Raw genomic sequence first — 57,671 nt, forward strand, 5'->3', positions numbered from 1 at the left:
CCCAGATCTGTTGTAAATGCTGCTTTCTATAAGTGCTTTTCATTTCAACAGTTATCTGTGACTTTCCAGCAGAAGAAATTGAAGAAATAGTATCGACATAAGGCAATTGCTGAATGGCATTTTCTATGACAAAAGTGACTTCTTCTTCTACTTGTTCTGGAGACGCACCTGGGTAATAGGTGATGACCATGGCTTTTTTGATTGTAAACTCTGGGTCCTCGAGCTGCCCTAAGTCTAAGTAAGAGGCTGCACCTGCTATTAAAAGCAATAACGCAAACATCCAACTGATGACTTTGTTATCAATTGACCATTTAGCTAGGCTCATTATTATAAACCTCGCTCTTTAACCCAAGGTTTTACCTTTAGACCTTCATAAAGGTGGTATACGCCAGCCGATACAACTTGTTCGCCAATGTTAAGGCCTTCAAGTACATCAATTTGGTCTTGATAGATATTGCCAACCGAAACTTTACGCTTTGACAAACTCTGAGTATCTGGATTAAAAACCCATACATACGCGTTATTGTTTAATTGCTCTGTATCAGAAGAGAAAACTGCAGATGCAGGGACGGTGATTGCATTGCTGTGATGCTCGGTGATTTTTGAAAGGTCTATCGAAACCTGGCCCGTCATTCCCTCAAATAGATTAAAGTCTTTAGGTATGGGTAATGAGAAAACCACCTTATAACTAAGAGTGGCAGGATCAGCCTGTGTGTCCCATTCTTTGATTGATAGGTCATACGCTTTGTCTGGATAACCATCAAAGGTAACTGAAGGATGATAATCTAAATCTTTTTTAACTCTGGCAACTAAACGTTCAGGTACGTAAATGACCACATCCATCCTATCTCTGCTTTCTAGACGCAGAATATTTTGTTTGGCGACGATATTTTCGAAGTTCTTAACAAAGACTTTGGCAACCGTTCCTGAGAAAGGCGCACGAAGCTCACTATTTTCTAAATTTGTTTTAGCGATTTTAAATGCCGACTCAGAGACTTGTTTGTTAGCAAGGGCCTGGTCAAATTCAGCTTTAGTTGCAATAGAACGTTTAAATAATGAATCGATACGTTTGAGTTGAGCACTAGCAAGTTCGAATTGTGCTTTACGTTGTTCATACTGTAACTGAAAATCTTCTGGATCTAATTTAGCGAGTAGGTCATTTTTAATAATAGTTTGCCCTGCGCGAACGGGGAACTCTATTAGTTCACCACTGACACGAAAAGCCAGATAAGAGCCTTGATTAGCCACGACTTCTGCAGGAAAGCTGCGAATGTTGTGCGCAGTAGGATCTTTCACTTCGAATAATTTCACAGGTCGTACGATCTCTATCTTTTCGGACTTTTCATTTTCTTGACCGCAGCCTAGTGTCAAAACTGTAATCAGTGCGATAACACTTAACCTCAACATGGTTCACTCCATTTAGTTAGCTCTGAAAATTTTCGCTAAGGATAAGAAAAAACCTGATAAAATTAAAATTATTAAAAATTGTAAAGTTGATAAGTTTAATTTATGAAGTTGGCAGATCTCGAAATTCTCGATGCAGTTGCAAATTCTAAAAGCTTACAAGAGGTCGCATTAAGAATGCACAAGACCCAGCCGGCCATTTCTCAGTCAATTAAAAGACTAGAACAAAACCTTGGGTTTAGCATTGTCGATAGGGATGCATATCGATTAAAACTCACAGAGCAAGGCAGGCATTTTTATCTAGAGGCAACCAAGTTGTTGGCTATTCGTGATGATTTGAAAATTCTGGCGAATGAATTTGCTGAGGGTAATGAAGCTAAGTTTAGTATTTGTTATGAACCCATTTCATACCAAAATATATATAATGAAGCAATTGGAGATATTTTCAAAACGTATAAATCTACTGAATTTTCAATTACCAGTGGCCCGCGTTTTGAAGCTCTGCAGCAAGTGAACAGTGGTAGAGCTGAATTAGGCATAGGTCCTTGGTTTGATTTGTTTCACGCAACAGGTGAGCTTGAAACGATGAAAGTAGGGGAGATAGAGCTTGGAATTGTTGCAAAAAAAGGTTTGTTACCTCCATTTTTACATTACGAAGCCTTAGAGTCTTATCCATGTATTGCGATGTTTGAAAGTGCGTTTGCTTTTGACAGTGAGCGTTTGGCTTACACGCTAAACACGAACCGTATGAAAGTCGATGACCTGACCTCTATGAAGTCATTTTTGCTGTCAGGCTTAGGGTTTGCACTAACCAGTCTTGAGCATTGTAAAAATGAAATTGAAAACGGTGAATTGGAAAGAATAAGGATTGCAGACAGACAAGACAGTTTCACAGCTAACATTCATGTGTTTAGAAAGCATACGAGACACCATGGGCCTGTAGCTAGAGCGATCTGGTCTAGATTTAAACTATTAGGTGAAAAATATGATGGATGATTTTGAATTACGGGTGCATACCATTATTGGTGCAATCCCATATGGTCATGTTGCAACGTACGGACAAATCGCCAAATTGGCAGGACAAGCTAATTACTCTAGAAAAGTAGGGAGTATTTTAAAAACGATGCCAAAAGATTCTAAACTGCCTTGGTATCGAGTGATAAACGCTCAAGGAAAAATATCATTTCCGGTGGATAGCAGTAAGTTTTTTGAACAGAAAGAAAGGCTTGAAAATGAGGGCGTGGTTTTTCTAAATAATAAAGTGAGCTTAAAAGAATTTAAATGGCTTGATTAAAATAAACTCTAAAACAACTCGAAAGCCCTTTATTTACGGTATTTAATGCGATTTTTCATAAAAATCTGTAGTAAATAGTTGCACTAAGCCGAAAAATACATAAACATAGGTTTTGCTTAGGCAAAATTACAATAAATAGGAATTAAATAATGAATAAAGCTCAACTAGTTGAAAAGATGGCAGCTGATGCTGAAATTTCTAAAGCCGCTGCAGCAAGAGCGCTTGAATCATTCACTGGTGCTGTTACAACTTCTTTAAAAGAAGGTAATTCAGTAGCACTGGTTGGTTTTGGTACTTTCTCAGTAAAAGAGCGTGCAGCTCGCACTGGCCGTAACCCACAGACTGGTGCTGAGATCCAAATCGCAGCAGCAAATATTCCTAGCTTCAAAGCAGGTAAAGGTCTTAAAGATCAAGTAAATCAGTAATATTTACTTATATTGAATTGACTAAAAAGGGGCCTCAGCCCCTTTTTTTATTATAAATCTAGGCTCTTAAGGCCTTATCACCACGTCCTATGCCGACTGCACCAGAGCGTACTAATTCTATAATATCGCTCTCATGTCTTAGCATGTCTAAAAACGATTCAATTTTTTCAGAGCTACTAAGTAGTTGAAGTGTATAGCTTTGTTTGCCCATGTCGATAATAGCACCTTGATAAACATCGGCAATTCTCGTCACAGCGGCACGCATGGTTTCGTCTCTGGCATACACTTTAACAAGTAACAGCTCTCTTTCAATATGCTGAACTTCAGTTAAGTCCTGTACCTTCAGCACATCTACCAGCTTATTTACTTGTTTAGTTATTTGTTCGACGACTCTATCGTCACCATGGGTGGTGATTGTAATACGCGACAAGGTTTGGTCGTCAGTCGTTCCAACCGTTAAGCTATCGATGTTATAGGCGCGCTGCGAGAATAAGCCAACAATTCTTGATAATGCGCCAGGCTCATTTTCCAAAAGGATACTTAAGATTCTACGCATTATGCTTTTACTCCTTTTTTCAACCACATATCGTCAACTGCACCCAGTTTTATTTGCATAGGATAAACATGTTCTTTTTCGTCTACTCGAATATCTAAAAATACCAATCTGTCTTTGATAGAGAATGCTTTTTCAAGTGCTTCATCAAGTTGATCTGGTCTATCGACTTTAATGCCGACATGACCATAACTTTCTGCCAGAGCAACAAAATCAGGCAAAGACTCCATATATGAGCTGGAATGGCGACCACCATATTGCATATCCTGCCATTGTCTCACCATGCCTAAGGAGCGGTTGTTCAACGAAATAATTTTCACTGCTAAGCCATATTGCAAACATGTTGATAGCTCTTGAATATTCATTTGAATAGAGCCATCACCCGTTACACACAATACCTCACTTTCTGGGAAAGCCATTTTGACCCCCATTGCAGCTGGTAAGCCAAAGCCCATAGTGCCAAGGCCACCTGAGTTAATCCATTGGCGCGGGTTTTTAAACGGGTAGTACTGGGCGGCAAACATCTGATGCTGGCCAACATCAGAGCATACGTAGGCATCGCCATTAGTAATCTCGTATACTTTCTCGATGACAGTTTGCGGTTTTAAAACTTCAGGGTTGGTTTCATAAGCAAGACACTTTTGTGCTCTCCACTTTGTAATTTCTTCCCACCAAACCTCTTGTGCAGCTCGGTCAATACGTTCTGAGCTGGCGTTAATTGAACTTAACAATTGCTCAAATACAGTCGCAAGGCATCCAACTACTGGAATATGTGCTTTGATGGTTTTAGAAATAGAAGTAGGGTCAACATCGACATGCACAATGGTCGCATTTGGACAGAATTTTTTAACATTATTGGTAACACGATCATCAAATCGTGCACCTAGTGCTAAAATTACATCTGCATTGGCCATCGCTTTGTTCGCCTCAACACTGCCATGCATACCAAGCATGCCAATAAAGTTAGGGTGAGTGCCACTAATGCCACCTAACCCCATGAGGGTATTTGTGATGGGGGCGTTCAGAGTTTCTACCAGCTCTTTCAACTTATCTGCTGTATCAGATAAAACCACACCACCGCCAGAATAGATAACTAAGCGCTTTGCATTCAAGATAGCTTCAACGGCTTTCTTTATCTGTTTTCCGTGACCTTTAACGCTAGGATTGTAAGTACGCATCTCTATCTGTTTAGGCATATTAAAGTTGAACTTTAATTGTGGATTTAAAATGTCTTTAGGTAATTCAACGACCACGGGACCTGGGCGACCGGAATTAGCGAGATAAAAAGCTTTGGCCAGAACCGTAGGGATCTCTTCTGCACTTCGGCAGTTGAAGCTATGCTTAACGATTGGTCTTGAACAGCCAACTATATCGGTTTCTTGGAATGCATCATCACCAATCAAATTTGAAGGCACTTGCCCTGACAGTACGACCATAGGAATAGAGTCCATGTACGCAGTAGCTATACCAGTAATACAGTTTGTTGCACCGGGACCTGATGTGGCTAGCACAACGCCGACTTCACCAGTTGCCCTGGCATAGCCATCAGCCATATGTGTTGCAGCTTGTTCGTGCCTAACTAAAACATGCTCAATGTCGCTTTGTTGAAATAATGCATCATATAGATCCAGTACTGACCCACCAGGGTAGCCAAATATATATTCTACTTCTAAAGCTTTTAAAGCTTTCACGACTAACTCTGAGCCGTTAAATTGCGTTTGTACCATCCTCATTCCTCGGTGCAATCGTAAAATTAAACAAAAAAAAACCCCGCAATTGCGGGGTTTCATCGTAAATCAAGTTAATACGTCCCCGCTGAGCTTATTAAAAAGACCAGTACGAGCACGACATTTACAATTAAATTAGAAATCATAACTTGAAATAAAAATACTATTAAAATTTAAACAAAAACATTAAAGGTTTTTTATATGCATAAGTCAAGACGATTCAAACTAAAGTTGCATAAAATTTCTATAAATTTATTTTTTTGTGATGATTTGGTTGTTCTTGTGGTCTATTTTTAATAATTGAATGAATAAAGTATTTTTACTGCGATTTTATCTTGGTACAGACGTGTACCCTTTGTAGTGATAGTATCGAACTAATAAACGGATATCGGTGAAATATATGAATTTAAAGTATTTTGTTCTAATTAACCTTGGCATTTTAATTAGTATACATGCCAATGCTATGCCTGATTTATTACGATTGGATGAAGAAAGAGTTGTTTATTGGAAAGAAAAGAAACTTGGACGTGCTCTAAGCGAATATGAAAAAAAACAGTTATTAAATAATTATATTTCACAAAGCGGAAAGCCAAAAGTATCTTCGTTAACTATACCTTTTAAAGGAGTCAAACAAACTCGTAAATATCTAAAACAATTTGTGCAAAGTGACAACACCGATACGCTGCATAAAGTAAAGATTTTAGGCATTCTTGTAGATTTCCCAGACTTGAGGTCAAGTGATCCTAGACTCGAATCCGGCGATACCGATATGTTTTATAACAGTTATCCGCTTGAACATTATAAAAAACTACTTTTCTCTGTTGACGGCTTTAGTGGACCTAACCAAGAGAACCTTCCCAGTGCCAGACAATATTATCGAAATGTCACAGGAAACAATTTTGACTTAACAGGCAGCGTTTATGGTTGGGTTACTGTAAAGGAAGAGGCCGCTTATTATGGTCGAAAAAGTGGAGACATTAGAGATGAGAATATAGCTGAGCTGGTTTTAGAAGCTGTTGAAGCGTTAGTTTCGCAAGGTGTAGACCTTACTGAGTACGATCAAACGGATCTGAATGACGTTGATGGCGATGGGGTAATCAATGAGCCTGATGGTGTCATTGACCATATTCTATTGTTTCACTCAAGCATTGGACAAGAAGCTGGCGGCGGTGTGCTCGGTGATGATGCGATTTGGTCACATCGATTCTTTGTGACAAATAGCTCAAATCAGCCCGCCAATGTAACAGGTTCATCTATAAAAGCATTTAATTATACAATTAACCCAATTGATGCTGGGATTGGTGTGGTTGTGCATGAATTTGGTCATGATCTAGGTCTGCCAGACGAATACGACTTAAAAGATATAGAAATAGGTGAACCTGTTGCTAATTGGTCTGTCATGTCCAGTGGTAGTTGGATGGGGGAAGTCAGAGGCTCAGCCCCAGTTATGTTTAGCCCTAAAAATTTAGAATATCTACAAAATCGTTTTGCTGGTAACTGGGTTAATCAAAAGTCGCTTGAATTGACCTCAATAGATGGCACTGAAAGTCATACTATAAATCATGCTAGCGTTTTCAATGAATCTACAAATCAAATTAAAATTACCTTACCTCCTATACTAGAAGATTTTATCGTACCAAGTTCTGGCTCACTTCAATACTATTCTGGCGATGGTAATAACCTTAATAACCAAATGTCATTTCAGGTGTCATTACCAGACTCTGATCTGTTAACACTAAAAATGAAGAGTAAGTTTAGTATTGAATCTGACTACGATATTTTTCAGGTATATGTGAACTCTGAACCTTTAGCTGGTAATTCAACGAAAACAACTCACCCTAATTACCCAAGTGTTAGGCATTATCTTGATGGTAGCTCGGCAGCAAATAATGTACAAAATGCTGACTTTGTTGATTTAACTTATGATCTCTCTTCATATGCTAATCAAAAAGTGACAATTACCTTTGTTTATCAAACTGATGCAGCAGTTTCTTTCTTTGGCATCGTGCTTGACGACATATCAATTTCCTCATCACAAGAAATAATACTAACAGACAACGCTGAAAGTAATAATAGTAACCAATTCAACGGTTTTCGAAAAATAGGCCGATATAAGTCAGGCAATGAACACACTTACTACCTACAACTAAGGAGCCATCAAGGATTAGATAAAGGTTTACAGCAAGCCCAATACCCTGCTGGCTTAACGCTTTGGTATTCTAATGAAAATTATGAAAATAATAACACTTCTGAACATCAAGGCTTTGGTGATTTACTTATTATAGATACAGATCAGAGACCTATATTTAAGTCTAATGGTACTGATGCTGCTAGTTCAATGATACAAGTCCGCGACGCAGCTATGCGACTAACTGCACAATCAGCAGGACTAGGAGACAATGACCTTTCGTCAGTAAACTTTTTTGATGACAGTTTAGATTATACATTCAAGTTACAGCCAGAGTCTGGTGTTCAGGTTCCTAAATATGGCTTCAAGATAGAACTTCTGGATACTTCAGAATCTTTCGATAATGCTGAAGTTCAAATTTCTTATACTAAAGGACAAACAGACATAAGTTATATCATCAACGATAACCAAGTGCGCTTTTTTGCAAATGGCTTTTTGTTCTCTGAGACAGATAGCTTCACTTGGGAGTTTTCCGACGGTCAATCAAGTGAAGTTCTTAACCCAACTATTCAATTTGAACAATATCAAAAATACACGGTTAAATTCACACAGCGTAAAGAAAATGGCCAAATTAATCGTGCCGAAACTGAAGTGAACTTAAGTAAACCTCTAGAGGTTTCAGAGGTTGATTTAGCGCATGCAAATGGTGTTCTGACAGGTAAGGTTTCGTTTAATGGGGGAATTGAACCCTATAAAATTGACTGGGATATGGGGGATGGAAATAGTTTAAATGGTGATGAAATATCCCATAGTTATTCATTGAGCGGTTCTTACACGGTTAAAGTGACAGTGACAGATGGAAATGATAATTCTGTTTCTGAATCCAAGCAGATTTCTTTGGCTGTTCCACTTGAAATAACTACTTCAGTGACGACCAACGGACTACAGTTATCTGCCTCAGCAACTTTGTCTGGCGGGACAGGAAATTACAGTGTTAGCTGGGATTTTGGTGATGGTATTCAGAGAAATGGTGACAGCGTGTCACATACTTATTCTGCGAGTGGGCAGTTTAATGTAACAGCAACATTAACAGATACAGAGAGTAATAAAACGAAGACAGCAATAAAAACTGTGACAGTTTCTGACAATCAAAGTGAAGAGTCGAGCTCTGGCGGTAGTATGTTTGTGCTATTGTTGTCAGGCTTGTTATTGTTACGAAGGTTTAAGCTTTAATCATAATCAAAGAGCTGCCTTTGGCAGCTCTTTTATATAATAAACAAAAATAAATCGTAGTTTTATTTTTATTAAAGGCGATCGATCACAGCTTGTGTGAAATCTGTAGTACCGTGGCTTCCACCTAAATCACGTGTAGTTCTGTCACCTGTTTTGATCACATCAGCTACTGCATTTCGGATACGATCAGCTGTTTCACCCATTTCTAAGTATTCAAGCATTTGGATTGACGCTAAGATTACTGAAGTTGGGTTTGCAAGGTTTTTACCTGCAATGTCAGGTGCACTACCGTGAACTGCTTCAAAAATAGCAGCATTTTCACCAATGTTTGCACCAGGTGCCATACCAAGGCCACCAACTAAACCAGCACATAGGTCTGATAAGATGTCGCCAAATAAGTTAGTTGTTACGATTACATCGAATTCTTCCGGCGTCATAACAAGTTTCATACACGTAGCATCAACAATCATTTCTGCTGATTCGATATCTGGGTAACGCTCACCGACTTCACGTGCAACTTTAAGGAATAAACCTGAAGTTGATTTCAAGATATTCGCTTTGTGAACAGCGGTCACTTTTTTACGACCTTCGCGACGTGCTAACTCATACGCAAATGTAACAATTTTCTCTGCACCATCACGTGTGATTTTTGACATTGCTTCTGCTTCATTACCATCTTCAGAAACAACCTGACCAAGACCTGAGTACATGCCCTGTGTGTTTTCACGAATAGTAATAATATCAATGTCGTCGTAACGCGCTTTTGTGCCTGCAAAAGATTTTACCGGACGAACATTAGCGTATAAGCCAAATTGCTTACGTAGTGTTACATTGATTGAAGTGAAACCTTCACCAACAGGTGTAGTTAATGGGCCTTTTAAAGTGATCTTATTTTTTTCGATTACTTCTAGTGTTTCTTTAGGTAGAAGCTCACCTGTTTTTTCTAGTGCAGTTAAACCTGCATCAACAAATTCATAATCAAAATCACAGCCTGCAGCGTTTAAGATCTCAATTGCTGAATCAATAATGCTTGGACCGATACCATCGCCCTTGATCACAGTGATAGTTTGCTTTGCCATTATGGTTTCCTTTATCAATATATTTTTCACACCTAGCCACTTGGGCACTAAATACAGAGTGTAGTAAACAAAGAAGGAAGGTGTGTGTTCGCTTGAAAAATTAAGCGCGTTTTATAACAATTTATGCAGTCTTATGCCAGCAAGTAATGAGAAATAGGCATAATCAGTGTTTATGTTTGTCATTGATAATATTTATAGAATAAATATCACTCAATGACACAATGTGGTGATAGGTCTAGCAGAGCGACTTTGAACACATCAATATTTTCCCACTCGAAGTGTTTAAGGACATCCGTTGTGGTTTGCTTTTGCCATGGTGTTCCTAAATCAATATCGAATAATGTTGTCATTGCCAAATACTTAATAGCAACAAATTCTTTGTCAACGTCATTCAACTGACTTTTAGTTTTTGTTTCAGTATTTAACAGTGCGCGATGTGAAAATGACTCAGAAAAATAATTGTTCACATAATCTATTAATGAATCATGTTGGTAATCCTTTAGCCCAAATAATTGTGCAATTGAGAGCGGCTTACTCGAAAATTCATCCTCATCTAGTTGAATAAAACGCATCACTTTTTCGGGGTGCTGATGAAGTAAGAAGTAAATAAAAGCAGAAAAAGGGCAGAGATAAAATTCAAATTTTTCACTGTGCTTTTTACTTATTAATAAGGTGATAACTTTATTAATATGCGCGTATTTATTAATAATATCAGAGGCAAAAGGGTGACTAATATTTGCAATCATGGTTTCTAGTAATACACGCTGACAAAGTAAAGCTGCTGTATCTAACCCCACCATTGTTAAACTATGCCTCAAACTCCCCGCTTTTTGTCCTTGACGATTATATTGCTTAGCTGCAGTTCTAAGTGCTTGCTCTATATGTTCAAAATTAGTAACTACTTTTTCTAGCTGTTTAAAGTCAGGGTATTTAGTGTTTCCGAGCTGTGCAATAGACTCAAGGTTTTCACTATCGTCTAAAGCTTTAACTTCGGTTTCTGGTAACTGTTCATTAAACCAAATTTTATAAAGTAGAATAGGATCACTGATAATTTGACTTCGATATTCACCAAAGATGGGCTGAGACGTTCTGATGATCCTTCTGGCTTTATTTTCTATCATTAGCGCAAGGTAATGAATATTGCCATTTTTTGCTAAAACAATACATTGCTCATTCTTATAAGACACTGCCAGCCCTGAAGGGTGTGCAACAAGCTGTGCACTTAATTCACACAATGCATTCTGTGCGAATTCGTTATAACAGCTTAAATAGAGTGATTTTATCGCTTGATTAAGGCTAAACGTTTTTACTTTTGGTCTAGGTGTAATTGCTTTGGCAATGCGCATCGCGATTGCAACGATAATGCTTGGGTTATCATAAAGAGGTATTGCATTAATACCCGTAATGGCTGAGGCATATTTATCCAAACGGGCGAGTATTCTTTGTACTTGTCCAGTGGGTACATTGCCTTTATTCAGCATTTTCACAGCGAGTGCATGTCGGTTTTGAACTAACCTTTGAGCTTGCTCTGTTAGGTGTTGCCCTGCAGCAAGCTTATTAGTTTCATTTGATGTACAAATTTGGTCAGATATAGCAGCAATAACTAATGATTCTGTGATTTCTTTATTAAAATTTAATGCGTGACAGATTGCAGTAACAAGTATGCATTGATTTACAACTAGGTTGGTAGTGTAGCCTTGATGCTTTGCGTAAAAGTGAAGGTGAGCATGCAATGCACCAGGTTGTTGACTGTAACACTGAACAAACCTTTCAGCCAGTTGCGTAATACTTGGATATATAACAGGCCATTTTTCTTTGTTGTAGTAGAGCCTAAGTACTTGATGTGAATGCTCGAAAAGTTTTTTTAATTGTGTAGGAGATGCTTTCACGGCGGCATTATTCTCCACTTATTTTCGTATATTCAAGAGACGCATTATCACCCCAAACGAGCAAAACACCATTCTTAAATAACAGGCCCGTGCATTCGTCTTGGGTTGTAATGCCATCAGATTTAACAAGTTGTGTTCTATAGTAAACAATTTGAAAAACATTATCTTGTTGCTTAGATACATAGGTCAGATCAGGACTTCCCAGTGTTTCAAGTACTTCCTCCAAAGGCATGACTTCAGACTCATCAAGCTTTGAAATAAAGCGGTTATTGAATGCCTCTCTATCTTGCCAGATCATAGCTTGAGGGTCATCTTTATAGAAGTTGATCACTAGCATGACAATACTTGCATAAACAGCAAGGCCTAAAATTATGTATTGCAGTACTTTTTTGATCATGACAAGTCCAAGAATTAAATCCAAGTCAGTATATCAAAGTCTTCAAGAGTTAAAACTTTCTTAGACAATTAACGGCTAACTCTTAAGTCTTGTAAATTAAACCCTAAATGAATATCTGTTCTTAATGAAACCAAATTCTTACTAGTAATAAAATCGTCTACACCAGAGTGAATCTTTTGCTTTTCAGCGGGTTTTAGCGATTCGTAAGCTAAAATATTTTCAAAGTCACCACATTGGTTTAATAGTCTTTGTGCTGTCTTTAAACCAATTCCAGCTATACCTGGTACATCGTTTGTTTTATCACCTGCCATAGCCCAAAGTTCAGTAAGTTGATGTTTTTCAACTTTGAATTTATCACTTATCTGCTGTGTATCTATCCAGGTTTTTTTAAAATAATCATATATTCTAATACTTGGGGTAAGGTGAGGAAGAAAGCCTTTATCTGTTGAGGCTATCACTACATTTACGTTTGCAGCAGCTGCCTTAGTTGCAAGGGTTGCAATGATATCGTCAGCTTCATCGTGATCTGGTCTATAAACGGGTATACCAGTTTGTTCAAATGCCTTTTCAATAGTTTCCATATTGCTAGACAAAATTTCAGGCATTGGTTTTCTTGTGACTTTATATTTGTGGTAGTAATGATACCGCCAACTTCCATCACCATCGAACACAGCTATCGCATGAGTTGCTGAAGTAATGTTTAGTAACTTATTAACGGCTGAAGAAACCCGTTGAGCGGTGTTATTTACAGCAGTAATATCTTTTTGGTTTGGTTCAATTGCAAAAATGCGCCGAACAAGGTTCAGCGCATCGATTAGTACTAAAGTTTTACTCATTTATTCACTACATAACAAGGCGTATATTTACTGCCTGGTAATTTCATTCGGCCTTGCTCTACAAATGCTTGTAAGAGGGTGTCCATTTTTTCCATTAATGTGGTTTCACCATGAAGCTGATATGGACCATGCTTTTTGATTTCTCTAATGCCTTCATCCTTAACATTACCAGCGACAATACCCGAAAATGCTCTACGCAAATCAGCTGCTAGAAGCTCTTTATTTTGATTTAAGGATAAGTTCAAATTCGCCATGTTTTCATGAGTTGGCTCAAATGGCATTTGGAACTGGTGCTCAATTTTTAGCGTCCAGTTAAAGTAATAAGCATCGCCCTGAGATTTTCTATATTCTCTAACTTTAGGCATAGCTTGCTTAAGAGTGACAGCCACTTTTTGTGGATCGCCAACAATCACTTCAAATTTACTTAAAGCTTCTTCACCGAGCGTATCTTCAACAAATTGGCAGATCTCTTTGAAATAATCAGCTGAGGACTCAGGACCAGTTAAAATAACGGGTAGGCATTGTTTCTGATTTTCAGGGTGTAACAGTATGCCTAATAAATATAGAAGCTCTTCAGCTGTACCAGCACCACCGGGAAAAATGATAATGCCATGCGCTGTTCTGACAAATGCTTCTAAACGTTTTTCGATATCGGGTAATATTACAAGCTCATTAACGATAGGGTTAGGGGGCTCAGCTGCGATAATACTCGGTTCAGTTAGGCCTAAATACCGGTTACTTGTAATACGTTGTTTTGCATGACCAATGGTTGCACCTTTCATAGGGCCTTTCATTGCACCAGGTCCACAGCCTGTACAAATATTGAGACCGCGTAAGCCTAATTCATATCCGACTTCTTTTGTGTATTTATACTCGATTTCACTGATTGAATGACCGCCCCAACAAACAATCATATTTGGGTCTGTATTAACTGGTAACGCAGAGGCATTTCTGAGCATATCAAAGACCATATGAGTAATTTGCTGCTCGTCTTCAGTTGGCTCGTGGCGTTGATAAATAAATAACAAATCACGGATCACAGAAAAGATATGTTCATGGATACCTGTGATTATTCTTCCATCTACAAAGGCAGTTTCGGGGGGATTGTCTAACTCAATTTTTATGCCGCGCTCTCTAGCGATGAGTTTTACATCAAAATCTTGGTATTTGTCGTAAATTTCACTGCTAGAATCAGTATGACTACCTACGTTTAATACTGCTAATACGCAGTTTCTAAAAAGTTTATACCTTTCTGTACTCGAAGAGGCTTGTAAAAGGTCGACTTCAAGCTTTGAAAGTAAATTAAGTACGCCAGTTGGATTTAGTTGGACTTGCATAGGCATTCTCCTTGTTATTTACGAATGCAAAGGCGATCTCTACCACTGTTTTTTGCTTCGTAAAGTGCATCATCAGCTCTATCAAAAGCTGCCAAAGGTGTATCACCCTTTTTAAATTGCGTCGCTCCTAAAGACACAGTTATTTGTACTTGCTTATCTTTAAACTTAAATGGAATTGCTTTAATGGTATTCCTAATCTTTTCTAATGGTGCTCTGGCATGAGTTAAAGGCATACCTGGCATTAATAAAACAAATTCTTCACCGCCATAACGGGCAATAAAATCAGATTTACGTATTGCTTTCTTTAAAGCTCTAGCGATTACTTGTAGTGTTTTATCGCCAGAACTATGGCCATATTGGTCGTTGATAGATTTAAAGAAATCGACATCGATAACAACCAAAGTGGTTTCATTACCATGTTGTTCGAACATGTGAAACTCTTGATTAAATCGATCATCAAACGCTGCACGATTAGGCAGCTTTGTTAGGCCGTCTAGTAAACTTTTAAATTGCTGCTCAGAAAGTCTTTTCTTGTAAGTATTAACTTTAGTCTCTAAAACGTTGATACGTGAATTTATTTGCTCAAAACTGGCGAGTAAATCCGCTTTATCTTTTTGTTCTAATTCTTCTCGTTTGACTAAGTCTTTTCTCAAAAGCTTTAACTCACCGTCAACCAGTTCTTTTAAATCTGAAATCGATGTCGCTTTTTGCGTTTGTTCATTTAAAAGTTTGATCTTAGTCTCAATTTGTTTATTGAGACCTGAAAGCTCGGCACTCATATGCTTAGTCGAATTAGTCGTACTAAGGATTGATGCGTGCAATTCTTCTAGAGTTTGATTTAGTGAAACTAAAAAACCTTGAGCAGATTGACGTTCTCTAGCAATGCTGTTGGCAATTATCTCTATGATAGCAATCGCACAATCAAGTAATACATCAACTTCTGCTGACTGAGATAATGTCGTTTTAATATCGATGACTTCTTTTGATACATCGTCTTCGAATGTAATTTCATTGGCTAAAGTTAATAACTCACTGGCTAATTCAGGCTTTTGCATTGTTGCTGTTTTTGCTGAAGCGTCAGAGCTTGTTTTAACAGCTAACACTTTTTGATAAATACCAATGAGCTTTTCAAAAACCGGCAAGAATTCATAACTTACATTCACTTCAGTCAATTCGTGATCTAATAAGTTTCGTAGCTTGCGACGGGTATCATCTGGGATACCTTTAAGCTTTTGCAGTTGTCTGCCCGCGTCAGAAATACTGTTTGAAAGCTTTTGATGATTTTCAGCGTTTACAGATTCTTGATTTTTAAGGGATTGAGTAATGGTATTAATAAGAGGAGCTAAATCATCAAAACTCACGCCTTTACTAAGTGCTTGTCTAAATTTAGCCAAAAGATTATCTAGAGCAACATCCTGACCCTTGCTACTCACTGCGAGTTTCGCAGCAAAATTACTCAGAGTCTGTATTTGATCTTTATGCGCATTCTCGAGCTGAGCTCGTACTTTAACTGCTTGTTTTAGTTTTTTTTCTATTAGCGCATCTTTATTGGTCACAAATTTTGCCATCTATAAATTCATTAACACTTTAAGTTTACAACAATTATCTCATTTTTGAAGGCAATTTGTTTGTTACATATCACAACAAGCCTGAAGACATGCAGTTTATCTCTTTTATTAAACTTTATAAGGGGAGTTTGTTAGTCTTTTCTTATACTTTTCTATGAATATTATAAATATCAGTATGAATAAAATTACACTCTCTCTTCTGGCTGCTTTTGCAGCTCTTCCTGCACTTGCTGATGTGGAATATAAATTATCGATAGATGAACCTGCGCATCATCTAGGTGATGTTAAAGTCACTTTTCCTAAAACAGCGCAAGCGCATTTAGATGTGCATCTTCCTGATTGGCGAACGGGTCGTTATGAAATTTTGGACCTTGCCAATGGTATTCGTTTTTTTGATGCAAAAAGTGCAAACGGCGAAGATCTTCAATGGAAAAAGGTTGATAAAAATACATGGCGCGTACATTTAAATGAGCCAACAGAAGTCAACATTTCATACCAAGTCTATGCTAATCAATTGGGTATGCGTTCTCGTCATATTGATGATAGCCACGCATTTATTGATGCATCAGGCTTTTTTATGTTCAGTGATTCATTTAGACAAGAGCCAGTAACTGTAGATCTAGATGTACCAAAAGGGTGGCGTTCAGTCTCAGGGATGGATTTCGCTGATGACAAGCACAGTTTTAAAGCGGATAACTACGATATTTTATTAGATTCTCCTATCGAAACTGGTATTAACGACTTATATGAATTTGAAGTGGATGGTCGTAAATATGAACTTGTTATTTGGGGCGAGGGTAATTACGATGTTGAATTAATGCTTTCTGATCTTAAAAAGCTCGTTAAAACAGGTAGTTTAATTTGGCATGACTATCCGTATGAACGCTATGTATTTATGGTACATGCGACCAGCGGTGCTCGTGGTGCGACTGAGCATTTAAATTCGACCATAATCCAAAGGCATAGAGATTCGTTTGCTAAGCGTGATGATTACATCGGTTTTATCGCAACGGCCGCACATGAGTTTATCCATACTTGGAATGTAAAAAACTATCGTCCAGCTGGTTTAGTGCCATATGATTACATCGCGCCAAATTACTCTGATTTATTGTGGTTGTCTGAAGGTTCAACCAGTTATTTAGAAAACTATTTACTGTTAAGCGCTGGCATAACAAGCAATGAAGAGTTTTATAAAGATCTGAATAAAACAATTTCACGTCATTTAAAAACGCCGGGTAGAGAAGTGCAGTCTGCTGCTGAAACCAGTTTTGATAAGTGGATCAACGCAGGTGGCGACCATGGGCGTAACTTCAGTACTAATATTTACTCAGAAGGGTCATTAGTGTCACTAGCACTAGATATTGACTTATTAGATAAGAGTGAAGGTAAAGTAAGTTATAGAGATGTGCATTCAGAACTATATAAACAGTTTAAATTACCTAAAAGCTTTAATAGCCAAGATGTTCAAAATATTCTAAAGCAAATTTCTGGTCGTGATTATTCAACATGGTGGAAAGAGAATGTTGAATCACCGCTGAGTATTGACTTTGATGCGATGCTTGCAACTGTTGGCTTAGAATATATACGCCCAGACAATAGTAAAGCCGTTGCTGGTTTGGATGTGATGGCTAAGTCTAATGGCGAGCTACTTATTTTAAATCATGTAGCGAGAGAGAGTTCTGCATGGCAAGGTGGTTTAACAGCCGGAGATAAGTTAGTTGCTTTAGATGGACGTCAAGTACGTAAGTCATTAAAAGAGACGCTGGCTTTGTTTGAGCCAGAGCAAGAAGTTACTGTGAGCTTTATTAGACGTCATCAACTTATGACAACAACAGTAAAGCTTACATCTGACTTTGATAAACCTAAAAAGGTGAAAGCAGTTAAGGCCCCGACTGAACGTCAGGCTAAATTGTATAAAGCATGGACGGGTGTAGAACATCCAAATGCAATTTATACCAATCCTCAATAATACTTAATCATTTAGAGGGACTAAAACTGACGTTAGCTTCGTTGAAAATTTCTCATTTAGAACAACTAAATTGCAAAATTTTCGCCTTGCTACCGACAAGTTTTACTTGCCTCAAAATAGATCACTTAATTAAGAGGATTGGTATTAATTTTCATTTTTAAAAGTAATAAAAAAGCCCAAGTTATTTTTTTATAACTTGGGCTTTTTTATTTTTTTTTGATATTTAACCTAAGCTCAGGTTAATTACTTATGGCGCTGCTCAAGTGTATCAATCACATCTTTTAAGTTTAACTCGCTACGTTGCAATAAAACGGTAAGGTGATAAAGCAAGTCAGCTGACTCATTAAGCAGTTCTTCATTGTCTTTTTTCATTGCGGCTAGTGCGACTTCTACACCTTCTTCGCCCACTTTTTGACAACTACGGCTCAAGTCTTTTGAAAACAATGACGCTGTATAACTCGATGCTGGATCTGCATCTTTACGTTCAACAATAACATTCTCAAGCTGAGCTAAAAAAGCTAAGTCAGGTTTTGCATCACCAAAGCAACTTGTTGTGCCTAAATGACAGGTGGGGCCTTTCGGGTTGGCAAGCACTAATATAGAGTCGAAGTCACAGTCAGTGTGAGCTGACACTAGCTCTAAATAGTTTTCTGAAGTTTCGCCTTTGGTCCACAAGCGTTGTTTAGAACGAGAATAAAAGGTGACTAGACCTTTCTCAAAGGTCATTTCAACGGCCGCTTGGTCCATAAAGCCTTGCATCAGAATTTGTCCGGTTGCTGCATCTTGAATGATCGCAGGCAGCATATCGGACTTTTTAAAATCAAGTTTTGATAAGTTTTCTTTGGTTAGTTGCATAATCTAGCTGCGACTCCATTGTTTGTAAGGTATTGTTTAAGTTCGTTTATATCGATTACGTTTTTGTGGAATACGCTTGCTGCAAGAGCACCGTCAACTTGGCTTTGCTCAAATACATCTACAAAGTCTTGCATGGTACCTGCACCGCCAGATGCGATAAGCGGCACGTCACAAATCGCTCTTATTTCAGATAGCTGTTTATTGTCATAGCCCTTACGCACACCGTCTTGGTTCATGCAGTTTAATACAATTTCACCAGCGCCTAAATCTTGCACACGTTTAACCCATTCTTGTGTTTTATAACGGGTCCTTGAAGACGCATTTGGATCGCCAGTGAGCTGATAAACAAGATATTGATCTGTTTCTGCGTCATAAAAACTGTCGATACCAACTACAACACATTGTTTACCAAATTCATCGTGTAATTCTTTAATGAGTTCAGGCCTGTGTATTGCAGGGCTGTTGATACTGATTTTATCAGCACCACTTTCAAGTACTTTAGCGGCATCAGCAACAGACTTGATGCCACCAGCAACACAAAATGGAATATCGATGTGGCGGGCGATTTGCTCTACCCAAGTGACATCTAATAAACGTTTTTCAACACTGGCAGAAATTTCATAGAAAACCAACTCATCAGCACCGGCTTTACTGTAAAGCTCGGCAAGTTCAAGAATATCACCGACAACTTCGTGACCTTTGAACTTAACGCCTTTTACTACTTGGCCATTTTTTACATCAAGGCAAGGAATTATGCGTTTTGATAACATGCAAGTGCCTCCTCAACTGTAAAAGCGCCATCAAGAAGTGATTTACCTAAAATGACACCGCCGACACCGATTTCAGCGAGTCGTTTAATGTCGTCTAATGAACTCACTCCACCAGAGGCTTGTACCTTTATGCTGTTATTGTGTGCAACGATTTCTTCATATAGGGCAAAAGAGGGGCCAGTCATTGTACCGTCTTTACTGATGTCCGTGCATAAAAAGTCAACAACTCCTAATTCCACATAAAAGTCGAGTAGGGTGAATAGGTCTTTGTCGGCATCGCTTAACCAACCGTGTGTTGCAGGTGCCCAACCAGATTCTGTTTTGTTCACATCCAGTGCAATGACAAATTTTTCAGGGCCAAACTCTTTGATCCACTCTGCAACTTGCGTTTGTTGATCTACTGCCATTGACCCAATAACAACTTGAGCCGCGCCAGCTTCAATCCATTGTTTTACATCTTCATAGCTGCGTACGCCGCCACCGACTTGGTAAGGAACGTTTAATGCTTTTGTTGCTGCTTGAATTTGTTGCCACTGTTTCTTTTGCGGGTCACGAGCGCCTTCTAAATCTACTAAATGTAATTTTTCTGCGCCTGAGTTCTGATAGGCAAGCAGACGTTCACCTAATTCAAATGGATAGAACTGGGCTGTGTCGTATTTACCTTGGTAGAGGCGAACAATTTGATTTTGTAGTACATCTAAAGCTGGAATTATCATGTTTACCTCTGCCTATACATTCCAATTTAAAAAGTTTGTTAAAAGCTTAGCGCCGACTTGTGCACTTTTTTCAGGGTGAAATTGCATACCTGCGTAGTTGTCTTTACAGACGATGGCAGAAAAGGCTTGACCATATTCACCAGATGCCAAAGTGTAGTCGTTTACACTGTGAGCAAAGCTATGCACAAAGTACACTTGATCCTGTGCAGTGATCCCTTGTGTCAACGCGTGAGGTTTTTCAATTCCTAAATTATTCCAGCCCATGTGTGGTGCAGTTAACTTGCCTACTTCTAGCTGCGTAACTGCACCTTGGATCTTGTTCAAGCAGTCAACGTCACCTTCTGAAGTCTTCTCACACAAAAGCTGCATACCTAAACATATGCCCATTAATGGTTTTTGATATTCATCGATGGCTTGTTGCCAACCATTATCAAGTAAACGCTTCATTGCAACAGACGCGTGGCCAACACCAGGAAGTATTGCTCTGTCAAATTGTGCTAGTTGTTCAGGAGCGGTAATTATTTCAGGATTAGCACCAAGACGGTCAAATGCAAAACGCACAGAGTTTATATTGGCACAGCCGGTATTTATAATTGCTATCATAAACACCCCTTAGAGCTTGCTGTTAACTGGCTTGCATCTTTTTGGATTGCCACACGTAATGCTCTTGAGAAAGCTTTAAATAACCCTTCTACTTGGTGGTGACAATTACCCTCAGAAACAGATAAGATCAAACTCACAGCTGCATTATCAGAGAACGATTTAAAGAAGTGCTCAACCATTTGTACATCTAAGTCCCCGACTTTTTCACGGGAGAAATCCGCATTAAGTACAAATGAGGCGCGGCCCGATAAATCAATCTGACATTCTGCTTTACATTCATCCATTGGCAGCGCAAAGCCATATCGGTTAATTTGCGTTTTTGTACCAAGGGCTTGTTTTACAACTTGGCCAAGCGCGATACCGATGTCTTCAACCAAGTGGTGCTCGTCTATGTGTAAGTCGCCAGAGGCTTTAATATTAAGGTAGATATTGGCGTGGGTTCTTATTTGATCCAACATGTGATCAAAGAAACCTAAGCCTGTAGAAATTTCTCCGCTTACGCCTCGGTCAAGATTAACTGCAACATCAATTTGTGTTTCTTTGGTGTTTCGAGTTACTGATGCTTCACGATTCTGAGTGGTTAACTGAGTGACAATTTGCGGCCAATCACCTTCATAAAGAATACCTTGAATACATAAGTTATCAGCAAGGCCTAAATCAGTTTGACGGTCACCAATGACAAAAGATTTAGCAAGGTCGACTTTACCTGAGCGCATTAATTCTGTAAGTAATCCCGTTTTCGGTTTTCGACAATTACAATTATCTTCATCGAAGTGCGGGCAGATCAAAACGTCATCGAACTTGATACCTTGTGATGAAAAAATTTCCATCATCTTGTCTTGTGCAATATCGAAGTCAGCGGTTGGGAAGCTATCAGTGCCTAAGCCATCTTGGTTAGATACCATGACTAAACGGTAACCTGCGGCTTGAAGTTGTAAAAGCGCAGGAATAACATTTGGCAGTAGTACTAGCTTTTCTAGGCTGTCGACTTGTTTATCCGTGATTGGCTCATCAATTAATGTGCCGTCTCGGTCGATAAATAGATATGGTTGACTCATTTTTATTCCTTACTACTTAGAGGCCATTTAGCCAGTCGGTGACTTGTTGTAATTCTTGCTCTGTGCCGATTGAAATTCTGATCCAATCATCTTGGTTGAATAATACAAATGGGCGCATGATCAAACCTGATTGCATGGCTACATCAATCGATTTTTTGTCTTTTAGGCGGATAGTGACAAAGTTTGCATAGCTGTCTAACACAGCGGCTACTTGCTTATTGTTTTTAAGTGCTAATGAAAGCTCAGCTTTTGCTGTGTTTAAAATTTGCACTTGGCGTTTTACTTGGGTGATGGCATCTTTACTTAATGCTTGTGCTGCAATCGCAGCAACCACAGTCGAAACCGGGTAAGGTGCGATGACCTTTCTGACAACATTCAATAACTCGCTGTTAGAAAGCATGAAGCCCGTTCTTAAACCCGCTAAAGCAAACGCCTTAGAAAGTGTTCTTAAGACAACGATATTTTTGAAATCTTGTAATAGACTGACAGAAGAATATGCTTCACAAAATTCAATATAAGCTTCGTCTACTACAACAATGGCCTTACCAGACAATTCATCCGCAATTTCAGCGATTTTTTCAACAGGTAAAATTGCACCGGTTGGATTATTTGGATTACAGATAAAGACCAGTTTTGATTGCGCACACGCTTCGCAAATTGTAGTTTTATCGTCATTAATGAGTTGCTCTTGGCTCAATACATTCAATGCGACATTATGTGTATCAGCCGTGACTTTATACATGCCGTAAGTCGGTGCAAAAATGCTGATTGAATCTTTGCCCGGCTCGCAGAATGTTCTCACTAAAAGCTCTATTCCTTCGTCAGCACCGCGAGTCATTAATACATTTTCTTCGCTTACGCCTGCATAATCAGCGTATGCATCAATCACTGCTTGCGGTTGTGGATCAGGATAACGGTTTAAGTTATCTAGACTTACATCAAAAGTTTTAGCATACGGGCTTTCATTGGCATTTAACCAAGTTGAGCCCGATAGTTTCATGCTTTTAGCTGAGCTATACGCTTTTAGCTCATTGATGTTCTTTGGTAACAGCGTGGTGATCACATCACTCATTTACAAATTCTCCAAACGCACTTTAACGGCATTGGCGTGTGCGTCTAATCCTTCTGCATCAGCAAGCGGCAAAATCGCTTTGCTTAAATTCACTAAACCCGAAGGGGTAATACTTTGCACAGTATATGTTCTATAGAAGTCCATTAAATTAAGACTTGAGTAGACTTTACTGTAGCCATAAGTTGGTAATACGTGATTTGTGCCAGAGGCATAGTCCCCCGCAGACTCAGGCGTGTAATCACCAACAAACACTGAGCCTGCATTTTTAACTAACCCGACATATTGGTCGGCTTGGTCAATTTGTAGAATAAGGTGTTCAGGACCATATTTGGCCGAAACGTCAAACGCCTGTGCCATGTCATCGACTAATATCAAGGCACTGTTATCTAGCGCTGCACGTGCGATATCAGCGCGAGATAAGGTTTCAAGCTGAAGCTCAATTTGCTGCTGTGTTTGGGCAATGATTTTTTCACTATTACATACAAGCAGCACTTGAGAGTCTCGACCGTGCTCTGCTTGTGAGAGTAAATCAGCAGCGATAAAAGCCGGGTTCGCGCGCTCATCTGCAATGACCATAACCTCAGAAGGACCAGCTGGCATATCAATCGCAAACCCAGGAACAGACTGACTAAGCAGTTGTTTTGCCATGGTCACATAGCTATTACCTGGGCCGAATACTTTGTTTACCTTAGGGACTGACTCAGTGCCATAGGCCATAGCAGCGATAACACCTGCGCCACCACTTTCGATGATAGTGGTGATCCCGCAAAGTTTAGCTGCATATAAAATGGCAGGGTGGATGCGTTCATTACCATTCACTGGCGTTGCTAAAACTACAGTTGTTGCGCCTGATAGCTGTGCACACACGCCTTGCATTAAAACAGAAGAAGGCAGTGGCGCACTGCCACCAGGTACATAAAGACCGATAGCATCGATGGCTTCAAATTTTAATTCACACACCACGCCCGGTGCGGTTTCAATCTTTTTAGACACCGGTTGTTGCTGTTGGTGAAACGCTTTGATGTTGCTATAAGCTAAATCAATGGCTTGTTTTAAAGACGGTTCAAGCAAGCGTTCACTTTGCACTATTTCTTCGCTCGGCACACGTAAACGAGGTTGTTCACGTTTGTCGAACTTTTTAGCAAACTCAAGTAATGCGTTGTCACCGTTTGCAATGACATCATCAATAATCGCTTGTGTTTGCTTCTCAATAGACTCACTGGCTGTAACTGCAGGTCTTTCTAAAATTGCAGCCTGTGCTGATTGAGAACCCTCATTCCACTTAAACACAGTCGTTACTCCATCATTTTTTCAATTGGCATAACGAGAATAGAGTTTGCACCAAGCGCTTTTAACTCTTCCATGGTTTCCCAGAATAATGTCTCGCTACTTACCATGTGTAGCGCCACATAATCGTCAGAGCCAGCAAGTGATAATAGGGTAGGTTGACCAGTACCAGGCAGTAGTTCACATACTTCTGTTAATTTTGCTTTAGGTGCGTGTAGCATGATGTACTTGCTTTCTTTGGCTTGTTTAACACCTTTTAAGCGCGGCATTAATTTATTGATTAGTGCAAGCTTATCTTCATCGTTCAGTTTTGGGTTTTGAATAAGGCATGCATTTGATTCAAGAATAGTATCACCTTGCATTAAGCCGTTTGCTTCAAGTGTTGCGCCAGTAGAAACGAGATCACAGATTGCATCAGCAAGTCCAGCACGAGGAGCGACTTCTACAGAGCCAGTTAGCATCACCGCACTTGCATTAATACCTTCTCGTTTTAGGTAGCCTTTTAGAATTTCAGGGTAAGTTGTTGCAATACGCTTGCCTTCAAACCAAGACTTATCTTGTGGACCAAGTTCTTGTGGCCATGCAAGTGCAAGGCGGCAATAACCAAAATCTAACTTAGACAGCTTTAGTACTTCAGAATATTGGTTTAGGCTCTGGCGCTCCGCTTGAGTTTCTTCAAGTACGTTTTCACCAACGATACCTAGGTCACATACACCGTCCATTACAAGACCTGGAATATCGTCATCACGAACACGTAAAACATCGATAGGCATATTGGTTGAGTGTGCAATTAGACGCTGTTCACGTAGGTTTAATTTAACACCTAGTTGCTTGAGAAGTTCTTGGCAATCTTTTGAAAGTCTGCCTGATTTTTGAATTGCGATTCTTAAACGATTGTTAGTACTCATAATTTATATCCTTTGTTCTAAAACGAAAAACCCCGAGGGAACCTCGGGGCGATATAAATTCTGAGTTGAATCGCCGGGAGGTTCCTTTTAGGAATAACCCACCAGCGAAATACCTGACAGGCTATTCGGGTGTATGATGGTGATGATGAATAGTTGTCAGTGTAATAAACATGTAAATTCTCTTAATCAATTTTGATAACGTATTTAGAAGAACATATTTTACGGTTTCAGTGCAACTAAAATTTTGGATTTTTTAAAGTATAAATTATAACGGTCGATAATAAGAAGTAGGTACAAGCTTGTAGGAGGATATAATGGATGTATTTAAGCCCTTGTTAACTAACATAATTAGACTTGAAGTTTCGCATAAGCCGACTTTCTATGTTGCAGGTGTTGTTGATAATAAAGTTGAAAAAGTAAAACTCGATAAGGCCAAAAAAGAAGACGCAAAAAGAAAACTCAACGAGCAATCTAGCAACAAAAAGCAAAAACAAAATGAAAACGACGAGGAAGATGGTAAACATTTAGATGTGTGGGCGTAACATCTTAATCATGTTTGCTTACAGTCGGTTGCTCAACTAGACACTAAACCGTACAATTGCAAAAAACACTGCTGTAGTCACTTCTTGCAAATTAAAACGCTTTTTTCAGAATCAGGTCCTTTAGCTTTAAATATTCCTGGATATAAACCAAGACAGCCACAAATTGATATGGCTGAGATGGTGCATGCCGCAATAGAAAATAAATCTCAATGTGTGGTCGAAGCAGGAACAGGTACGGGTAAAACATTCGCTTATTTAATTCCTGTGTTACTCAGCGATAAAAAGTCGATCATAACCACTGGCTCTAAAGCACTACAAGAACAGCTTTATCATCGAGATTTGCCACAACTTGCTAAAATATTGAATAAAGGTAGAAAAGTTGCCCTGTTAAAGGGGCGTGCAAATTATCTATGTACCTATCGACTTGAGCAGCATGTTGCCCATGTTCCAACCGATGACCCTGATGTGATGCATCAACTTGCCATGGTTGCAAAGTTTGCCTCTCAAACTAATACGGGTGATTTAGCCGATTGTGTTGGTATTGAAGAAGATGCCAAAGTATTACCTTATGTAAACTCAACGGCGGATAACTGTTTAGGCAGGGAGTGTCCTGATTACGCTGAATGCTATATAAGAAAAGCACGTGTTAAAGCGATGGAAGCAGATATTGTGGTGATCAATCATCACTTATTTTTTGCTGATATGGCGGTGAAAGACTCTGGCTTTGCTGAACTTATGCCTGACGCTGATAATTATATTTTTGATGAAGCGCACCAAATTCCCGAAATTGCCAGTGATTACTTTGGTGACAGTATAAGTACCAAACAGCTGGTGGCATTAATCAACGATCTGCGTTTAATCTACCGCTCTGATATTCCAGACATGTTGCAATTGGGTAATACACTCAATAAGTTAGAAACGGCGGTTGCCGATCTGCGACTCGCTTTTGCAGGTGAAAGTTCTCGAGGAGATTGGCGAGAATCTCTAACCAGCAAAACCATTTGTGATGCGTTGCACCGTGTTATTTCAGATTTAGATTTCTTGTATAAAGTGTTAAAACTCTGCCTTGATAGAAGCGACAAAATTGAGCACCCATTCGAAAAGGTATTGCAGTTCAAAAATCAATTAGAGCGTGCATTTGACACCACACAAACGGGTTACAGCTATTGGTACGAGACAACGCGTCGTTTCTTAACAATCAATATCACACCTCTAAACGTCGCAAATAAATTCAAAGAAATTATAGAGCGTACCCAAGCGAGTTTTACGTTCGCGTCAGCGACCTTGTCAGTAAATGATTCGTTAGATCATTTTAATAAGAGCTTGGGCTTAAAACCTAAACATCAATTATTGGTCGAAAGTCCGTTCGATTATGAAAATCAGGCGGTTTTATGTATGCCTAGATATTTGCCCGAAACCAGTGATGATATGATGCCACATAGCTTGGTAAAACTAGCAAAAGAACTAATTAAAGCGGCAAAGGGACGAACATTTTTACTTTTCACCAGTTACCGAGTTATGCACTTAGTGTACGAAGGATTAAGTACTGCTACTGAATATCCTGTGTTTATGCAGGGTCAATCGTCCAAGCGGATCATTCTTGAACAGTTTATACGTCACGGGAATGCCGTATTAATGGGAACGGCCTCTTTTTGGGAAGGGGTTGATGTTCGAGGCGACGCACTCAGTTGTGTGTTAATTGATAAATTGCCTTTTACATCACCTGACGACCCATTATTACAAGCGAGAATGAAAGATTGTGAATTAACCGGTGGTGAGCCTTTTGAAGATATTCAATTACCTCAAGCAATCATTAACCTTAAGCAAGGTGTCGGTCGCTTAATTCGAGATCACAGTGATAAAGGTGTACTTGTCATTTGCGATAACCGTCTAGTTACGCGAAAATATGGGCAGACATTTTTACAAAGCTTACCTAATATGCGCCGCACAAGAGATTTTCAAAGCGCATTACAGTTTTTAGAGAACATAGAATAATATGAGTTATAACCTTTTAGCGTTAGATGCTTCAACTGAAGCGCTAAGCATTGCCATTCAATTTAATGGTCAAATAGTTAAACATTTTGAAGTTTGTCCTCAGCAACATAGTCAAAAAGTGTTGCCCTTAGTTTCTGAGTTATTAGACGAAGCAGGCTGTAAGTTACAAGATTTAGATGGCATTGTATTTGGTCGCGGACCAGGTAGTTTTACCGGTGTTCGTATTAGTGTCGCAATCGCACAGGGGTTGGCTTACGGTGCAAATTTACCGCTAGTGGGAGTCTCTACGCTTCAAGCAATGGCACAGCAAGCCATTGACGAAAAACAAGTTGAGTCTGTCGTTACGGGTATCGATGCAAGAATGGGTGAGATTTATTTCGCACAGTATCGTAAATCTGAAAAAGGGCTCGCTGAATTAAGCATTGATGAAAATGAAGTGGTGTGTGCGCCAACTGATTTACCTGAGTCGATTAAAAGCTTAACTGCGGTAGGAAGCGCGTGGGAACCTTATGCTGAGCAAGCGAGCGATTTAAATTTAGATGTCATCTCAGAAATCACCTTACCTGATGCAGCATACATGCTAAAAATTGCAGAAGTTGAGTTTGAAAAAGGTAACACTGTACAAGCAGCCGATGCGCAGCCGCACTATGTTAGAGATACGGTGACATGGAAGAAATTACCAGGTAGAGAGTAGACTGAAATAAAATGGAATTAGATGAATATATAAAAACAACTTTAGTTCAAATTACTAAAGGAGTGTCTGAAGCAGCCCATGAGGTTCGAAAATATAACGGAATTATAAACCCAGGTGAATTAAATGGATATTCCCAATTCTACTGTGATTCTACTCCAGAAAACCCTAATCAGACAGTAAAGTTTGAAGTTAGTTTACAAGTAAAAGAAAGCAGTGGTTCAACTTCTGGTGCAGGGGCTAAGTTAGCTGTTTTCTCTGCGAAAGGAGATTTTAAAAGCGGAGAAGAGTCTGGAATTGTTCAAAAAGTTAAATTTGAAGTCCCTATAAGCTTACCTTTCGGAAAGTGTGAATAATAAAAAGCCAGATTAATGTTCTGGCTTTTTACTACTGATTATTGCTATATAAATCACTGCTCAATAAATTACTTTTCGATAAAGTGAATTAGTTTTTCTGCAATTTGGGTGTTGTTCTGTGACCCGATAAATTGCTCATAGCCTTTGCCATAAGCAAATACTTGTACATCTATTGCAGTATGACCACTTGTCGTCCAGCCAGTATAAGTAGCTGTATTAATGACTTTATTGATGGCCTTATAAAGCGCTTCATCACCGTCTTTTTTAGCTTTTGACAGAGAAGCTAAATCGTCTTTACTAAGCACTAAACTTGTATGTTGAGACCAAGCTGTTTTTAAATCATCAGCTTCAAGTAGTGACTTGGTTATTGTCATAACAGACGAGTTTACTTTTTTCACCTCATCAGGTAACCAAGTATATTTACCATTCGCACCTAGGGTTAAACCGCCCGTAGAATGGTCGGCGGTTACAACTAATAACGTGTCGGGGTTTTGGTCAACATACGCTTTGGCAATTTCAATTGATTTTGCAAAGTCATGCATTTCTTTCATTGCACATGCAATATCATTTGCGTGACCGCACCAATCAATTTGGCTGCCTTCTAACATGATGAAGAAACCTTTATCATTGTTTTTAGAAATCAAATCTAATGATTTATAAATCATTTTTTCTAAGCGGTTTGGATTCTCATCTATTGCGTGAGGAAACGCTTTGTCGGCAAATAGCCCCAGCGCTGGTAATTGTTCAATTTGATTTAATTTGTTCCACTCAGAAGTATATTGATAGCCCGCTTTTTCAAACTCTTTAATTAAGTTTCTGTCGCTGCGCTTAAAATATTGCACGCCACCACCAAGCATTAAATCGACGGGTAGCTTTCCTGCAATTTTTACGTCGAAGTAATCATCAGCGATCTCATCATAGTTACGACGAGATTCATTATGCGCTGCAAAACTTGCAGGTGTTGCATGGTTTATTTGTGAAGTTGATACCAAACCAGTACGCATGCCTTTTTCTTTTGCCACTTGAAGCATGGTTTTTAAAGGTTTCTTATGTGTATCGACCGCAATTGCACCATTATAGGTTTTTGTTGCAGTACTAAGGGCTGTCGCACCTGCTGCACTGTCGGTGACATAAGTATCATCGTCAGGGTAGGTGTGCGCCATACCAACAAGGATTTGGTCAAATATAGTGGGTTCTACTACTTTGGTGTTTGGATTGTCTGAATAATATCGATATGCAGTGGTAAAAGCGGGGCCCATACCATCACCAATCATGTAAATAATATTCTTTGGTGCTTCGGTAGCTAATGCATGACTACCAAATGCCATTAAGCACGATGCTGTTAATGCGCTCATCGCGTATTTCATATGTGTTCCTTTAAATTCCCGTGTAAAACTTTTCTACAAATTTGATATTAAGAAATCTTTAAAAATATAAATATCAGGATGTAGATGAATTCTTTTGCTTTTATTTTTAAGTGAAGAGAAGATATTACCAGTTCAAATACGATTAAATAATTAAAATATGACTAGTGACAAAAAAAATACGTTAGATGTGCTAAAAGAAATTGGCTTGTCTGGTCAAATTTATGGACAAGGTGAGCAGCTTGTAATTTGTTTACATGGTTGGTTAGACAATAGTGATAGTTTCAAGCCTATGCTCGAATTTGTTGATGAGGATAAAAACTTCACTTGGATTGCAATTGATTTACCAGGCCATGGAGGTTCTCAGTGGAGAAGCAATGATGCGCACTACTATTTTATTGATTATGTTTATGATCTGAAATTGTTATTAGAAAAATTGCGATGTGAAAAAGTTATGTTGGTCGGCCATTCCATGGGGGCAATGATCTGTAATTTATTTGCAGCTTGTTACCCAAGCAACGTCTTAGCAATGGCTTTAATTGATGGCATTGGTATTGTGACCACGAAACCAAGTGAGTCAAAACAGCAATTAATAAACGCTTTTAGACAAAGAAGCAAAGCTCAACAGCAAAGCAATACCAAATTATTTTCAAACTTTGAAGAAGTGGTTGCAGCAAGACTTAAAGTGTCTGATTTAGAGTATGACAATGCTGCATTACTGATGCGCCGAAATGTTGAAATATTCCCAGAAGGTGTAAAACTTACAACGGACCCAAGGCTTAAACAACATTCAGGGTTTAGATTTTCAGCAGCACAGGCCATGGCTTGTTTAGAAAATATCGAAGTACCAACTCTGTTTCTAAAAGCATCTGATGGGTATCCAATGATTGAGCAGCAGCTTAAGGTTTTTGAAAAGTGTTTTACTCAGTTAAAGGTGGAATTAATTAATGGTAGTCATCATTGCCATATGGAAAACGCCAGTGAAACTTTACAAAGCATTTCATTTCATTTCGACGCATATAATGAAACTTGATTGTACATTGTCGAAAAATATGGGAATATCGATAAATTAGAGCTTTTGCTCAATTGTTAAAGTGCCTTAGATAGATTAAGGTTAAGATTAAAATAAGAACGATAAACGAGGAGTTACTGTGGATAAAATTTGGTTAAAGCGCTACCCAAAAGGTATGCCTGAAACAATTGATCCAGAGCATTACAACTCACTGCTTGAATTATTTGATGAAAGTTTTACTCAGTACGCTTCTTTACCTGCGTACAGCAATATGTCTAAAACCATGACATATCAACAGATTGATATTGCAACAAAAGCTGTTGCGAGTTATCTGCAAAATACTTTAGGTTTGGGCCGAGGTGATAAAGTTGCCGTAATGATGCCTAACTTATTACAAACACCAATTAGTATTCTCGGTGTATTAAGAGCTGGTTGTACAGTTGTAAATGTAAACCCGCTTTATACAGCTCGAGAGCTTGAACATCAGCTAAATGATTCAGAAGCCAAAGCGATTTTCATTTTGGCTAACTTTGCGCATACACTTGAAAGCGTGATTGGTAAAACAAACGTACAACATGTTGTTTTAACTCAAATCGGCGATATGTTAGGCGGAGTTAAAAAGCACTTAGTGAATTTTGTTGTTAAACGTGTAAAGAAAATGGTGCCGCCTTTTTCATTACCAAATGCAATTGCATTTAATGATGTTGTAACAGCTGATCATAGAACATATAAAAAACCTGAAATTCACAGAGATGACCTTGCATTCTTGCAATACACAGGTGGTACAACAGGTGTATCGAAAGGGGCTATGCTTTCTCATGGGAATATGGTCGGTAACCTTGAACAAGTGTCAGGTTGTCTAGATAATGTACTAGATAAAGGCAAAGAAGTTGTCATTACGGCACTTCCGCTTTACCACATCTTCGCATTAACGGCGAACTGCTTAACTTTCATGAAGTACGGTGGTCATAATATACTTATAACAAACCCGCGTGATATGCCCGGTTTTGTTAAAGAGCTTTCGAAATATCCGTTTACAGCAATTACTGGTGTAAACACTTTATTTAATGGTCTATTAAATACACCAGGGTTTGCAGAGTTAGACTTCTCAAACCTTAAAATGTCATTAGGTGGTGGCATGGCGGTTCAGCGACCTGTGGCTGAAAAGTGGCAGGCAGTAACCAAGAGTAAGCTAATGGAAGGCTACGGACTTACTGAGTGTGCACCGCTTGTAACAATTTGCCCTTACGATCTTGATGGCTACAATGGTTCTATTGGATTACCTGCGCCGAGTACTGAATTGAAAATCGTTCTTGAAAACGGTGAAGAAGCTCCTAAAGGTGAAGCTGGAGAGCTTTGCGTTAAAGGTCCTCAGGTAATGCAAGGTTATTATAATCGTCCTGAAGCAACCGCTGAATGCCTTAAAGATGGTTGGTTTGCGACTGGTGATATTGCAACATACGATGATGAAGGTTTCTTCTATATCGTTGACCGTAAAAAAGACATGATTTTAGTTTCGGGCTTTAACGTTTTCCCTAATGAGATCGAAGAAATTGTTGCCATGCATGATGATGTGCTAGAAGTAGCAGCAATTGGTGTTCCTCATGAAGTGAGTGGTGAACAAGTTAAAGTATTTATTGTTAAAAAAGACCCTTCTTTAACAGAAAAAGATATAATCGCGCATTGTCGAGATAATTTAACCAATTATAAAGTGCCTAAACTAGTCGAGTTCCGAGATGAGTTACCTAAAACTAACGTCGGAAAGATTTTGAGACGTGCTTTAAAAGATTGATAAAAACCGGCGAAAGCCGGTTTTTTTTAACCCATTTGTGCTTAGGAGTGGAAGTGCAGTACCAAGTCATTACAGAGCAACAACAATTAAATGAATTTGTAGCAGCAATCGCCAATGCAAAGTTATTAGCGCTAGATACAGAGTTTATGCGCCGTCGCACTTTATACCCTGAAGTCGCACTAATCCAAGTTTATGATGGGCAAAGTCTTGCGTTGATCGACCCACTTGTGGATTTGGACTTTTCATCATTTTGGCAAATTCTAAAGTCTGACGATATTCTTAAAGTGTTACATTCGCCCTCAGAAGACATTGAAGTTTTTAATAACTTTGCAGGGTTTGTACCAACACCAATGTTCGATACCCAGTTTGCTCTGCAGTTATTAGGTGAAGGAAATTGTGTCGGTTTCGCCAATATGGTTAAACAAATCCTTGAAATAGACATTGATAAAAGTGAGTCTAGAACAAATTGGTTGCAACGCCCTTTAACTAGTAAGCAACTAGATTATGCTGCCAGTGATGTTTTTCATTTATTACCCTGTTTTCATGAAATTTATAAACAAATTTCAGATAAGCACTTAATTAATATTGTACTAGAAGAAAGTCAGTTAATTATTGAAAAGCGGTCTTACGAGTTACCAGATGAGTTACTTTATCAAGATATTAAAAACGCTTGGCAACTGAAGCCTCGAGATTTAGCGACATTGCAAGTATTAGCGCCTTGGCGCCGTAGAAAAGCAAAAAATAAAAATTTGGCATTAAATTTTGTTTTAAAAGAACAAAATATGGTTGAGATTGCAAAACGTAGACCGACTAACTTATCTTCTTTACGCAATGTACCTGGTGTTGAGCAAATGGAAGTGAATCGTTCAGGTAAAGAGATCCTAAACGCTATAGAGCAGGGGAAGTCTATAGATATTGAAAGCTGTCCTGAGAAGTTGTTGCGTTTAATAGACTATCCTCAATACAAGAAAGCAGCGAAAGAAATTTCAAACCAAATTAAAAAAGTAGCAATGGAAACTGATATTCCAGCAGATGTTTTTGCATCAAAAAAACAAATCAATCAATTGATAAGTTGGAAATGGAAGCACGATGATGAGACCAGAAGGCTATTGCTTAAACCTGACTTATTGAAATCGTGGCGCTGGGAATATTTACAGGATGTGTTATCTGAATGGCAGTAAAACTTAGGTTAAGTCTACTGTAAAAAAAAGCCTAGGTTTGAACCTAGGCTTTTTTAATTAAGACTTTTCGTCATCAGGTAATGTGACGTTAAGTTCTAGAACAGCTAAATCATCCTCATTTTGTTCAAATTGGACGTTTACTGCGTCAGAATCTACTTTAACGTACTTTCTAATAACATCTAAAATATCTTGCTTTAATTGTGGCAAGTAATCAGGCGTACCGCGCTTAGAGCGTTCATGTGCAACGATAATTTGAAGTCGCTCTTTAGCCAGCGAAGCGCTTGATTTCTTTTCTGAGCGAAAATAATCTAAAAGTGACATGCTATCCTCCAAATATACGCTTGAATAAGCCTTTTTTCTCGACCTCTAAGAACCTGAAATCTACGACTTCACCGAGTAAGCGGTTAATTGCATCAGCATAAGCTTGACCAGCATCAGATTCATTATCAAGGATAACAGGTTGACCAGAGTTAGAGGCATTTAGTACTGCTGTTGATTCAGGGATCACGCCAAGAAGGTCAATAGCAAGGATTTCTTGTACATCTTCAACAGACAACATTTCACCCGCGTTCACACGTTCAGGGTTGTAGCGAGTAAGAAGTAGATGTTCTTTAACAGGGTCTAAACCTTGCTCTGCACGACGAGATTTACTCTGTAAAATACCTAAAATACGATCTGAATCCCGTACAGAAGATACTTCAGGGTTTGTTGTTACAATTGCTTCATCCGCAAAATATAGCGCCATCATAGCACCGGCCTCTATACCTGCAGGAGAATCACATACAATATAGTCAAACTCTTCTTTTAACTCATTTAAAACTTTTTCTACGCCTTCTTTAGTAAGCGCATCTTTGTCACGTGTTTGTGATGCCGGAAGGATATAGAGTTTTTCAACTCTTTTGTCTCTGATTAATGCTTGGTTTAAGTTTGCTTCGCCATTAATAACGTTAACAAAGTCATAAACAACTCTGCGTTCACAACCCATAATTAAATCAAGATTTCTAAGGCCAATATCAAAGTCAATAATGGCTGTTTTGTATCCTTTAAGCGCCAGGCCTGTGCCAATCGCTGCGCTAGAGGTAGTTTTACCTACACCACCTTTACCTGAAGTTACGACAATAATTTTTGCCATCTGAATTATCCTTTGACCAAAGCTGTTATTTCTAAAGATTCGTTACGTTGTGTTATTTGTGCTGGTTGTTCCCAATATTCGCCTTGAAGTGATTCACTTAACCAATAGCTACCATTGATTGAAACTAACTCAGCTTTTAATTGCTGACAATAAATTGCCGCATCTTGTGCACCTGAAGCGCCTGCTATTGCACGGCCTCTTAAAGTACCATAAATATGAATATTACCATCTGCGATCACTTCAGCGCCGTGACTTACTGCTCCAAGCACGATTAAGTCTCTGCCTTTAGCATAAATTTGTTGGCCAGATCGGACTGTTGTTTGAATAACTTGAGGCGGTAAATAAACTTCTTTTTCTACAACCTCGGTCGAAGTGTTTGATTTAGGCTTTTGTACGTCTTGACTGTAATTTAGTACTGACAAGCCAACTTCTTTAGCCGAGCTATTTTGCTGTTCAGAACCGTTACACACACCAACAGGGTTAAGTTGTAAAGCTGAAATTGCATCGCGAAGTTCAAGGAAATTAATTGATTCTTCTTGAACCTGAGAAAGATTAACTACGATAGGCGCACCTTGGAAAAATTTTGGTGCTTGAGAAATCTTTTCGTCTAGCTCTTTGCGTAATAGAGCTAAGTCGACAGTAAATAGATGTAATACAGAAAGAGTGAAAAGATTGCCTTTCAACTCGAATGTTTGTTCAGACATATTACGCAGTTCTTATAATTATCCAGTTTATAAAATTAGAAAGAGAGAATATGAAGCTTAGAACTAAAGCATATTTTGGCTTTGTTGTTGCTCGCTAAACTTTCCAATTATATTTTTAGTCATGTTATAGTGCTGTCAAGATATAAGCAAGAATTTATAGGGTTATAATGCTAACTGCGGTCTACAAAAGCTCAAAAAGAGCAGATACTTACCTTTACATAGAAAAACGTGATGATTTTAGCAAAATTCCTGAACCTTTAATGGGTATGTTTGGTACACCTATTTACGTCATGATGTTCGATTTATCTAAGAGAGAGCGCTTAGGTGTTGCTGATATCGCTCTTGTTCAGTCTGAGTTAACTGAAAAAGGGTTTTATTTACAATTACCACCAAAAGAAGAGAATCTTTTGGATGAATTAAAAAAACAAAACGGAGTAGATAGTGTCTAAATTTGTTCTTCCTATATTAATCGCCTCGAGTTTATCATTTTCAGCCTTAGCTAATACACAAGCAAAATTCGATGAATATGTTTCAAAACTGAAAGTTGAAGCGCTAGAAAAGGGTTATAGTCAGACCTTGATCGACGAAGCTTTTGCAACCGTAAAATTCAAAAAGAAAGTTATAAAAGCGGATAAAAACCAACCAGAAGTGGTTGAAACCCTAGAAACTTATTTACCAAAACGCGTGCCTCAGTGGAAAGTTGATAGAGCCAGAAACCTATATTCAAAACATAAACCTGTTTTAGAAACGATCGCGAAAGAATATGGTGTACAAGCTAGATTCATTGTTGCCCTGTGGGGACTTGAAAGTAACTTCGGTCGTATTCAAGGCGGTCACCCTGTTATCAGTTCTGTTGTGACTCTTGCTTTCGATGGTAGACGAGAGGCTTTATATAAGCGTCAGCTTTGGGCTGCACTCGATATATTAAAAGATGGTCATATTAGTTTAGATAAATTCAAAGGCTCTTGGGCTGGCGCTATGGGTCAAACTCAGTTTATGCCTACTTCTTTTAATTCTTATGCTGTTGATTATGATGGTGACGGCCGAAAAGATATTTGGACGACTGAAGTTGATGCATTTGCTTCTATTGCTAATTATTTAAAACAAGCTGGTTGGAATGATAATCTTACTTGGGGTCGTCAAATCCAACTACCTGAAAACTTTGACCATAAATATGTTTTAAAGCGAGGCACTAAAACGCGTAAACAATGGCTAGAATACTGGAAAGATTCAGAGCGTTCTTTAAGTGATTGGCAAGCTCTGGGTTTACGAAGAGCGGATGGTTCAGACTTACCTAAAGTAGATATTACAGCTGCGTTAGTTATGCCTGACGACATTAATGGTCGTATGTATTTAGCGTATGATAATTACAAAGCCTTAATGCATTGGAATCGCTCTTATTACTTTGCAACAAGCGTTGGATACCTATCAGATAGAATTGGCTATCCAAAAATCTAGTATGATTCTCATATAAAAAGGGCAGCTTCATAGCTGCCTTTTTTGATTGGGCATAATGCCTGCAAGTGTGAAATTATTTCTTTAATAGCTTATCTTTTAAATCTATGACTTTGCTAACCGAAGAGCCTAGCTTCATGAGAGTTTGTAATTGTTCAGGTGAGAGTCTTTGCAATTCGGCTGACCATTTAGTTACCGTTTCTAATAAGTCATGGATCTGTTGCATTTGCTCTTGGGCATAAGCTTCTTCATTAGACTGAGCCGGTTCTATAATCGAATCTCTTAGCAAAGTAAGTGTTGGATCGATCTCTCTTTTTCTTCGCTCTTCAAAAACTTTATTTGCCAAATCCCAAATAGACCCGTTTGGTGCATAGTATTCCTTCCTATCACCTGGAACATGAATGACTTTAACCAGTTGCCAAGATTGTAGCTCTTTGATGCCCATACTGACATTGCCACGGCTTATTCTAAGTGCTTCAGCAATCTCATTTGCACTGAGAGGCTGCTCACTGATAACCAGCAGACCAACCATTTGACCAATCGTTCGGTTAAAACCCCAGCGGCTACCCATTTCACCACAGTGCAATACAAAGTTTTCTAATTTCTGAGATAAAATCATTTTTAAAGTTTCAGTAAAATTTGAAAGTCAATTTAGACTTAGCAGAATTTAATTGCAAGGAAATTATTGAATTAATATGAAGGAGATCAATAAAAACAAAAAAGAGGAGCAGGGCTCCTCTTTCATTTGTTCTACAGTTGTTTATCTTACTGCGAACATGATTAGTCCAGGTAGTACGAAGAATGAACCAAGTACATAACCTAACGCTGCTGGTTTATTTTCAGCGCCAATCTTTGCAAGCTTGTCAGCAAGCTGTAATGGAATCTCACGCAATAAAGGCATACCGTAAATTAGGGCTACTGCAAATACATTAAACATTACATGAACTAGCGCAATAGTTAGTGCAACTTCTGCTGCTGGACCTGTGATAGACGTTGCTGCAAGCAGTGCTGTGATGGTAGTACCAATGTTCGCACCTAGCGTGAATGGGTAAATCTGACGTGTAGTGAACACACCGCTTCCTGCAAGTGGGATCATTAAGCTAGTAGTGGTTGAAGATGATTGAACCATTACAGTAACTGCAGCACCTGATGTGATACCTGCAATTGGACCACGGCCGATCGCGCCGTGTAGTAAATCTTTTGCTTTACCAACTAGTGCTTTTTTCAATAGTTTACCAAGCGTAGTTACAGCAAATAGGATCATCGCAATACCGATAACAACCATTGCAATACCAACTGCTTTGCCGTCTAAGAAGCTTACTGCGTCTTTAACTAAACCTACAGCAGGTTTAACTAGTGGCTTGATGAAGTTGTAGCTTTTCAGTGAAAGGTCTGCATCACCAACAAATAAATGTGCAAGGCTAGATGCAAATTTCTCTAACAAGCCGAACATGATTTCAAGTGGTAAGAATATTAATACCGCAAGAAGATTAAAGAAGTCATGAACTGTTGATGCTGAAAATGCACGCTGGAATTCTTCTTTAGAACGAATATGACCAATAGAAACTAATGTATTAGTAATTGTAGTACCAATGTTTGCACCCATTACCATTGGAATTGCAATACTGATAGGCAATCCACCAGCAACTAAACCTACAATCACAGATGTTACAGTTGAAGATGATTGAACCAGTGCAGTTGCAAGTGCACCAAGTAATAAGGCAACAAATGGGTTGGTTGCGAATGAGAAGATCTCTTTTGCACCAGCACTACCACCAGATGCTAATTTAAAACCACCACTGACAGTACCAACGGCAACTAATACCAAATAAACTAAGAAAGCAATTGCTGCCCAGTTTAAGATTTTATTGAAAAGTGTTTGCTGATTAGAAGCACTCATAATGTTCTCGTTTTGTTTATGCCTTATATGGCATTTTCATGAAGTTTTTGTTTCAGGCGGCATTAGAACAGACAAATATTACAGAAATATTTCATTTTGATGGAGTATTAACCAAACGACAAAGTAACTTGTCATATGAGATTCTTATTGCATATAAAACAGATAGTTACATTAATTGAGTTTTACAATCATTTACAATGAGATTAATGTATTATTTTATACAATCCATATTTGATCCATAGTTGGTTCATAAATTGTAAATATTAATAATTCTTAATTGATTCTATTTGATGCGTTTTTGTTATTTCATTGTTTTAAGTGTGTGTTTTGTCCTTTACAGCTTTGCTGTGAAAGCAAGTGACCTAGTGTTAGATAAGCATGGTATGGTCTATGAGCTTAAGGACTTTGGCTTGTTGCACCTTAACTATGACAATAACTTATTTGACTATAATGCTATCAGAGATGGCAAAAATTGGTTTGAAGCGCATAGTCTAAAACAGAAGCCGCAAATTCATAATTACAGTAAATGGTTAAAACTTGAAGTTGATAACCAGTCTGATTTAGAAAATTGGTACCTTTCCTTTGGTTATGCAAGACTTCCTTTATTTCGAATTTATGAAATTGAGGACGCGAGGTTAAATTTAAAGTTCGAACTTGATGCAAATGATACATTTTATGATAGACCGATTTACGACCCTCAACTTTATATTCCTATAAATTTAAACTTAAATAGAAAACAAACACTATTGGTTGAATACAGAACGTTTGCTAACGCACCTGCCAATATTCGATTACACAGTTACAATCATTATTTAGCCACTTCGCAAAAAAGCACACTTATTAATGGTGCAATAGCTGGTATTGTTATGGCTATTCTTCTCATCATTAGTGTAAATCTATTTTTTAACCCTAATAGAACCAATATTTTCTATGCACTTTGGACATTCACTTTTTTAATGATTGTATTGGATATGTCTGGATTCACCTCAAAGTATTTTTGGCCTATGTTAGGCGGTGAGTCCAGTTTGTTTTCCACCCTGTTAATGACATCAGTGCCGATTTTTCATTTGCTTTTTATCAAGAGTTTTTTACAGCTAAAGCAATTTAATCGTGCGCTTTGTAAGATCTATACGTATTTATTATACGCTTATCTTGTTTTGATCCCGGTTTCATTGTGGTTCAACACAGTATTTTTCAATTTAGTCCTGAGCACTTTGATTATTCCTCTATTTTTATATACAGCTTATTGGAGTTGGTATCAAAAAGCCCCGGGTATAAGAGTTTTTTCGTTAAGCCTCTTCAACCATGTTTTATTTGTAAATGTATTGACGATTGTCGGTGCAAGTTATGGCAATATTTTTCCAAGCCTAGAGATTTCGGATTATATAAAAATAGGGTATTTGTTAGAGGTAAGCCTGTTTACAGTCGCCCTGGCTATACAAAACAAATCAGTACAAAATCAACTTGTCACATATCTTGAATCGCAAGTTGATGTGTTAAATCAGAATCTTCATAAAGAAAAACTTCAGCAAGAATCAAGCATTGAAGCTGTTAAACAAAAAGAAGAAAAGCTATTTGCTGATTTATCTCACGAACTAAGAACGCCACTGACAGTGATGAAAGTACAAGTGGAATCACTACAGCATAATATTGTAGATAATGTGCACACAAGCTACGGTAAATTGATGAATAAGATTGATGAGCTCAATTCGTTTATCGATCACTTAATGCAAGTTTCTCCAAATGTGCAATCTTTAAAACAGAAACAGTATACGGTTAAAGATTTATTAGCACACATTCAATCTATTAATGTAGACAGAACTAAGTTGAGTTTAGCTTTGCCTGATGAGAACGCTTTACCTGCAAAGCAAATGGAGCTGGTTTTAGAGTACGACCAACAAGGCCTGATCACTGTATTTAATGAGTGTTGTGACAATGCTATTGCACATGGAGGTTCACAAATGAATATTTCAATAAATATTGATAATGAATCTGATGCACTTCGCATAAATATAGATAACTCAGGAGAAGCTATTTCATCAGATTTTTATAAAGACATATTCAACCCCCTTGTGCGCTTAGATGAAGCAAGACAAAACTCAAGTAAACATAAAGGCGTTGGCTTAAGTTTATGTAAGCAAATTATTGAAGCGAATCTTGGGAAAATTTTCGCCTCAAACGGACCGCTCGGTGGATTAAGTGTTCATATTGTGCTGCCTTTAAAAGTGTAACAAAGCATTTAAACTTAAATTTACACATGGTTTTTTTATTAAGCTCTGGCACACTGTCATAAATACCTTAAAAAGGACACATGATGTTTAAATACTCTCTAATAGCTGTCGCTTTAACTGCTTATTTGGTTGGTTGCAGTGTCACAGGCACTGACGCACAGCGTTCTTCAGAATCTATCCAACAGCTTAATCAAAATGAACTAGTTAACCGTTTGAGCGAAGATTACTTTAACTCAATGGTTGAACTTAGCCCAATCTCAGGCACGTATATGGGCAGGCAAGGTGTTAATGATAAGTTTGATTCGGCTGCAACGGACGAAAGTCTTAAAGAAACATATGAATTACTAACGTCATATCAACAGAAGCTAGATAAAATTGATAAAAATAACTTGTCTGGTCAAGCATTACTAAGTTATGAAATTCTAAAACGTGATCTTGCCTTTTCTAAACAAGGTTTTGAATTTCCAAGTTATATGATGCCAATCAATCAAATGTCTGGATTGCATAATGTATTTGCCGGCCTAGGCTCAGGACAAAGTGCACAGCCATTTAATAGCGTTGAAGATTATAACAACTTTGTTTCTCGAGCAGATGGATTTATTGAATGGCTTTCAGGTATTGAATCGAATATGCGCCTAGGCATAGAAAAAGGTGTTGTCTTACCTAAAGCTTTAACCACTAAACTCATACCTCAGTTTGAAGCTCATATCGTAGAGGACGAAACTAAATCAGTTTTCTGGGGGCCAATTAAGAACCTCCCTGAGTCTTTCACAAAAACTGAAAAAGAAGAGTTAACAGCTAAATACAAATCAATGGTTCTTGGAAAGCTTGTTCCTGCTTACAAGAAAATGACACATTTTTTGAAGACAGAGTACCTACCTAACAGCCGTGAAAGTGTTGGCTATAGCTCGTTACCAAATGGTAAAGCTTGGTATGAATATCAGATTGCTAACCATACCACTTTAGACATGAGCGCGAATGAAATCCATGAAATTGGTTTAAAAGAAGTTGCTCGTATAAGAAATGAAATGGAATGGGTAAAAGGTCAATTAAAATTCGAGGGTGACTTACAAGCTTTCTTCGAGTTTTTAAGAGAAGATGAACAGTTCTATTTCAAATCTGCAGATGAATTGATCAACGCTTATGTTGAAGTTAAGAAAAAAATAGATGCAAGAGTGCCATTGTTATTTGATATAGCACCCAAAGCTGATTACGAAGTAAAGTTAGTTGAAGCTTTTAGAGCAGAATCTGCAGCCGGTGCATCATATGCTGCGCCTGCACCTGATGGCAGTCGACCGGGTGTATTTTATATTAATGCGCATAACTTGAAAGCACAGCCGAAATTTTTAGTAGAGACCTTATCTATTCATGAAGCCGCACCTGGACACCATTTTCAAATTGCACTTCAGCAAGAAGTAAAGGGTCTTCCAAGCTTTAGAAAGTTTGGCGGGTACACTGTATTTGCTGAAGGATGGGCGCTTTATGCAGAAAGCCTTGGTAAAGATCTTGGTTTATTTACAGATCCACTCATGTGGTATGGTCGATTAGTAGACGAGCAATTAAGGGCGATGCGCCTTGTCGTTGACACAGGTCTGCACGCTAAGGGGTGGTCACGTGAGCAAGCAATTAAGTTTATGCTAGAGAACTCGTCTATGGCTGAGTCTGATGTTACGGCAGAAGTTGAACGTTATATAGGCTGGCCAGGACAGGCTGTCTCATACAAGGTTGGTCAGTTTAAAATTCAAGAGCTAAGAGATTATTCAGAACAACAACTTGGTAGCAAATTTGATATCAAAGCATTTCATACTCAAATCTTGATTGATGGCGCACTGCCAATGCCAATTCTAGAATCTAAGATTAAAAACTGGGTTGAATCACAACGCTAATTTTGTCTTTAAGGGCCAACATTAGTTGGCCCTTTGCTTGTCATGCTTCCATCAAGTAAAATTTACGTGTTTATAGTAATTTGAGAAAACAATGGGCGCAGAACAATTTTGGCAAACTAAATCGCTTGAGCAAATGAATGACCAAGAGTGGGAAAGCATTTGTGATGGGTGCGGTAAGTGTTGTCTACATTCTTTTATAGACAGTGATGAAGAAGACTTTTCAAGTACTGATCACCTACGAGAGGGAGAAACACTTATATATTCAAGTTTAGTTTGTCAGTACATCGATGAGCAGACGTGTGCATGTACACGTTATACAGAAAGACAAACGCTCGTGCCATCATGTGTCAAACTCACCAAAGAAAACCTAAAGGATATTTTTTTCATGCCTAATAGTTGTAGCTACAGACGCCTTTATGAGGGCAGGGGCTTAGCAAGTTGGCATCATTTGCTGAATAATGGCAAAAAAGACAAAATGAATGGCCTTGGGATCAGTATTCAAGGTAGAGTCACTAAAGACAATACGGTCGATATTGAAGAAGATTTTGAAGACTACATAGTAGATTGGCCTGAATTTGATTGTGATTAATTAAACTCAGTAAAAAGCTAGATCTCTTTTATCTAGCTTTTGCTCTTCATATCTTTATTTTAGCGGTAAATGAACCTCTATTTTCAATCCACCTAAATCGCTCTCTGAAGCGTTAATCTCACCCTTGTGTAAGTCAACAATTTGCTTAACAATGGATAATCCTATGCCATGTCCAGGTGTTTCTGTGTTCGACATATTTGGAACACGAAATAGATGGTCAAAAATTTGTCCTAAATGCTCTTTTGGTACAGATGGGGCGCTATCCTTTACGATTATTTTAAAATAACGCTCACAAGCTGCAAAATGAACGTCAATCTCACCATTCTTATGAGTGTATTTTTTTGCATTGCTATATAAATTAGCTATCAACTGTTTTACACGAAATGGGTCAATGTGTGCAATCGTTGCGTTAAATCCATTGTTCGCAACTGTCAGTTTTTGTTCTGTAGTTTGAGCCGTCAATTCAACATGAATATCACTAACAAATTTGTTTAAATCTGTTTCTTGAGTACTTAATGTGAAATTTGCAGTTTCAAGTTTAGCAAGACCTGCTAAGTCCTTAACTAAGTGGTTTAGATCTGTAAGCTTTTCACTAATTTTAGAAAGGTTTTCAGGTTTACACTCGATGATTTGATGTTGCATCGCTTCAATATGCAAGCTTGCGATGGTAACTGGGTTACTGAGGTCGTGTGCTATTTGCGAGAATAATTGGTTTCTTTGTTCAAGTAGTTTATTGAGATGTAGTCTTTGTTGTTGTTCTAAAACACGATTTTGTCTTATTTTAATGTAAATAATGATCGTAAAGGAGACGAATACAATAAATAAAATGATAAATACCATTTGTTGATTTTGTTGCTGCGCTAACGCATTACTGATTAATAGGTTTTCTTGTTCTTTCTCAGCAAGTATTTGCTCTTTTTCTTTAGCTTCAATTGTATTTTGCAAAAATGCTAATCTATTTGCATAGTTTTCTTTATACGCAATAGACTGTAATTCAAGTAATTTATTTTGTACCAAATAAGCGTTTTCAAAGTCTTTCATTGTTGAATAAGCTCGATGCATGATACTAAGGCTTGCTTGTCTTCTGTCTTTCAATGTATCTACATCACCAAATTCGAACGCTTGTTTAGCATAGTTAAGCGCTTTTTTTGGGTTGTCAATTACGAGGCTTAATTCAGCAAGATGATTCCAAACAGAAGTTTTCAAATGGAAGTCTCTTTCGGTATTTTTAAGGAAGATTAAATTAAGTTCCTCTAGTGAAATCGCTTTTTCTAAATTACCTTTTCCAACATAGTTTAAAGCCATATTATGTGTGGACCAGGCGACATTCCGTCTATTACCGATAGAATCAAAAACATCTATAGCTTCTTGTGCATGTTGAATTCCAACATCATACATTTTTATCTTATAGGCTTGATAAGATAATTTAGTTAGGCTGTGAGCGATGTCTTGTTTGTTGTCTGTTTTCCTGTCTAACGCGAGTGCTTCCTGAAATTTTTTGTAGGATAGTTGATGTTCACCAATTTTGTTGTAAGAATCGGCTATACCATATAGAGTACTGGCCATTTTGTTATCCGACACTTCGAGATTGGTGATAATTTGATAGCCTTTTAATTTGTACTCTAATGCCATCTGAAAGTCACCTAGATGATCATAAGCACGACCATAAAAGTAATAGATAGAAGCTAGATTCTTTTTATTCAATTTTTCTTTGTTGTTTTTGTGATAAGCCCGAACAATATCAAGTCCTTTTTGATAGTTACTTGTCCTAAGTTCTATTGATGCTTGCCTTGAAATTGCACCAGTTAAAAGTTCAATGCTATCTGATTTTTTGAAGTGATTTATCGCATCTTTAATGGTCTTACGTGCAATATCATACTCATCGTTGTGATACTGAATGTCTGCTAACTTTTTGAATAATCGTGCTCTATTTATATGGCTGTATTCATAGGTAGGAAAATCAAGTTCATCTTCTAGTATTTTTTTTGCTTCATCAATTTGACCCATATTACTAAGTACATCTGAGAATGAAACATAGTATTCACATCCCGCAATTTGATCAGCCAGGTTTGTAGGATCAATTTGCTCGAAAGCTCTAAGTTTGAGCTCATTATTTGGTAACTTTTGAATTGCTTTGAGTTCAGCAATACTTTTAGCGTTAACTTGTGTAGCTGTAGTAAATAAAGCTAGAAAACAAAACAACCACAGCCTTGAGAGCATAGACACTCTATTTCGCTCCTTGCAAAAAATCGCGTATTTTACTTAATTGTACTTAAGCTGCAATCGCAAAAAATACATGTTCTATACTAAATGAGCTTAAGATTTATGAAATTCTGTCGATTATATAGAGCGTAACACTAAAAAATTTGTTAAAAAAGAGTTGCAAAGGTTGCGTTCATATAAAAATAAGTAGGATCCCCATGCTCCAATCATTACGTTTTTCTACCAAAGTAACTGCCGCGGCATCTTTGGTTTTAGTGATCATCTTAGGGCTGTTCACAATCAATAACTTCATTGTTATGAGAGCCCAAACACAAGAACAACTTACCGCTGTTTTGCACGAAATATCAAATTCAGTTTCTCAAAATATCGCCAACTGGTTGAATGATAGACTCAAAATTGTTGAGTCTGTTGCAAAAGGCCATAAACAGTCAGACACTGAATCAGATATCTTACGACGTCTAAAAACAGCAGATATCGCAGGTGAATTTAAAAATACTTACATCGGTATGCCAGATGGTACATTCGTTTTAGATGACCCATCAATTCAGTTACCAGCAGATTATGATGCGACAACAAGGCCCTGGTATAAACTTGCAGAACAAAAGCGCTCTACAGCATTTACTACGCCATATATAGATGTCACGACAAATGAGTTAACTATCTCTGCAGTCGTACCTTTATTTGAAAGTGGTCGACTAAGTGCTGTTGCTGGTGGTGATATTGATATGGCCACCATTACAGACATCATAAACGAAATTGACTTTTTAGGTTTTGGTTACGGCTTTTTACTAGATAGTGAAGGCAGAATTCTTTCTCATCCAAATACGAGATTAAATGACAAACCAATGACTGATTTGTTTGGAAAGCGTCTCTCTCTGCAAAGTGAGTTTATTGAAATGCAGTTAGAGGGTGTAGAAAAAATAGTCTCTTTCGTGCCTATGAAAGGGATTAATAACGTTAATTGGTATCTGGGTGTCGTAATTAATAAAGAAATTGCTTACTCATCGGTTTCTTCATTTAGAAACATGGCTTTGATTTATCTTGTTATCGGTGTTGTGGCAATTGTTGTGATGCTTCAATTATTGCTTAAATACTTGATGAGACCTGTTAAAGAGTTAAATGATGCCATTAAAGACATTGCACAAGGGGAAGGCGATTTAACACAACGTTTAAGTTGCTCCAGTGAAGATGAATTTGGAGAATTGTCGACTCAATTTAATATCTTTGTTGACAAGATCCATGACTCAATTAAGCAAGTTCGAGAATCTACCTTAACCCTACAACAATCTATCACCAGTATGAATGAGCAAGCGAATGATGCGCTTTCTTTGTATAACGATCAAACGAAACGTACTGATAGTGTTGCAACTGCAATCAATGAATTGTCTTCAAGTGCGCAAGAAATAAGTAGTAATGCACATAATGCATCTGAACTTGCTTCTGAAGCAAATAAGCTCAGTGCAGATAGCCAAGATGTACTTAATTCAAATATTGCCGGAATTTCTTCTTTGAGTGACAAGATGGCTCAAGCACAAGACACAGTAACCAGTCTTGAACAACATTCGGCTAGCATTGGACAAGTACTTGAAGTGATAAAAGGTGTCAGTGAACAAACTAATCTTTTAGCGCTTAATGCCGCAATTGAAGCTGCAAGGGCGGGTGAAGCCGGTAGAGGTTTCGCTGTCGTTGCTGATGAAGTGAGACAACTTGCACAGCGCACACAAGAGTCAACTCAAGAGATCGAAAATACCATTTCAGACCTTCAACTTGGTTCTAGTACAGCTGTTGGAGTTATGGTTGAAGCATTGAAGGACTCATCAGATAGTGCAGGCAAAGCTGCTGCTGCAGGTGATAAAATGCAATCTGTTACATCTGCCATTGATGCAATTGATGGTGTTAATCATGCTGTGGCTAGCGCAACTCAACAACAAAACGATGTTATACATAACTTAGATTCTGATATTCATCACATCAGCGATATTAGCAAACAAGGTGTCGATAACCTTCATCAGACCTTAGAAGAATGTAGAACACTTCAAGCCCAATTTAGAAATTTAGAAGAGATGTTATTAAAATTTAAAGTTTAATTACATATAAACTCTAATATAAAAAGCTCCTGTAGGGGCTTTTTATATTTTTGGCTCTGATAGATATAAATACGGATTAAAAGGAGATATAAGCCATAATTAATTATATCTTTATCTCTCAGGTGTATTTATATCAATTATTACACCTGTAATAAAATTGTATTTTTTGCGCAACACCACTGTCATTTTACCGCTTTAAACTGCACGCAATTTCATAACAATCAATCTAAGGTGTATGCGATGAAGTGCATTAACCCTCTGCTTCTTGCAGGTGTTTTAGCAACAGTAACTGGTGTTCACGCCAATTCTTTAAATCCTGTTGTTGAAAAAAGTGCAGCGATTAATGACTCTGCTTTAAAAACTCAGGGAAAAATTGACTCTATTTCTGACTCTATGCAGTCGAAATTACAACAATTCAAAACATTAAATAAAGAAATTGATGGTTTGATGGTTTACAACAGTCAATTAGATAAACAAATTCAAAACCAATTAGCAGAGATGGCTGACATCAATGCATCAATGGACCAAGTGTCAGTTATTGAGCGCCAAATCACCCCGTTAATGCTTAACATGATCACAGGTCTTGAGCAATTTGTTGCTTTAGATGTGCCTTTCCTATTAGAAGAGCGTAAGCAGCGTGTTTCAAAGCTTCGTGAAATGATGGAACGTGCTGATGTGACATCAAGTGAAAAATTCCGTCGTGTACTTGAAGCTTACCAAGTTGAAGTTGAATACGGTCGCACAATTGAAGCCTATCCAGCGCTAATTAACGTTGCTGGTCAAGAGCGTGAAGTTGACTTCTTACGTATCGGCCGACTCGAACTGATGTATGTGACTAAAGATGGAAAAATGGCAGGTATTTGGGAAAAAGAAACAAAACAATTCAAAGAATTACCAGATACAAACATCAGCCAAATCAATAAAGCGCTACGCATAGCACGTAAGCAACTAGCCCCAGATATGTTAACGCTTCCAATCAACGCTGCGAAATAAGAGGTCTTAAAATGAAACTGTTAAAGAAATTTAGTCAAGCTGCGATTTTGGCGACGACATTCGGTTTATCAGGCGCAGCAATGGCCGACGAACTTAACTTAGATGCGTTACTTAAAACACTAGAGCAAGGTCAGGTTGCACAAACTGCCGAAAATAAAGCGAGAGAAGCGGAATTTGTCGCAAAACGTAATGAACAAGATTCGGCACTTCGCAAGCTTACCTCAGACAGAAATGCGCAATTAGCTCGCTCAGAGCGTTTAGAAACGTCATTTGAAGAAAATGAAATCAAGCTTCAAAACCTATCTGATACGTTAAGTAGACGTATGGGTACGTTGAAAGAGTTATTTGGTGTGCTTCAACAAGTTTCTGGTGATGCAAGTAATAAATTCCAAACATCTGTCGTTTCAGCTGAAATTTCTGGTCGTAGTGCGTTCATGGATGAGATGGCAGCAAAGATGGGCTCAAGCTCAAAACTTGCGTCAATTGAAGACATCGAAAAGGTGTGGTTTGAGCTACAACGTGAAATGACAGAACAAGGTAAGGTTTCTCGTTATAACGCAGAGGTCATTGTTGCTGGTGGCGAGAAAGTAAATAAAGAAGTTCTTCGTGTTGGTGCGTTTAACTTAATTGCCGATGGCAAATACTTAACTTTCAATCCAGTGACAAACACAATTTCTGAACTTACAAGACAGCCAGTTGCGCGTTATCAAACTTCAGCGGCAGATTTACAAGCTGCAAATGGCGGAGTCGTTGATTTTGCACTAGACCCAACAGGGGGGTCTATTTTAGGCCTATTAGTTCAAGCGCCGAATACTGAAGAGCAGGTTCATCAAGGTGGCTCTGTTGGTTATGTGATTTTAGCAACAGGTGTTATCGCTTTACTTATCGCACTTGAACGCTTCATTAGTTTAATGTTGATGAGTGCTAAAATTCGTCGTCAACTTAAAGACACGACACCGCGTGAAGATAACCCGTTAGGTCGTGTGATGAAAGTTAAAGAGCAGTATCCAGATGTTGCTTACGACACGCTTGAGTTAAAGCTAAGTGAAGCAATTCTACGTGAAATGCCAAAAATTACTCGTAATCTAACCCTTATCAAAATTATCTCAGTTGTAGCGCCACTGCTAGGTCTACTAGGTACAGTAACGGGTATGATTAATACTTTCCAGGCAATCACTTTATTCGGTACTGGTGATCCTAAACTGATGGCCGGCGGTATTTCGCAGGCACTTGTTACAACTGTACTGGGCCTAGTTGTTGCTATCCCAACCGTATTCTTATACACGCTGTTAAATACACGTTCACGTAATTTGTTACTTATTTTGCAAGAACAAAGCGCTGGCATTATTGCAGAGCGTAGCGAGAAAGGAGCGTAAACGTGGTTTTATTGCTAGATGCAATTAACGCACTACGCAGCTTTCTAGATACAGGTGGCCAGGTACTCCTGGTCATCGGTGTCCTTATCTTCGCAATGTGGTTACTTATTTTAGAGCGCTTTATTTATCTATTCGGTTTATACCGTCAACAGCGCAAAGAGGTGATCGCTAGCTGGAAAGCACGTTCAGAGCGTAATAGCTGGAATGCGGAACAAATTAAACAGGCTCAGATCTCACGCATTGGGATTAAGTTAAATACAAACCTGCCATACATTGGTGTCATGGTTGCTTTATGTCCTTTACTGGGTCTACTAGGCACAGTTACAGGTATGATTGAAGTTTTCAATGTAATGGCCATCACAGGTACAGGTAGTGCACGTTCAATGGCTGCGGGTGTGTCTAAAGCAACCATTCCAACCATGGCCGGTATGGTCGGTGCACTTTCTGGTGTATTTGCAGTGACATTTTTACAGCGTAAAGCAAAACGTGAAGTTGAGTTATTAGAAGATAAATTGTTGCTAGATCACTAAGCAACACGAGGTAAAGAATTATGAGAGCGCCATTAGCAAAAGTTTTTCAAGAAGAAGAAGCAGAAGAAATTAATATGACACCTATGCTAGATGTTGTATTCATCATGCTTATTTTCTTCATCGTTACCGCTTCTTTCGTAAAAGAAGCAGGTATTGATGTAAACCGTCCAGAAGCAGCCACAGCAGTTAAAAAGCAACGTGCAAATATTTTAGTGGCGATTTCTGACAAAGGTGAGATTTGGATAAACAAACGTCAGATTGATATTCGTGCTGTCCAAGCAAACATCGAACGTCTAAAAGCTGAAAACCCACAAGGCAGCGTAGTTATCCAAGCTGATAAGAAGGCGACAACTGAGCTACTTATCAAAGTAATGGATGCTTCAAGAGCTGCAGGCGCGTTTGATGTATCAATTGCTGCGCAGGAATCATAGGAGCAAAAATGCGTTACTTAACCGCTTTATTAATTGCTGCCACTATCACCTTCTTCCTATTTCTGGGAATGCAGGCTTTGATCCAGAGTGGCGAAGGTGCAATGACTGAGCCTGCAAAAGGTCAAGTACTTGACTTTGTAAGGTTAAAGAAAGAAGAAACGGTACAAAAGAAAGAACGTAAACCACAAAAGCCACCTACACCTAAGGAGCCACCACCACCAATGGAGGCGCCTCAAATGCAGGCAAATAATCTAGATGCTGCTGGCACTGATTTTGATTTTAGTGCTGATGTACAAGCAGATGTTGATTTGGGTGGAGGTTTAGCTTTGGAATCAAGTGATGGTGAGTATCTTCCTATCGTTAAAGTAGCACCCGTCTATCCAAGACGAGCTCTTTCAAGAGGGATTGAAGGATACGTGATTGTTGAGTTTATAGTAACTAAACAAGGCACTGTTCGTGACCCTAAAGTGATTACTGCTGAACCACAGAGCATTTTCGACAGAGCAGCATTGGATGCAGCTTTGAAGTTTAAGTATAAACCCCGTGTTGTGAACGGCGAAGCGGTTGAAGTGGCCGGTGTACAAAACAAAATCTCTTTCCAGATCAATGGCTAGATTTTGTGTGTGTTGAGAGGAAATATAAATGAATATTAGAAAGTTAACTTTAACCGTTAGTATTGTTTTATCAGCGTCAGTTTTACCAAGTTTATTATCGGTTACGCCTTTCACTGACATCAATACAGTTTACGCAGAAACTAAAACTAAACGAGTGCCTGCACTTAGGAACAAAGTGTATAGCCAATTAGCAAGAGCTCAAAAACTGGCTGATGAAGGTAAGGTACAAGAAGGCCTAGAAGCGTTAGACAACATCAAAGCAAGAGCAAGCAGTATGAATGCTTACGAAGTTGCGATGATGTATAACTTCTATGGTTTTATTTACTATAACGAAAACAAGTTAGATAAGGCCATTGAATCTTTTGAGCAAGTGATTTCAGAAGAACAAATTCCAGAATCATTAAGGCAGTCTACGACTTTTAGTCTTGCTCAGCTTGCCATGGCAAACAATGATTATCCGAAGGTTATTTCGTATCTTGATAAGTGGAAATTGGGTAACACGAAGCCGATTGCAAACAGTTATTATGTTTTACGTGCTAACGCGCATTACCTGCAAAAGCAATATAGTGAAGCGCTAGAAAGCATAAATGTTGCGATAAGTTTTGCTGAAAGCCAAGGCGAACAACCTAAAGAGAATTGGTTGGTTTTACAACGTGCGCTTTATTATTCTTTGAATCAACCTGAGCAAGTGGTTCAAGTTCTTGAAAAAATGGTTAAACTTTATAATAAGCCTGAGTATTGGGTACAACTCGGTGGCATGTATGGCGAAGTGGGCGATGGAAAAAAACAACTTGCTATATTAGAGGCTGCCAAGCAACAAGGTTTTATTCGTTCTAAAAACGAGATCATGCAGTTAGCCCAGGTGTATATGTACAATGGTCTGAACTATAAGGCTGCCGCGGTCTTAAAAGAGGGCATATCGAGCGGTAAAATTGAAAATAGTGCAAAAAACCAGGCATTCATCGCAGAGGCTTTTGTACAAGCTAAAGAGGATGCAAAGTCCATTTCACACTTTAAGCAGGCTGCTGCTAAGGTTGAACATGGTAATTATTCTCAAAGGTTAGCTGAGGTTTATTTGAACTTAGAGCAGTTTGAAGAAGCTGCAGATTATGCTAGGGAAGCCCTGGATAAAGGCGAGCTCAATTTTGAAGCAAATGCATACGTAGCACTTGGTATGGCACAGTACAACCTTGAAAATTTTGACGCCTCCATTTTGGCTTTTGAGCAAGCTGAAAAGCATAAAAAATCTTCGAGACTTGCTAAACAATGGATCAAGTTTGTCAAAAAAGAGAAATTACACTCAGAAAGCTTAAAGCAAGCGCTTTTATAAATTAAAGAATCGCAACACCAAAGCCGTTGTTAGTTTAACTATCACGGCTTTTTCTATTTATAATCAATTAAAATTTTATTCCTTAATAAATATTCCATTCACAAAGATGTATTAATACTGTCATCTAACTTTATATTTAATGTAACCCAACAGTAACAAATCTCCATTACTTTATGCATCAAGCTTTTTTGCGCTTATAACGACTTATTATATTTTTGGAGATTAAAATGAAACTTTCTGGGTTTTTTAAAGCTAGCCTAATTACTTCTGCTCTTGTACTTGCTGGTTGTGGCGGTGGTGATATCAACGTAACACCAACAACAAATGATAACCGAGTAGACAACTCTACCAGCAATGTAACAAATAACACTGGAAGTGATAACTCAGGAAATAATGGCGGCGGTACTACAACTCCTCCAGCTACTGCAATTGAATGTGCGTCATACACAATGGATGGTGTTGAGTTTAAAGGTAAGGCAGATGACGCAAACAAAAATTGTGTGTATAGCCAAGCATTTGCAAGTAACGCAAAAGATATTACTGCTTCTTTCTTAATCCCTGCTTTACCAGATGGCGGTGCACACATTTTTGAAGGTGAGTTATTCATCGGTGCAGATGTAGATACATCAAAAGGCGGCGTGATTGATGTCAACGGTCCTACTTTAACAATCGAAGCGGGTGTAAACATTGCCTTCACTAAGCCAGAAAGTTTTATCCGTATTGCACGTGGTGCAAACATCGAAGCAATCGGTGAAATTGATAAGCCAATCGTATTTACAAGTATCAGCGACATTGACGGTGACGATTCAACGACTGCACAAATTGGTGACTGGGGCGGTATTCAAATTAACGGTATGGGCCAATCAATTCGTTGTGCTAAAGCTGATGCTGAAGCTGGTCAGTGTAACCACAAAGCAGAAGGTATTGTTTCTTACTACGGCGGTAATGATGCAGCTGACGACAGTGGTACATTAAAACATGTTGTTATCAAATACGCTGGTTACGAAGTAACACCAGATAATGAACTAAATGGTCTTACACTTAACGCAGTTGGTTCAGGTACTGAGATCGAATACATCCATGTCCATAATGGTGCTGATGATGGTATCGAATTATTCGGTGGCTCTGTAGATATCAAACACATTGTTATCACAGAATCAGTGGATGATGGTATTGACTGGGATGAGGGTTGGAAAGGTAATGGCCAATTCATTTTAGTTCATTCAAAAGAGCATGGTAACCATGGTTTTGAAACTGATGGTGCTAAGAAAGCGCCAAGTGCAGACTCTGAATTAGTAACTTCTGTTTCATTCCCTACTATTGCAAACGCTACTGTTGTTACAAATGGTAAAGTAGATGCTGAAGCACGTAAAAACACAGGTGCTGGTATGGAAATGAAAGAGTGGGGCAAAGCGAAATTAGTTAATATGCTATTTGTTAACTCTTCTACTCAATCTGGTGCAGGTTGTTTTGACCTATTCAATGATAAAGACCAATCACATGAAGCGGGTGTTCACGCAAATGCTAAAGCTGGTGACATTTCGTTCTCGAACTCTATCTTCGCTTGTGGTTTAAACTTCGAAGAAATTAACACTGCCCTTACTGGTGACCTAGCAGGTTTCGATATTGAGCAGTGGTTCTTAGCTGGTGAAATGAACAAACTAATCGGCTTTGCTGATTTCTCAAATGTACTTGCTGAAGACGGTGTTACGACTAAAGGCACAATTACTGATAAAGATGGTAATGCGGTTGCTATCGAGTCAGCAAAACTGAATGCTGACAACTCATTCTTCGACGATGTTGCATTCATCGGTGCAATCGGTGAAGGCGCTAGCGACGAGTGGGTTGAGTTTGTAAAAGCGTCTATGGCACGTAAAAACTAATCTAAACCACAAAATAAACTGATAGGGCGCACTTTTGCGCCCTTGTTGAATCAATTTGGTTTAGAGGAATTAAAAATGAAACCAATAAAGCAATTTAAGGCAAATTTAATTACCTTATCTTTACTTTCTTTATTGGCACCAGCATCACAGGTTTTAGCTGCAGATGAAACTGCACAAGAAATTGAAGAAGTTGTTGCTGTTGGTAGTCGCCTTAAAGGAAGCGCGAGCGCTGTTATTGAAGAGCGTAAAAATCAAGCGTTCGTTGCAGATATCATGGGTTCTGAACAGATTTCAAGAACCGGAGATAGTGATGCTGCGTCGGCACTTCGCCGTGTAACAGGTTTAAGCTTGGTAAATGATAAATTTATCTATGTACGTGGCTTGGGTGAACGATATTCAAGTGTTCGCTTAAATGGTGCAATCGTACCAAGTCCTGATTTAACCCGAAATGTTATTCCACTCGATATTTTCCCTTCTAGTATTATCGAATCGCTTGCTGTTCAAAAAGCTTATTCACCAGATATGCCAGCTGCATTTGGTGGTGGTGATGTAAATATTCGTACTAAAAGTATTCCATCGGATCGAGTATTTAAAATTGAGGTAGGTGGTGCTTATAAAGACACTAATGATACTGGCCTAGTTTATAACGGTAGTGATGATGACTGGCTAGGTAAAGACGATGGTCTTCGTCAAATGCCGGCAGAAATTCAAATGGCATTAAATACCTACATAAATGGCTTATCTGATTTGTCTGTGCGCAATATACGTCAAGTAGAATCTAAAATGCAGGGTTCAGACATAGGCCAAGATGCTGCAATTGCACTTAATAAGGGTTTAATCAAAGCATTACCTCGTGATTTCGGAATGGTCGAAAAAAGCATTGATCCTGACTTTGGTGCAAAAGTTGTGTTTGGTGATCGTTTCGATGATGTATTTGGTTTTGGTGGTCAACTAGGTTTCTTAACTTCTGTTGCCTATGATAATGAATGGTCTAATAGCACAGAGTTCAATTCAGTTTTGGCAACAAAAGACACTGAGGAACTAGAGTGTAGTAAAGATACGTTCACTTGTTATTCTGCAAAAGAAGAAAAACAATCTACCAAGAACAACATCAAACTAAATGCCTCATTAAATGTTGGTTACAAACTTGACGGACACGATATCAATGCGGGTTATATGATGCTTCGTGACACCGAGAATGAAGCGTCATATGCAATGTATCAAGAACCATCAAAGTCGTTAAGTATAGAAAGTGGACAAGTTACACGTAAAAACCTGACTTCATTTGAACAACGTGAACTTGAAATCCTTCAGCTTAGAGGTACACATAATTTAACTTGGTCATTACTTGATGGTGTAGGTGTCGATTGGCATTACACAGATTCAACCGCAACGACTGATATTCCAAGCGAATTAGAAGTATCAGTACGTGATTTATACGTAAATGGTCAATATTCAGAAACGGTTTATACCGGTAGTTCAGGCGGTAATCCTTATTTATATCGTTACGTAGCGATGGAAGATGAAGTAGAAAACTTTGGTTGGAATGCCAGTAAAGCTTTTTACTTTGATGGCCATGAGTTAGAGCTAAAAGGTGGTGGTTTCTTTGTCGATAAAACGCGAGATTACCGTACAGATTTCTTAAAATATCGCTTTGGTCAAAATGAAAGCCTATCTCTTGCTGACACGCCAACTCAAGCTTTAGGAATAGGATCTTACTTCAGGGATGATTCAACTGTTGATATGACAGATGTTGAACTTCTTTTCCAAGAGCCGGCTGCAGATGATTATCTAGCAGCTCAGAAAATTGATGCTTATTTTGGTAGCTTTGATTATCTAATGGGCGAAAAATGGCGCTTTTCTGGTGGTGTTCGTTATGAAGACTTCCGCCAGGTAGCACTGGCATATTCTCGCTCTATTTTTGATCCAGCATTACTTGCTGATAAACTTAGTGAAGAAGCTATTCAACAAGCGAGTGTGATGGAAGATGATTTCTTTGGTTCATTCTCTGTCACATATAGCGATAAGTCTTATCAGTTACGATTTGGTTATGGTCAAACAATTGTACGCCCAGATTTGCGTGAATTAACACCAGTTCAGTACCAAGATCCATTAACAGATTATCGTACACTCGGCAATCCAACGCTTGAATCAAGCTATTTAGATAACTTTGATTTCAGAGCCGAGTTTTATATGGAAAATGGTGACAATTATTCAATCGGCGCCTTCTATAAAGACATCGATAAACCAATTGAAGCCTTGTTAA

Annotated in this window: 51 protein-coding genes (2 of these 51 running past the window's edge); 26 read left to right on the forward strand and 25 right to left on the reverse strand. The window is 38.4% G+C overall.

The features are described from left to right. Positions 1 to 325: the start of an efflux RND transporter permease subunit gene (locus tag AC1HJP_RS00470; protein ID WP_480359653.1), read on the reverse strand. It extends 2,726 nt beyond the left edge of the window; only the first 325 of its 3,051 coding nucleotides appear in the window; it begins with the start codon at positions 323 to 325; its stop codon lies beyond the left edge, outside the window. Between the two features lie 2 nt (positions 326 to 327). Next, the gene (locus AC1HJP_RS00475) at positions 328 to 1,407 is read right to left on the reverse strand and encodes an efflux RND transporter periplasmic adaptor subunit (RefSeq protein WP_480359654.1); all 1,080 of its coding nucleotides are present in this window, start codon (positions 1,405 to 1,407) and stop codon (positions 328 to 330) included. Between the two features lie 102 nt (positions 1,408 to 1,509). Here AC1HJP_RS00475 and AC1HJP_RS00480 point away from each other — a divergent pair, with 102 nt between their 5' ends. From AC1HJP_RS00480 to AC1HJP_RS00490, 3 genes are all read left to right on the forward strand, one after another. Continuing rightward, positions 1,510 to 2,400 carry a LysR family transcriptional regulator gene (locus AC1HJP_RS00480; protein WP_480359655.1) on the forward strand — a complete coding sequence of 297 codons (891 nt, stop codon included), beginning with the start codon at positions 1,510 to 1,512 and terminating at the stop codon, positions 2,398 to 2,400. Continuing rightward, positions 2,390 to 2,698, forward strand: coding sequence for an MGMT family protein (locus tag AC1HJP_RS00485; RefSeq protein ID WP_480359656.1), 309 nt, complete (start codon positions 2,390 to 2,392; stop codon positions 2,696 to 2,698). The genes AC1HJP_RS00480 and AC1HJP_RS00485 overlap by 11 nt, the downstream gene beginning before the upstream one ends. A 149-nt stretch (positions 2,699 to 2,847) precedes the next feature. Further along, entirely contained in the window at positions 2,848 to 3,123 is a 276-nt protein-coding gene (locus AC1HJP_RS00490; RefSeq protein WP_138479433.1) for an HU family DNA-binding protein, read from the forward strand. A gap of 58 nt (positions 3,124 to 3,181) precedes the next feature. Here the strand turns inward: AC1HJP_RS00490 and ilvN are convergent, their stop codons facing one another. Both ilvN and AC1HJP_RS00500 read right to left on the reverse strand, forming a co-directional pair. Further along, entirely contained in the window at positions 3,182 to 3,679 is a 498-nt protein-coding gene (gene ilvN, locus AC1HJP_RS00495) for an acetolactate synthase small subunit (protein ID WP_138479431.1), read from the reverse strand. After that, complete coding sequence (locus AC1HJP_RS00500; RefSeq protein WP_480359657.1) at positions 3,679 to 5,403, reverse strand: acetolactate synthase 3 large subunit; 1,725 nt, start codon at positions 5,401 to 5,403, stop codon at positions 3,679 to 3,681. Before AC1HJP_RS00500 ends, ilvN begins: the two co-directional genes overlap by 1 nt. A gap of 400 nt (positions 5,404 to 5,803) precedes the next feature. Between AC1HJP_RS00500 and AC1HJP_RS00505 the strand changes: the two genes are divergently transcribed. Then, positions 5,804 to 8,764 carry an immune inhibitor A domain-containing protein gene (locus AC1HJP_RS00505; RefSeq protein WP_480359658.1) on the forward strand — a complete coding sequence of 987 codons (2,961 nt, stop codon included), beginning with the start codon at positions 5,804 to 5,806 and terminating at the stop codon, positions 8,762 to 8,764. 71 nt (positions 8,765 to 8,835) lie between these two features. On the opposite strand, the gene AC1HJP_RS00510 is transcribed toward AC1HJP_RS00505, so the two are convergent. The 6 genes from AC1HJP_RS00510 to AC1HJP_RS00535 form a co-directional block, all read right to left on the reverse strand. Next, positions 8,836 to 9,843 carry an isocitrate dehydrogenase gene (locus AC1HJP_RS00510; RefSeq protein WP_058032489.1) on the reverse strand — a complete coding sequence of 336 codons (1,008 nt, stop codon included), beginning with the start codon at positions 9,841 to 9,843 and terminating at the stop codon, positions 8,836 to 8,838. A 206-nt stretch (positions 9,844 to 10,049) separates the two neighbouring features. Next, on the reverse strand, positions 10,050 to 11,732 hold the full coding sequence (locus AC1HJP_RS00515) for a hypothetical protein (protein ID WP_480359659.1): 1,683 nt from the start codon (positions 11,730 to 11,732) through the stop codon (positions 10,050 to 10,052). 7 nt (positions 11,733 to 11,739) lie between these two features. After that, positions 11,740 to 12,129 (reverse strand): DUF3192 domain-containing protein, encoded by a 390-nt coding sequence (locus AC1HJP_RS00520; protein WP_480359660.1) that lies wholly within the window; start codon positions 12,127 to 12,129, stop codon positions 11,740 to 11,742. Positions 12,130 to 12,197: 68 nt separating this feature from the next. After that, positions 12,198 to 12,965, reverse strand: coding sequence for a flap endonuclease Xni (gene xni, locus AC1HJP_RS00525; protein WP_480359661.1), 768 nt, complete (start codon positions 12,963 to 12,965; stop codon positions 12,198 to 12,200). Further along, positions 12,962 to 14,302, reverse strand: a complete 1,341-nt coding sequence (gene ppnN / locus AC1HJP_RS00530) for a nucleotide 5'-monophosphate nucleosidase PpnN (RefSeq protein WP_480359662.1) — start codon at positions 14,300 to 14,302, stop codon at positions 12,962 to 12,964. Before ppnN ends, xni begins: the two co-directional genes overlap by 4 nt. Positions 14,303 to 14,316: 14 nt before the next feature. After that, positions 14,317 to 15,858 carry a GGDEF domain-containing protein gene (locus AC1HJP_RS00535; protein ID WP_480360245.1) on the reverse strand — a complete coding sequence of 514 codons (1,542 nt, stop codon included), beginning with the start codon at positions 15,856 to 15,858 and terminating at the stop codon, positions 14,317 to 14,319. Between the two features lie 187 nt (positions 15,859 to 16,045). Here AC1HJP_RS00535 and AC1HJP_RS00540 point away from each other — a divergent pair, with 187 nt between their 5' ends. After that, positions 16,046 to 17,839 (forward strand): M61 family metallopeptidase, encoded by a 1,794-nt coding sequence (locus AC1HJP_RS00540; protein ID WP_480359663.1) that lies wholly within the window; start codon positions 16,046 to 16,048, stop codon positions 17,837 to 17,839. Between the two features lie 243 nt (positions 17,840 to 18,082). On the opposite strand, the gene hisIE is transcribed toward AC1HJP_RS00540, so the two are convergent. The 8 genes from hisIE to hisG are packed head-to-tail and all read right to left on the reverse strand — an operon-like array spanning position 18,083 to position 25,108. Continuing rightward, positions 18,083 to 18,694 carry a bifunctional phosphoribosyl-AMP cyclohydrolase/phosphoribosyl-ATP diphosphatase HisIE gene (hisIE, locus tag AC1HJP_RS00545; RefSeq protein ID WP_480359664.1) on the reverse strand — a complete coding sequence of 204 codons (612 nt, stop codon included), beginning with the start codon at positions 18,692 to 18,694 and terminating at the stop codon, positions 18,083 to 18,085. After that, entirely contained in the window at positions 18,685 to 19,464 is a 780-nt protein-coding gene (gene hisF, locus AC1HJP_RS00550) for an imidazole glycerol phosphate synthase subunit HisF (RefSeq protein ID WP_138479413.1), read from the reverse strand. The genes hisIE and hisF overlap by 10 nt, the downstream gene beginning before the upstream one ends. Continuing rightward, the gene (locus AC1HJP_RS00555) at positions 19,446 to 20,180 is read right to left on the reverse strand and encodes a 1-(5-phosphoribosyl)-5-[(5-phosphoribosylamino)methylideneamino] imidazole-4-carboxamide isomerase (protein WP_480359665.1); all 735 of its coding nucleotides are present in this window, start codon (positions 20,178 to 20,180) and stop codon (positions 19,446 to 19,448) included. The genes hisF and AC1HJP_RS00555 overlap by 19 nt, the downstream gene beginning before the upstream one ends. A gap of 12 nt (positions 20,181 to 20,192) precedes the next feature. Continuing rightward, positions 20,193 to 20,783 (reverse strand): imidazole glycerol phosphate synthase subunit HisH, encoded by a 591-nt coding sequence (gene hisH / locus AC1HJP_RS00560; protein ID WP_480359666.1) that lies wholly within the window; start codon positions 20,781 to 20,783, stop codon positions 20,193 to 20,195. Further along, positions 20,780 to 21,841: a bifunctional histidinol-phosphatase/imidazoleglycerol-phosphate dehydratase HisB gene (gene hisB, locus AC1HJP_RS00565; RefSeq protein ID WP_404396821.1), complete on the reverse strand. Its 1,062-nt coding sequence runs from the start codon at positions 21,839 to 21,841 to the stop codon at positions 20,780 to 20,782. Before hisB ends, hisH begins: the two co-directional genes overlap by 4 nt. A gap of 16 nt (positions 21,842 to 21,857) precedes the next feature. Continuing rightward, positions 21,858 to 22,913, reverse strand: coding sequence for a histidinol-phosphate transaminase (gene hisC / locus AC1HJP_RS00570; protein ID WP_480359668.1), 1,056 nt, complete (start codon positions 22,911 to 22,913; stop codon positions 21,858 to 21,860). After that, positions 22,914 to 24,203: a histidinol dehydrogenase gene (gene hisD / locus AC1HJP_RS00575; RefSeq protein WP_480359670.1), complete on the reverse strand. Its 1,290-nt coding sequence runs from the start codon at positions 24,201 to 24,203 to the stop codon at positions 22,914 to 22,916. 5 nt (positions 24,204 to 24,208) lie between these two features. Then, on the reverse strand, positions 24,209 to 25,108 hold the full coding sequence (gene hisG, locus AC1HJP_RS00580; RefSeq protein WP_058032502.1) for an ATP phosphoribosyltransferase: 900 nt from the start codon (positions 25,106 to 25,108) through the stop codon (positions 24,209 to 24,211). Positions 25,109 to 25,422: 314 nt separating this feature from the next. Here hisG and AC1HJP_RS00585 point away from each other — a divergent pair, with 314 nt between their 5' ends. The 4 genes from AC1HJP_RS00585 (at position 25,423) to AC1HJP_RS00600 (ending at position 28,692) form a co-directional block, all read left to right on the forward strand. After that, on the forward strand, positions 25,423 to 25,650 hold the full coding sequence (locus tag AC1HJP_RS00585; RefSeq protein ID WP_480359672.1) for a hypothetical protein: 228 nt from the start codon (positions 25,423 to 25,425) through the stop codon (positions 25,648 to 25,650). Positions 25,651 to 25,734: 84 nt separating this feature from the next. Beyond that, positions 25,735 to 27,645 carry a DNA repair helicase YoaA gene (yoaA, locus tag AC1HJP_RS00590; RefSeq protein WP_480359673.1) on the forward strand — a complete coding sequence of 637 codons (1,911 nt, stop codon included), beginning with the start codon at positions 25,735 to 25,737 and terminating at the stop codon, positions 27,643 to 27,645. 1 nt (position 27,646) lies between these two features. Continuing rightward, positions 27,647 to 28,339 (forward strand): tRNA (adenosine(37)-N6)-threonylcarbamoyltransferase complex dimerization subunit type 1 TsaB, encoded by a 693-nt coding sequence (gene tsaB / locus AC1HJP_RS00595; protein ID WP_480359674.1) that lies wholly within the window; start codon positions 27,647 to 27,649, stop codon positions 28,337 to 28,339. 11 nt (positions 28,340 to 28,350) lie between these two features. Continuing rightward, positions 28,351 to 28,692 carry a hypothetical protein gene (locus AC1HJP_RS00600; RefSeq protein WP_480359676.1) on the forward strand — a complete coding sequence of 114 codons (342 nt, stop codon included), beginning with the start codon at positions 28,351 to 28,353 and terminating at the stop codon, positions 28,690 to 28,692. 68 nt (positions 28,693 to 28,760) lie between these two features. Here AC1HJP_RS00600 and AC1HJP_RS00605 read toward each other — a convergent pair whose 3' ends face one another. After that, positions 28,761 to 30,059: an alkaline phosphatase gene (locus tag AC1HJP_RS00605; RefSeq protein ID WP_480359677.1), complete on the reverse strand. Its 1,299-nt coding sequence runs from the start codon at positions 30,057 to 30,059 to the stop codon at positions 28,761 to 28,763. A gap of 157 nt (positions 30,060 to 30,216) precedes the next feature. On the opposite strand from AC1HJP_RS00605, the gene AC1HJP_RS00610 reads away from it, so the two are divergent. From AC1HJP_RS00610 to rnd, 3 genes are all read left to right on the forward strand, one after another. After that, on the forward strand, positions 30,217 to 31,089 hold the full coding sequence (locus tag AC1HJP_RS00610) for an alpha/beta hydrolase (protein ID WP_480359678.1): 873 nt from the start codon (positions 30,217 to 30,219) through the stop codon (positions 31,087 to 31,089). Positions 31,090 to 31,207: 118 nt separating this feature from the next. Next, a complete protein-coding gene (fadD, locus tag AC1HJP_RS00615; RefSeq protein ID WP_480359679.1) occupies positions 31,208 to 32,860 on the forward strand; it encodes a long-chain-fatty-acid--CoA ligase FadD in 1,653 nt (550 codons plus the stop codon). A 53-nt stretch (positions 32,861 to 32,913) separates the two neighbouring features. Then, positions 32,914 to 34,041: a ribonuclease D gene (gene rnd / locus AC1HJP_RS00620; RefSeq protein ID WP_480359680.1), complete on the forward strand. Its 1,128-nt coding sequence runs from the start codon at positions 32,914 to 32,916 to the stop codon at positions 34,039 to 34,041. A gap of 57 nt (positions 34,042 to 34,098) precedes the next feature. On the opposite strand, the gene minE is transcribed toward rnd, so the two are convergent. The 3 genes from minE to minC are packed head-to-tail and all read right to left on the reverse strand — an operon-like array spanning position 34,099 to position 35,877. Further along, the gene (minE, locus tag AC1HJP_RS00625) at positions 34,099 to 34,362 is read right to left on the reverse strand and encodes a cell division topological specificity factor MinE (RefSeq protein WP_058032510.1); all 264 of its coding nucleotides are present in this window, start codon (positions 34,360 to 34,362) and stop codon (positions 34,099 to 34,101) included. Between the two features lies 1 nt (position 34,363). After that, positions 34,364 to 35,173, reverse strand: a complete 810-nt coding sequence (gene minD, locus AC1HJP_RS00630) for a septum site-determining protein MinD (protein ID WP_480359681.1) — start codon at positions 35,171 to 35,173, stop codon at positions 34,364 to 34,366. A 5-nt stretch (positions 35,174 to 35,178) separates the two neighbouring features. Next, positions 35,179 to 35,877: a septum site-determining protein MinC gene (minC, locus tag AC1HJP_RS00635; RefSeq protein ID WP_480359683.1), complete on the reverse strand. Its 699-nt coding sequence runs from the start codon at positions 35,875 to 35,877 to the stop codon at positions 35,179 to 35,181. Positions 35,878 to 36,044: 167 nt separating this feature from the next. Here minC and AC1HJP_RS00640 point away from each other — a divergent pair, with 167 nt between their 5' ends. Both AC1HJP_RS00640 and AC1HJP_RS00645 read left to right on the forward strand, forming a co-directional pair. After that, positions 36,045 to 36,326 (forward strand): YcgL domain-containing protein, encoded by a 282-nt coding sequence (locus AC1HJP_RS00640; RefSeq protein ID WP_480359684.1) that lies wholly within the window; start codon positions 36,045 to 36,047, stop codon positions 36,324 to 36,326. Then, the gene (locus tag AC1HJP_RS00645; RefSeq protein WP_480359685.1) at positions 36,319 to 37,335 is read left to right on the forward strand and encodes a lytic murein transglycosylase; all 1,017 of its coding nucleotides are present in this window, start codon (positions 36,319 to 36,321) and stop codon (positions 37,333 to 37,335) included. The genes AC1HJP_RS00640 and AC1HJP_RS00645 overlap by 8 nt, the downstream gene beginning before the upstream one ends. Positions 37,336 to 37,408: 73 nt before the next feature. Here the strand turns inward: AC1HJP_RS00645 and AC1HJP_RS00650 are convergent, their stop codons facing one another. Further along, on the reverse strand, positions 37,409 to 37,951 hold the full coding sequence (locus AC1HJP_RS00650; protein ID WP_349287025.1) for a GbsR/MarR family transcriptional regulator: 543 nt from the start codon (positions 37,949 to 37,951) through the stop codon (positions 37,409 to 37,411). Between the two features lie 141 nt (positions 37,952 to 38,092). Next, on the reverse strand, positions 38,093 to 39,232 hold the full coding sequence (locus tag AC1HJP_RS00655) for a Na/Pi symporter (RefSeq protein ID WP_349287026.1): 1,140 nt from the start codon (positions 39,230 to 39,232) through the stop codon (positions 38,093 to 38,095). A gap of 347 nt (positions 39,233 to 39,579) precedes the next feature. Between AC1HJP_RS00655 and AC1HJP_RS00660 the strand changes: the two genes are divergently transcribed. From AC1HJP_RS00660 to AC1HJP_RS00670, 3 genes are all read left to right on the forward strand, one after another. Further along, positions 39,580 to 41,463 (forward strand): sensor histidine kinase, encoded by a 1,884-nt coding sequence (locus AC1HJP_RS00660; RefSeq protein WP_480359686.1) that lies wholly within the window; start codon positions 39,580 to 39,582, stop codon positions 41,461 to 41,463. 83 nt (positions 41,464 to 41,546) lie between these two features. After that, entirely contained in the window at positions 41,547 to 43,349 is a 1,803-nt protein-coding gene (locus AC1HJP_RS00665) for a DUF885 domain-containing protein (protein WP_480360246.1), read from the forward strand. Between the two features lie 91 nt (positions 43,350 to 43,440). Beyond that, the gene (locus AC1HJP_RS00670; RefSeq protein WP_480359687.1) at positions 43,441 to 43,938 is read left to right on the forward strand and encodes a YcgN family cysteine cluster protein; all 498 of its coding nucleotides are present in this window, start codon (positions 43,441 to 43,443) and stop codon (positions 43,936 to 43,938) included. A 54-nt stretch (positions 43,939 to 43,992) separates the two neighbouring features. Here the strand turns inward: AC1HJP_RS00670 and AC1HJP_RS00675 are convergent, their stop codons facing one another. Next, positions 43,993 to 46,158: an ATP-binding protein gene (locus tag AC1HJP_RS00675; RefSeq protein ID WP_480360247.1), complete on the reverse strand. Its 2,166-nt coding sequence runs from the start codon at positions 46,156 to 46,158 to the stop codon at positions 43,993 to 43,995. 200 nt (positions 46,159 to 46,358) lie between these two features. On the opposite strand from AC1HJP_RS00675, the gene AC1HJP_RS00680 reads away from it, so the two are divergent. The 9 genes from AC1HJP_RS00680 to AC1HJP_RS00720 all read left to right on the forward strand — a co-directional run. After that, positions 46,359 to 48,248: a methyl-accepting chemotaxis protein gene (locus AC1HJP_RS00680; protein WP_480359688.1), complete on the forward strand. Its 1,890-nt coding sequence runs from the start codon at positions 46,359 to 46,361 to the stop codon at positions 48,246 to 48,248. Between the two features lie 240 nt (positions 48,249 to 48,488). Further along, the gene (locus AC1HJP_RS00685) at positions 48,489 to 49,241 is read left to right on the forward strand and encodes a DUF3450 domain-containing protein (RefSeq protein WP_480359690.1); all 753 of its coding nucleotides are present in this window, start codon (positions 48,489 to 48,491) and stop codon (positions 49,239 to 49,241) included. 11 nt (positions 49,242 to 49,252) lie between these two features. Further along, positions 49,253 to 50,617, forward strand: a complete 1,365-nt coding sequence (locus tag AC1HJP_RS00690; protein WP_480359691.1) for a MotA/TolQ/ExbB proton channel family protein — start codon at positions 49,253 to 49,255, stop codon at positions 50,615 to 50,617. A gap of 2 nt (positions 50,618 to 50,619) precedes the next feature. Then, the gene (locus AC1HJP_RS00695) at positions 50,620 to 51,147 is read left to right on the forward strand and encodes a MotA/TolQ/ExbB proton channel family protein (RefSeq protein WP_058032524.1); all 528 of its coding nucleotides are present in this window, start codon (positions 50,620 to 50,622) and stop codon (positions 51,145 to 51,147) included. 20 nt (positions 51,148 to 51,167) lie between these two features. After that, complete coding sequence (locus AC1HJP_RS00700; RefSeq protein WP_058032525.1) at positions 51,168 to 51,578, forward strand: ExbD/TolR family protein; 411 nt, start codon at positions 51,168 to 51,170, stop codon at positions 51,576 to 51,578. Between the two features lie 8 nt (positions 51,579 to 51,586). After that, positions 51,587 to 52,192: an energy transducer TonB gene (locus tag AC1HJP_RS00705; protein ID WP_058032526.1), complete on the forward strand. Its 606-nt coding sequence runs from the start codon at positions 51,587 to 51,589 to the stop codon at positions 52,190 to 52,192. A 28-nt stretch (positions 52,193 to 52,220) separates the two neighbouring features. Beyond that, positions 52,221 to 53,522 carry a tetratricopeptide repeat protein gene (locus tag AC1HJP_RS00710; RefSeq protein ID WP_480359692.1) on the forward strand — a complete coding sequence of 434 codons (1,302 nt, stop codon included), beginning with the start codon at positions 52,221 to 52,223 and terminating at the stop codon, positions 53,520 to 53,522. A gap of 227 nt (positions 53,523 to 53,749) precedes the next feature. Then, positions 53,750 to 55,405, forward strand: coding sequence for a hypothetical protein (locus AC1HJP_RS00715; RefSeq protein WP_480359693.1), 1,656 nt, complete (start codon positions 53,750 to 53,752; stop codon positions 55,403 to 55,405). Positions 55,406 to 55,480: 75 nt separating this feature from the next. Beyond that, on the forward strand, positions 55,481 to 57,671 hold the 5' portion of the coding sequence (locus AC1HJP_RS00720) for a TonB-dependent receptor plug domain-containing protein (RefSeq protein WP_480359694.1). The gene runs 524 nt beyond the window's last position; 2,191 of the gene's 2,715 nt are visible here — the first part of the coding sequence; it begins with the start codon at positions 55,481 to 55,483; its stop codon lies beyond the right edge, outside the window.

The sequence above is a fragment of the Pseudoalteromonas sp. NFXS53 genome (assembly GCF_056629255.1).

What these genes read in the sequence shown, in the direction of transcription:
- AC1HJP_RS00475 (WP_480359654.1), bottom strand. Translation starts at nt 1,407, where the DNA reads ATGTTGAGGTTAAGTGTTATCGCACTGATTACAGTTTTGACACTAGGC.
- AC1HJP_RS00480 (WP_480359655.1), top strand. Translation starts at nt 1,510, where the DNA reads ATGAAGTTGGCAGATCTCGAAATTCTCGATGCAGTTGCAAATTCTAAA.
- AC1HJP_RS00485 (WP_480359656.1), top strand. Translation starts at nt 2,390, where the DNA reads ATGATGGATGATTTTGAATTACGGGTGCATACCATTATTGGTGCAATC.
- AC1HJP_RS00490 (WP_138479433.1), top strand. Translation starts at nt 2,848, where the DNA reads ATGAATAAAGCTCAACTAGTTGAAAAGATGGCAGCTGATGCTGAAATT.
- ilvN (WP_138479431.1), bottom strand. Translation starts at nt 3,679, where the DNA reads ATGCGTAGAATCTTAAGTATCCTTTTGGAAAATGAGCCTGGCGCATTA.
- AC1HJP_RS00500 (WP_480359657.1), bottom strand. Translation starts at nt 5,403, where the DNA reads ATGGTACAAACGCAATTTAACGGCTCAGAGTTAGTCGTGAAAGCTTTA.
- AC1HJP_RS00505 (WP_480359658.1), top strand. Translation starts at nt 5,804, where the DNA reads ATGAATTTAAAGTATTTTGTTCTAATTAACCTTGGCATTTTAATTAGT.
- AC1HJP_RS00510 (WP_058032489.1), bottom strand. Translation starts at nt 9,843, where the DNA reads ATGGCAAAGCAAACTATCACTGTGATCAAGGGCGATGGTATCGGTCCA.
- AC1HJP_RS00520 (WP_480359660.1), bottom strand. Translation starts at nt 12,129, where the DNA reads ATGATCAAAAAAGTACTGCAATACATAATTTTAGGCCTTGCTGTTTAT.
- xni (WP_480359661.1), bottom strand. Translation starts at nt 12,965, where the DNA reads ATGAGTAAAACTTTAGTACTAATCGATGCGCTGAACCTTGTTCGGCGC.
- ppnN (WP_480359662.1), bottom strand. Translation starts at nt 14,302, where the DNA reads ATGCAAGTCCAACTAAATCCAACTGGCGTACTTAATTTACTTTCAAAG.
- AC1HJP_RS00540 (WP_480359663.1), top strand. Translation starts at nt 16,046, where the DNA reads ATGAATAAAATTACACTCTCTCTTCTGGCTGCTTTTGCAGCTCTTCCT.
- hisIE (WP_480359664.1), bottom strand. Translation starts at nt 18,694, where the DNA reads ATGCAACTAACCAAAGAAAACTTATCAAAACTTGATTTTAAAAAGTCC.
- hisF (WP_138479413.1), bottom strand. Translation starts at nt 19,464, where the DNA reads ATGTTATCAAAACGCATAATTCCTTGCCTTGATGTAAAAAATGGCCAA.
- AC1HJP_RS00555 (WP_480359665.1), bottom strand. Translation starts at nt 20,180, where the DNA reads ATGATAATTCCAGCTTTAGATGTACTACAAAATCAAATTGTTCGCCTC.
- hisH (WP_480359666.1), bottom strand. Translation starts at nt 20,783, where the DNA reads ATGATAGCAATTATAAATACCGGCTGTGCCAATATAAACTCTGTGCGT.
- hisB (WP_404396821.1), bottom strand. Translation starts at nt 21,841, where the DNA reads ATGAGTCAACCATATCTATTTATCGACCGAGACGGCACATTAATTGAT.
- hisC (WP_480359668.1), bottom strand. Translation starts at nt 22,913, where the DNA reads ATGAGTGATGTGATCACCACGCTGTTACCAAAGAACATCAATGAGCTA.
- hisG (WP_058032502.1), bottom strand. Translation starts at nt 25,108, where the DNA reads ATGAGTACTAACAATCGTTTAAGAATCGCAATTCAAAAATCAGGCAGA.
- AC1HJP_RS00585 (WP_480359672.1), top strand. Translation starts at nt 25,423, where the DNA reads ATGGATGTATTTAAGCCCTTGTTAACTAACATAATTAGACTTGAAGTT.
- tsaB (WP_480359674.1), top strand. Translation starts at nt 27,647, where the DNA reads ATGAGTTATAACCTTTTAGCGTTAGATGCTTCAACTGAAGCGCTAAGC.
- AC1HJP_RS00600 (WP_480359676.1), top strand. Translation starts at nt 28,351, where the DNA reads ATGGAATTAGATGAATATATAAAAACAACTTTAGTTCAAATTACTAAA.
- AC1HJP_RS00605 (WP_480359677.1), bottom strand. Translation starts at nt 30,059, where the DNA reads ATGAAATACGCGATGAGCGCATTAACAGCATCGTGCTTAATGGCATTT.
- AC1HJP_RS00610 (WP_480359678.1), top strand. Translation starts at nt 30,217, where the DNA reads ATGACTAGTGACAAAAAAAATACGTTAGATGTGCTAAAAGAAATTGGC.
- minE (WP_058032510.1), bottom strand. Translation starts at nt 34,362, where the DNA reads ATGTCACTTTTAGATTATTTTCGCTCAGAAAAGAAATCAAGCGCTTCG.
- minD (WP_480359681.1), bottom strand. Translation starts at nt 35,173, where the DNA reads ATGGCAAAAATTATTGTCGTAACTTCAGGTAAAGGTGGTGTAGGTAAA.
- minC (WP_480359683.1), bottom strand. Translation starts at nt 35,877, where the DNA reads ATGTCTGAACAAACATTCGAGTTGAAAGGCAATCTTTTCACTCTTTCT.
- AC1HJP_RS00640 (WP_480359684.1), top strand. Translation starts at nt 36,045, where the DNA reads ATGCTAACTGCGGTCTACAAAAGCTCAAAAAGAGCAGATACTTACCTT.
- AC1HJP_RS00650 (WP_349287025.1), bottom strand. Translation starts at nt 37,951, where the DNA reads ATGATTTTATCTCAGAAATTAGAAAACTTTGTATTGCACTGTGGTGAA.
- AC1HJP_RS00655 (WP_349287026.1), bottom strand. Translation starts at nt 39,232, where the DNA reads ATGAGTGCTTCTAATCAGCAAACACTTTTCAATAAAATCTTAAACTGG.
- AC1HJP_RS00665 (WP_480360246.1), top strand. Translation starts at nt 41,547, where the DNA reads ATGTTTAAATACTCTCTAATAGCTGTCGCTTTAACTGCTTATTTGGTT.
- AC1HJP_RS00670 (WP_480359687.1), top strand. Translation starts at nt 43,441, where the DNA reads ATGGGCGCAGAACAATTTTGGCAAACTAAATCGCTTGAGCAAATGAAT.
- AC1HJP_RS00675 (WP_480360247.1), bottom strand. Translation starts at nt 46,158, where the DNA reads ATGCTCTCAAGGCTGTGGTTGTTTTGTTTTCTAGCTTTATTTACTACA.
- AC1HJP_RS00680 (WP_480359688.1), top strand. Translation starts at nt 46,359, where the DNA reads ATGCTCCAATCATTACGTTTTTCTACCAAAGTAACTGCCGCGGCATCT.
- AC1HJP_RS00685 (WP_480359690.1), top strand. Translation starts at nt 48,489, where the DNA reads ATGAAGTGCATTAACCCTCTGCTTCTTGCAGGTGTTTTAGCAACAGTA.
- AC1HJP_RS00690 (WP_480359691.1), top strand. Translation starts at nt 49,253, where the DNA reads ATGAAACTGTTAAAGAAATTTAGTCAAGCTGCGATTTTGGCGACGACA.
- AC1HJP_RS00700 (WP_058032525.1), top strand. Translation starts at nt 51,168, where the DNA reads ATGAGAGCGCCATTAGCAAAAGTTTTTCAAGAAGAAGAAGCAGAAGAA.
- AC1HJP_RS00705 (WP_058032526.1), top strand. Translation starts at nt 51,587, where the DNA reads ATGCGTTACTTAACCGCTTTATTAATTGCTGCCACTATCACCTTCTTC.
- AC1HJP_RS00710 (WP_480359692.1), top strand. Translation starts at nt 52,221, where the DNA reads ATGAATATTAGAAAGTTAACTTTAACCGTTAGTATTGTTTTATCAGCG.
- AC1HJP_RS00715 (WP_480359693.1), top strand. Translation starts at nt 53,750, where the DNA reads ATGAAACTTTCTGGGTTTTTTAAAGCTAGCCTAATTACTTCTGCTCTT.